Genomic DNA, 56701 nt, shown 5'->3' with positions numbered 1-56701 from the left:
GCGGAACTCCTCGTCCTGGGCGTACTCCCGGCGGATCACCTTCAGGGCGACCGGCTGGTTGCCGCGCGTGCGCGAGAGGTAGACGGAACCCATGCCGCCCTCGCCGATCCGGGCGAGCAGCCGGTAACCTGCCACGTCCCGTGGGTCGTCGGGGCCCAGCGGTCTCAAGTGGCCACCGTTTTCAGCATTGTTCAAGATGTTCGTCCCCCCTCGCCAGGCGAGTGATCGTACCGGCGCAACCCGGTCATCCGGAAGTATCCGAGGAGATCAAGGAAAAGCGGCGAAGGTCCAGGAGAATCAAGGCAGTTGACGGGTCTTGTCGGACTGGGAGGCGTGTGTGGAACAGCATCTGGTCCCCTCGGCGGAGGGCGCCGACTACCTGGTGGAACTCTCCAACGTCGTACGCCAGACCTCCATCGGCCCCAGGGGACCGCGCTCGCTGCACCGACTGGCGCTCGTCCTGCGGGCGTTGGCGGAACTCACCGGTGACTCCGACGTCTCCGTCTACCTGGTCGCCGACACCAGTCTGCTGGGCGGGCACCGGGAGTTCGGCGATCCGGCCGAGGTCCGCAGGCTGCGCGGGTGGGTCGCCGACGGGCTGGTCGAGGAGGTCGACGACGCCGACGAACGCATCCTGGACCTGGCCCGGATGACCGGCACCCGCGTCGTCACCGGCGACCAGTACGTCGACCATCGCGTCGAACACCCGTGGATCCAGGGGAACACCTGGCAGTTCCTCAGACCCGAACCCCGCCCCGACGGCTCGGTCGCCGTCGTCCCCATGGACATGGGCGTGCGCACGGAGGCCGAGATCTCCTACCGCATGGAACTCGCGGCCCTCAAGAAGCAGGGACTGCTCGGCCCGGCCCGCACCCCGCTGACCGAGGTCATCATGCGCAACTGGCGCTGCCCGGAACCCCGTTGCACGCTCTACGACGTCCACCGGGGCGACCGCGTCCTGTTGCCCCGGATGCGGCGCGGGGTCCCCACCTGCGAGTTGCACGGCACTTCGCTGACCGACGAGGGACCGAGGCCCGCCGCGGCCCAGCTCAAGGTGGTCATCGAGCGTACCTGTGTGGCCCGTTACACCCTCGACGAGGGCTCCGAGGCGCATGTCGGACGGCTGCCGGGACCGGAGGGCATCGCCCTGCACAGTCTGCTGTCGCCGGAGGTCGCCGCGCAGGTCAGCCGTCGGCATGTGGCTCTCTCCGCGCGGGGCGGGACGGTGCTGGTCCGTGACGTCAGCACGTACGGGACGCGGATGCGCAGAGCCGGCCGGAGAGGCGCGCCAGGTCCCTGGGAGACGCTGCCGCCGGGTTCCGACCGTTCCTTCCGCCCCGGTGACGAGGTCGAACTCGCCCCCGGTGTCGTCCTCACCCGCAGCGGCCGACGTTTCCCCGCCGAACTCGCCGACGCCTGGCGGACCGAGGCCGGCGGGATCGCCGTGCCGCCGACCGCGGCGGCGCCTACGCGACGGGTCTGACCGCAAAGGGAGTTGGCGGTGCGATCCCCGGCCGCACCGCCAACTCCCCTTCCGTCAGCCGATGATGCGGTGGGTCGTCCAGAAGGACGTCAGGTCCGTGGTCGTCGCGGCCTGGGCGGCCGCCTTGAACTCGGCCGTGGTCGAGACGCCGTACCAGTGCGAAGTGGCGTAGTCCTTCAGGAGTTTGGTCATCGCGGTGTCACCGAGGGTGCGGCGCAGGTCGTGCAGGGCGCACTTGCCGTAGCCGTAGACGACGGTGGAGTAGCGGGACGAGTGGGTGTCCCAGTAGGCCATCGAGTTGGTGATGTTCTCCGCCGTCGAGGCCCAGGAGACATTGTTCCAGCAGTTGGTGCCGGTCAGGCCCTGGGCCAGGTCGGTGGCGTAGTCCGTGAACGCCTCGTCCAGCCAAGGGCTGTTGTACTCGTCGTCGCCGACGATGCCGTAGAACCACTGGTGGCCGATCTCGTGAGTGAGTGCCGTGGTGCTGACCAGGTCGAGGACGAAGCCGGGGTACTCCATGCCGCCGAACCAGAAGTTGTTGTCGATGACGGCGTCCAACTCGCCGTACGGGTAGGCGCCGAAGCGTCCAGCGTGGGCGTCAACTGCGGACTTGGCGGTGGTGAGCATCGACTGGGCGTTGGCCGAACTGATGCCGGTCACCGAGTAGATGTTGATCGGGGTGCCCGCCGTCGACGTACCCGAGATCTTGGTGAACGGGCCCGCCGCCCACGCGAAGTCACGGACCTTGGACGCGGTGGCCGTGGTCACCGTACGACCGCTGGTGCCGGGGGTGTCGACCGAGGCGCCGGTGGCCGGGACCAGCAGGGTGGTCGGGTGGTCCAGGGTCACCTTGAAGTCGGCGGCGAGGGAGTAGAAGGACTCGCCGTTGTTCGTGTACGGGTCCAGGTGCCAGCCCGAGCCGTCCTTGATCGCGAGGACCGGCAGCGCGTTGCCGATCATGCTGAACGCGCCGTCGTAGCCGAACCGGTCGGCGCCGCTCGGGACGGTGATCCCCAAGTCGAAGCCGATCGTGGTCGATTGACCCTGCGCGAGGGGTGTCGGGAGCGCGATCTGGAGGGCCGTGCAGCCGACCGAGAGGGCGCCCGCCGTACCGCCGGTGACGTTGCTGACCGCGATCGGCATCGCGGAGCAGGTGCCGTGGTAGTTGTCCCACAGCCGCAGGTACACCTCGGTCAGCGGGGTGGCCGAGGCGTTGGTGAAGGTCGTGCTCTCGTGGCCGGTCCAGACCGTGCCGGCGGTGTTGCTGCTCAGACTCACGGTGTACGCCGGGGCGGCCGGCGTGCGCGTCGAGTCGGCCGGCGGGGCGGTGTCGCCCGAGGTGTTGAGGGCGATGTCGTCCACGACGAAGCTCGTCTGGAGACTGGAGTCCTCGACGCCGCTGAAGGCGAGGCTCACGGTCTGGCCCGCGAACGACGACACGTCGAACGACTTCTGGACGTAGCCGGTGGCCTTGTTCAGGTTCGAGTACGTCGCCAGCGTCGTGCTGCCGATCTTCGCCGTGAGCTTGTCGTACGCGGTGGACGAGGTCGTCTCGGCGGTGTCGATGTGCAGCCAGAAGGTGAGCGTGGCACTGGCGCAGCCCGACGGGATCGTGACGCTCTGGCTCAGACTGTCGGTGTGCGTGCCGCCGGTGCCGTCCAGCCAGGCGAAGCTGGAACCGGCATGGGCACTCTGGCCGGTGCGGCTGGTGATGACGGTCGTCGAGGACTGGGTCCAGGACGAAGTGCCGCTCTCGAAGCCGCCGTTGGTGACCACCTGCGCAGGAGTGCAGGCGGCGGCCACGGGAGCCGCGGACGGTGCCGCGGCGGCCGGGGTGACGGGGAGCGAGAGCGCGGCCACCGCCGCGACGGCGAAGACGCCGGCGGCGAGAGCCTTGTGGGGGGTCGATCTCACACGGAACTCCTTATACGGCGGCCGGGATTCCGGCCTGCTCGGTGGCCGCCGGGCCGGACTGGGTGTTCCGGTGGGCGGCCGTGGGAACGCGCGTAGCGCTTGCGTGATCGCGGGGGAAGCTTCGCAGATTTGACCGGGCCATGCCATAAGGAGAGGGAAGTGTGTGCGTGCGGTGGAGGAAGGGGCGCACGAGGGCCGGAGAGGGGCGTGTGTACGGCGGCGTTGCACGGGCCATGCCTGGATTTGGCCTCCGGTTGGCCGAATGTACGCCTTCGATTGCTTCCATCGAACGATGGACCACATCACGTTCCTCGTGGCGGTCGTCATCGTCACGGCCTTGGCCTTCGACTTCACCAACGGATTCCACGACACCGCCAACGCGATGGCGACGTCCATCGCCACCGGGGCGCTGAAGCCCAAAACGGCGGTCCTGATCAGTGGGGCCCTCAACCTCGTCGGCGCCTTCCTGTCCACGGAGGTCGCCAAGACGATCTCCGGTGGCATCGTCGACGACACCCTGGTCACGCCAGGGATGATCTTCGCGGGGCTCGTCGGGGCGATCCTCTGGAATCTCCTGACCTGGTTGCTGGGACTGCCGTCCAGTTCCTCGCACGCCCTGTTCGGCGGCCTGATCGGCGCCGTCTGGGTCGGCGCGGGCTCCAACGGCGTCCACTTCGACAAGGTCGTCGAGAAGATCCTGATCCCCGCGGTGGCCTCCCCGCTCGTGGCCGGAATCGCCGCTCTCCTCGCCACCTACCTCGCCTACAAGATCACCGCCCGGGCCCGCAAGGACTCGGTCACCAAGGGCTTCCGGCTCGGCCAGATCGCCTCGGCCTCCCTGGTCTCCCTCGCGCACGGCACGAACGACGCCCAGAAGACGATGGGCGTCATCACCCTGACCCTGATCTCGGTGGGCGCGCTCGGCCACGACGCCGGTCCGCCGGTGTGGGTCATCACCGCGGCGGGACTCGCGATCGGCCTGGGCACCTACATCGGCGGCTGGCGCATCATCCGCACGATGGGCAAGGGCCTCACCGACATCCAGTCCCCGCAGGGCTTCGCGGCCGAGGCCGCCTCCACGACCGTCATCCTCACCTCCGCCCACCTGGGCTTCGCGCTGTCCACCACCCAGGTCTGCTCCGGCGGCATCCTGGGCGCCGGCCTCGGCCGACGGCTGGCCGAGGTGCGCTGGGGCACGGCCGGCCGCATGGTCATCGCCTGGCTGGTCACCCTCCCGGCGGCCGCCGCGGTCGGCGGCCTGTCCGCGACCGTCGTCAAGCACGGCGGCAACCTCGGTACGGCCCTGATCGCGCTGATCGCCGCCGCCGTGGCCCTGTTCATCGTGATCGCCTCGCGCCGCAACCCCGTCCACGCGGACAACGTGAACGAGACCCACGAGGTCACCATCCGCAGTGAGGCGTCCTCGGACGTCCGTACGGCCGCCTGAGCCAAGGGAGTTGAGCAATGAGTGTGGACTGGAACTCGCTCGGCGAGGTCTTCGCGGTGAGTGTCGGAGTGACCGTCGGCGTGGTCGTCGTCTTCGCGCTGGGCATCCTGGGCCTCGCCCGGGTCGAGGCCGCCCGCGAGGTGGACGGCGGCACGCATGCCCTCGGGCTGACGCAGGCGGGGTTGTGCTTTCTCGCGTGTGCGGCTGTCGTGGCATACGGCATCTATCTGATCGTGCCGCAGTTCCACTGAGCACGACGGATCACCACGGATCACCACCGATCACCTCTGAGCCACTGAACCCCCTTGAGAGGAGGCCGGGATGACCGAACTGCTGAGTGGGCTGCGGGTCGACTACACCGACGCCGACGACCCGGTGCTGGTGCGGCCCGACGGCAGCACGGTGGACACCTGGCGGGAGAACTACCCGTACGAACAGCGCATGGAGCGCAAGGAGTACGACTGGCACAAGCGGCTCCAGCAGATAGAACTGCTGAAGCTGCAACGCTGGATCAAGGAGACCGGGCGCCGGCTCGTCATCGTCTGCGAGGGGCGCGACGCGGCCGGCAAGGGCGGCACGATCAAACGGTTCACCGAGCACCTGAACCCGCGCGGCGCCCGCGTGGTCGCGCTGGAGAAGCCGAGCGAGCGCGAGAGCGGTCAGTGGTACTTCCAGCGCTACGTCCAGCATCTGCCGACCGCCGGCGAGATCGTGCTGTTCGACCGGTCCTGGTACAACCGGGCGGGCGTGGAGCGCGTGATGGGGTTCTGCTCGGACGACGAGTACCGCCGTTTCATGCGCCAGGCCCCGCTGTTCGAGCGGATGCTGGCGGACGACGGCGTCGACCTGATCAAGTTCTGGTTCTCCGTCTCACAAGGTGAACAGCGCACCCGTTTCACGATCCGCCAGGTGGATCCCGTACGGCAGTGGAAGCTCAGCCCGATGGATCTGGCCTCGCTGGACCGCTGGGACGACTACACCGCCGCCAAGGTCGCGATGTTCCGGGAGACCGACACCGAGCACGCGCCCTGGACCGTGGTGAAGAGCAACGACAAGAAGCGGGCCCGCGTCGAGGCCATGCGCAGCGTGCTGGCCCGCTTCGACTACGCCGACAAGGACGAGGAGGTCGTCGGCAGCCCCGATCCGCGCATCGTCGGCGCCGCCGCCAACCTCCTTGAGGAGGGCGAGGACGACACGGCGGCGATCTTCTAGTCGCCGTCGCGCGGCACGAGGGTCACCCGGTGGAAGTTGCAGCCGGTCGCGGGCGGGCTCCCGGACGGGGGCCCGCCCGCGTGTGCCTTGAGGGCGACGCTGACCAGGCTGAGCAGCAGGTCCACGTCCGTCTCGCAGTCCAGGTGGACGGTCACCCAGCGGGAGCCCGGGATGATCCGGATCGCGGTCGACTCGCTGAGGTCGTGATGGAACCGGAGGATGGCCCCGACGGTGAGATGCAGGTCCACATCGTGGTCGGAGTGGAAGTGCACGATCTCGCTGTGGGTGGACCGCAGCGCCCGCCCCGTGCCACAACTGGCCGGGACCGCGCTGAGGTCGCGCCAGCCTTCCAGTTGCTGCATGGCTCGCTCGGCCAGGGTCATGTCCCCATCGTGTACCGCTCACCGCTTCGCAACCAGAGGTTGAGCGATTTGTAACCGGGGCGTGAGGTACCGCACATCCGCAGGGAGGGAGGTGTGCGTGGGTATCGGACGTTCGGTCAGACCTGGATCTGCCCGCCGTCCACGAAGTGCTCGGCACCGGTGATGAACGAACTCTCCGACCCGGCAAGGAAAGCGGCCAGCGCCGCGACCTCCTCGGGGCGACCCATGCGCTGCAGCGGCAGCTGCGAGGCCAGCGCGCTGTGGAGGTCCTCGGTGCTCTGGCCGAACTTGTCGGCCAGGCCGTCGATCGCGGGTGTGGCGATGGGGCCGGGCGTGATGACGTTGACGCGCACACCGCGCGGGGCGAGTTCCGCGGCCCAGGTCCGGCCCAGGCTGCGTACGGCCGCCTTGGACGCGGCGTAGACGCCCATTCTGTCGACGCCTTGGTGGATGGTGGTGGATCCGAGGAGGATCACCGACGCGGGCCGGGCGAGCAGGGGCAGGGACTTCTGCACGGTCAGCAGGCTGCCCTTGGTGTTCACGCCGAAGACGTAGTCGAACTGCTCCTCCGTGACGTCCGTGAGCAGAGCCCCGTCACCCAGGCCGGCGTTGGCCACGACGGCGTCGAGCCGTCGTCCGTCGCCGCGGACGACGTCCATGACCCGGTCGAGGTCGGCCGCCCGCGAGACATCGCACGGTACGGCGACGGCGTCGGGGCCGATCTCCTCGGCCGCGGCTTCGAGTTCGTCCTTGCGCCGGCCGGTCAGGTAGACGCGGGCGCCGTCATCGGCGAAGCGCTGCGCGATCGCTCGTCCGATGCCGCTGGAGGCGCCGGTGACCAGGGCTGTCTTTCCGTCCATGGGGCGCATGGCACCCATCCTTTCGAGAGCACTGTGTCGTGCACGCTGCTCGTGGTCGTGGCACGACATGGCAGGCGGCCGGTTGTTCTTGACCGCCTCGTCCAGAACGTAGCCCGTTCTGGACGAGGCAGTCAAGAATGGATATCGTGGAGCCATGGCAAGACCCCGAAGCTTCGACGAAGGCGAGGTGCTGCGCGCCGCCAGGGACCAGTTCTGGTCGATCGGTTACGCAGCCGCGAGAGTGGACGACATCGCCGCGGCCACCGGCCTGGGCAAGGGCAGTCTCTACGGTGCCTTCGGCGACAAGCGCCAACTGTTCCTGCGCACCTTCGACGACCACTGTGCCGAACTGGTCGACGCCGTACGACGGGCGCTCGACGGCCCGGAAGCCGGTGCCCTTGAACGGCTGCGCGCGCATGTGCTGGCGGTGGCGGACGCCACCGCCTCGGACGCCTCTCGGCGCGGCTGCCTGCTCGCCAAGGGCACCGCCGAGCTCTCCGGGCAGGATCCGGCCGTCGAGGCGACGGCCCGCCGGACCTTCGCCGCCATCGAGGAACTGCTCACTTCCTGCGTCGCGGGAGCCCAGCGGGCGGGCGACATCAAGCAGGACGAGGACCCCGCTCGACTGGCCGGACTCCTACTGGCTGTGCTGCGCGGGATCGAGGCGCTGGGCAAAGGCGGAAGCAGCCCCGACTCGCTGCGCTCGATCGCCGAAACCGCCTTGGCCGTCCTGCCCCGGCCGTAGGAAGCCTGCGGTCAGGGCCTGACCGGTCCGGTCCGGACCTGAACGGTCCGGACCTGACCGGACCCATGAATCCTCCGTCGGGTCAACTCGCCTCGGCCACCAGCTTTTCGTAGCCCACCAGCCGTACGCAGGTGGCCACCCCCTCGATGATCTCCTCGATCTCCGAGGCGTCCGGGAAGGAGGGGGCGATCCGGATCGTCCGGTCCCTCGGGTCGTCGCGGTACGGATGTGTGGCGCCCGCCGGAGTCAGGGCGAGACCGGCGTCCGCCGCGCGGCGCACCACCTCGCGGGCGCACCCGTCGGGCACGTCGAGGGTGATGAAGTAACCGCCCCGGGGAGTGGACCAACTGGCGAGACCGGTGTCGCCCAGCCGCTCGGCGAGGATGCGCAGCACGGTGTCGAACTTGGGCCGCAGCAGCTCACGGTGCTTGCGCATGTGATCGCGCACCCCGTCGGCGTCGCGCAGGAACATCGCGTGCCGCAGCTGGTTGACCTTGTCGGGGCCGATGGAACGCTTGGCGCTGGACCCGCGCAGCCAGGCCACGTTGGCCGGGGACGAGCCGAAGAACGCCACGCCCGCACCGGCCAGCGTGATCTTCGAGGTGGACCCGAAGACGAAGACCCGGTCGGGATGCCCGCTGTCGGCACAGGCGCCCAGCACGTCGGCGATCTCCACCTCCTCGTCGGTGAGGTGGTGCACGGCATAGGCGTTGTCCCAGAAGACCCGGAAGTCGGGCGCGGCCGTCGGCATGGCGGCGAGCCGCCGTACGGTCTCGTCGCTGTAGCAAGTCCCGTCCGGGTTGCTGTACTTGGGCACGCACCAGATGCCCTTGACGGCGGGGTCCTCGGCGACCAGCCGCTCCACCACATCCATGTCGGGACCGTCTGCGGTCATCGGCACCGGGATCATCTCGATGCCGAAGCGCTCGCACAGCGCGAAGTGCCGGTCGTAGCCGGGCACCGGGCACAGGAACGCGACCCGCTCCTCGTCCGCCCAGCGGCGTGCGGCCCCGGGCAGCGTGCCGAGCAGCGCGTGCACGAGGCAGTCGTGCATCAGCTCCAGGCTGGAGTTGCCGACGGCGAGCAGCTGCCCGACCGGTACCTGGAGGAACCCGGCGAAGATCTGCCGGAGCTCCAACAGCCCGTCCGCGCCACCGTAGTTGCGGCAGTCCGTGCCGTCGGCGGAGGTGTAACGGTCGCCGGGCAGCGAGAGCAGTTCGGCGGACAGGTCGAGCTGGCGGGCGGACGGCTTGCCGCGGGTCAGGTCGAGCGACAGCTTCTTCGCGAGGAGGGCTTCGTAGTCGCTCCGGGCCGTGTCGAGGCGGGCCGGGAGGGAGTCGGCGCTGTGCGCAGGTGCGGGAGGAGTCACGGAGGTCGACGCTACAAAGCCGGAGGTCGCACCACAAACCCATAACCGACCTCGCCCCTTACACGCCCCCGTCACCCCGTCCGCGGAAGTACGGTGATCCGTGCCTGACCAGGCCACACAAGGCTGATGTCGGATTCCCGCCAGCCCCCGCCCGCCCGGTGTCGGATGCTGGACGTATGCAGAACGGGATGCACACCGACACGGAGCGTTGCGTGCGCGCGGTCCAGTCCAAGGACGCGCGTTTCGACGGCTGGTTCTTCACGGCCGTCCTGACCACCCGCATCTACTGCCGGCCCAGCTGCCCGGTCGTCCCGCCCAAGCCGGAGAACATGACGTTCTACCCGAGCGCGGCGGCCTGCCAGCAGGCGGGGTTCCGGGCCTGCAAGCGCTGCCGCCCGGACACCAGCCCCGGCTCCCCGGAGTGGAACCAGCGCGCCGACCTGGTGGCCCGCGCGATGCGCCTGATCGCCGACGGGACGGTGGACCGCGAGGGCGTCCCCGGCCTCGCCGCCCGCCTCGGCTACAGCACCCGGCAGATCGAACGCCAACTCCTCGCCGAACTCGGCGCCGGCCCCCTCGCGTTGGCCCGCGCCCAACGCGCCCAGACGGCAAGGCTGTTGATCGAGACGACCGCGCTCCCGATGGCGGAGATCGCCTTCGCCGCCGGCTTCTCCTCGATCCGCACCTTCAACGACACCGTGCGCGACGTCTTCGCCCTCTCCCCGAGCGAGCTGCGCAACAGGCGCCCGAAGACAACCGTGTTGACCCCCGGCACCCTCACCCTCCGCCTGCCGTTCCGCGCGCCCCTCAACCCCGACAACCTCTTCGGCCACCTGGCGGCGACCGCGGTACCGGGTGTGGAGGAGTGGCGAGCCGGTGCGTACCGCCGGACCCTCCGGCTCCCCTACGGCCACGGCATCGCGTCGCTCACCCCCAAGTCCGACCACATCGCCTGCCGCCTCACTCTCAGCGACCTGCGCGATCTGCCGGTGGCGATCAGCCGCTGCCGCCGCATGCTCGACCTGGACGCCGATCCGGTCGCGGTGGACGACCAGTTGAGGACCGACCCGGTACTGGCACCGCTGGTGGACAAGGCGCCGGGCCGCCGCGTCCCGCGCACGGTCGACGAGGCGGAGTTCGCCGTACGAGCCGTCCTCGGCCAACAGGTCTCCACGGCGGCGGCCCGCACCCACGCGGCCCGCCTGGTCACCGCGCACGGTGAACCGGTGGACGACCCCGAGGGCGGCCTGACCCACCTCTTCCCGTCCCCCGAGGCCTTGGCGGCGGTGGACCCGGAATCACTGGCGATGCCCCGCACCCGCCGCACGACGTTCACCACACTGGTGGGCCAACTGGCCGACGGCACACTCCACTTGGGAGTGGAGAGCGACTGGACGGAAACCCGCGCCCAACTCCTCTCCCTCCCCGGCTTCGGCCCCTGGACGGCCGACGTCATCGCCATGCGCGCCCTCGGCGACCCCGACGCCTTCCTCCCCACCGACCTCGGAATCCGCCGCGCCGCCCAGGAGTTGGGCCTCCCGTCGACCCCGGCCGCCCTCACCGCACGCGCGGCGGCCTGGCGACCGTGGCGGGCGTACGCGGTCCAGTACCTGTGGGCGACGGACAGCCACCCGATCAACTTCCTGCCTGTGTAAGGGAAATCAGAAGCGATGAAGCACCACACGGTGATCGACAGCCCCTACGGCCCCCTGACCCTGGTCGCCGACGAGGACGGCGCCCTCTGCGGCCTCTACATGGTCGACCAACGCCACCGCCCCCCGGAGGAGAACTTCGGCACCCCCGACGACACACCCTTCGTCGAGGCAACAGCCCAACTACAGGCGTATTTCGTGGGCGAGTTGAAGGAGTTCACCCTCCAACTCCGCCTGCACGGCACCCCGTTCCAACGCACCGTCTGGGACCAGCTCCGCCGCATCCCCTACGGCGAGACCCGCTCCTACGGCGACCTCGCCGACGCCCTCGGCAACCCCGGCGCCTCCCGCGCGGTGGGCCTCGCCAACGGCAAGAACCCCATCGGGATCATCGTCCCCTGCCACCGCGTCGTAGGCGCGAACGGCAGCCTCACGGGTTACGGCGGCGGCCTCGACCGCAAGCAGCGGCTGCTGGACTTCGAGAGCGGGGCGGCGCTTTTCTAGTGCCCTCGGCGATTCCGGTGCCGGCGGGGTGTCATGACAGGAGCCGCCGCTCCTTGGCGACGGCCACCGCACCGGACCGCGTCTCCACCCCCAACTTGCCGTAGATCCGCCCGAGATGGGTCTTGACCGTCGCCTCGCTGATGAAGAGGGCCCGGGCGATCTCCCGGTTGCCCAGGCCGCGGGCCAGCTGGCCGAGGATCTCGCGCTCGCGCTCGGACAGGGTGGGGTGCGGGCTGCGCATCCGCGCCATGAGCCGGTCGGCGACCGGGGCCGAGAGCGCCGTACGGCCGGACGCCGCGCTGTGGATCGCGGTGAACAGTTCCTCGGGGCGTTCGGCCTTGAGGAGGTAGCCCGTGGCGCCCGCCTCGACGGCGCGGGTGATGTCGGCGTCGGTGTCGAACATGGTGAGGACGAGGACACGGGGGCCGTCACCGGCGGTCAGTTTCCTGGTGGCCGTCACTCCGTCCATGCCGTCGCCGAGTTGGAGGTCCATCAGCACCACGTCGGGACGGACCCGGGCGGCCAGGGCGAGCGCCTCCTCGCCGCTGCCCGCCTCACCGACCACCTCGATGCCGTCGGCGCTGGACAGCAGCGCGCGCAGTCCAGCCCGTACAACGGCATGGTCGTCGCACAGCAGCAGGCGTACGGGTACGGGTGTGTTCACGGGACGAGCTCCTCACGGGAATCACGGACGCCGGGGTCGACAGGGTCGCCAGGTGCGACAGGGACGGCGACCGTTACGACCGTGCCCTCGCCGGGGGCCGACTCCACGCTCAGCGTGCCACCCGACTGCTGTGCCCGGATCCGCATCGCGGGCAGCCCGTGGCCGCGCACCCGGCCGGGCGCGGACACCGGGGGAGAACTGGCGTCGAAACCACGGCCGTTGTCGGCGACGTCGAGGGAGATCAGGTCGTCGAGGCAGGTCAGGGTCAACGCGGCCCGGGTGGCGGCCGCGTGCTCGCGTACGTTGGCCAACGCGCCCTGGGCGATGCGCAACAGCGCCGCCGCGGTCCGTTCGGGCAGCGGGCCCGGATCGCCGTCGAGCCGGAACTCCACCGTCAGGCCCGGACCGCTCTCCCGCTCGGCGAGCGCACCCAGCGCCGCCGGCAGGGAGTGCTCGACGAGGTCGGCCGGTGCCAGGTCGTGGACGAACCTGCGTGCCTCGGCGAGACCGCGGGAGGTGATCTCGGCGGCCTTGAGGACGTGCGCGTGGGCCGCGTCGGGGTCCGTCCGCCACACCCGCTCGGCGGCCTGCAACAGCATCTGCTGGCTGGACAGGCCCTGCGCGACGGTGTCGTGGATCTCCGCGGCCAGCCGCTGCCGTTCCGCCAGCACACCGGCCCGCCGTTCGGTGGCCGCGAGGTCGCGGCGGGTGCGGACCAGATCGTCGATCAGGACGCGCTGCCGGGCCGCCTGCCGCTGCAACTGCACCAGCACGGCGGTGGCGACCGCCGCGAGGGCCGGCGGGGCGACGACCATGTTGGGGTTGAGCGTGCCGTCCGCCACCCGTATCTCGGAGGCCACGACGAGACCGGTGAGTACGGCGGCCAGCGGCACCGCGAACCGCGGGGGCAGCGCGTACAGGCCGGCGAACAGCAGGGGCATCGCGCACCAGGTGGCGCTCGGCGCGAGGGCGAGCAGCACGGTCCAGACGGCGGACACCGAACCCAGCCAGGCCAGATGACGCACGGTGGGCGCGGAACCCGGGCGCGGCGCCGGCGCCAGGAACTGCCCGATGACGTACAGCAGACAGAAGACGGCGTACAGCGCGAGCACCCAGCCGGTACGCGCCCCGCCCTGGTCGCGGGTCAGGAAGCGCACGAACGACGAGCCGAGCAGCAGAAAGAACGCGGCGTGCACCACCACGGGCAACAGGCGCTCTTCCGGTCCGATGTGCCCTTTCCTCTGTTGCTCCGCGCGCCCCGTCCTTGACGGCCCTGTGTGTCCCATCCTCCGTGTCTAACGCGATCGACGGGACGGCGCATCAACCGATCGGCTGACATCCGGATCACCCGAACCGCCCCCGGATCAGCGCCCCTTGACCGAGCCGGACACCCGGCCACCGCACCGAGGCTGGCATCAACACCCGCCACCCACCTCGGAATTCGGAAAGGCGACGACCCCGTGCCCACCAAGAACCTCACCGTCAACCGCGCCGCCCTCGGCCACCGCATCGCCTACGCCCTGCGCCACCCCGACCGTGTACCCCGCCACCTGGCCCGGGCCACCCGGGACGCCTGGCTGCGCCACCGACACCCCGACCACGTCTCCTACTACCGCGCCGTGATGCGCTCCGACACCAGGGCCGACCCGGACGCGGCGGTCGGCAGCGCGAGCCGTGAACGCTGGCTGGCGCTGGGCGCGATGCAGTTCGACTACCTCCTGGGCCACGGTCTGCGCCCCGAGCGCCGCATGCTGGAGATCGGCTGCGGAAACCTGCGCGGCGGCTGGCGCTTCGTCCGCCACCTCGACCCCGGTCACTACTACGGCATCGACATCTCGCCCGACATCCTGGCCGCCGCGCAGGACACGGTCGTAGAAATGGGCCTCCAGAAACGGCTCCCCACCCTCACCCCCGTACACGACCTGACCCTGCGCTTCCTGCCCGACGCGCACTTCGACGTCGTCCACGCGCACAGCGTGTTCTCGCACTCCCCGCTCCCGGTCATCGAGGAGTGCCTCGCCAACGTCGGCCGCGTGCTGGCACCGGGCGGCTGGTTCGACTTCACCTTCGACCGCACGGAGGGCGAGGAACACCACGTCCTGCGCGAGGACTTCTACTACCGCACCGAGACGTTGGTCGCGCTGGCGGCCCAACACGGTCTGAACGCCCACTTCATGGACGACTGGGAACAACTCCCGCACGGCCAGTCGAAGCTCCGCGTCACCCGCTGAGCTCGTGCAGCAGCCGGGGCAGCGCCGTCCCGATCGGCTCCCGTACGACCTCGTCGGCGCGGTCGTCGTACGGGGTCGCCTCGGCGTTGACGATGACCAGCCGTGCCCCGTGATCGGCGGCGACACCGGCGAGCCCGGCGGCGGGCTGGACCTGGAGGCTGCTCCCGACGGCGATGAACACCTGGCAGGCCTTGGTGATGGCGACGGCCTCGCCGAGGACGACGGGGTCGAGCCGCTCACCGAAGAAGACGGTCGCGGACTTCAGGATCCCGCCGCACTCCAGGCAGGCGGGATCGTCCTCACCGGCCTCGACGCGGGCGATCGCGTCCCGCATCGGCCCGCGCGCATGGCACTTCGTGCACCTGAACTCCCGCGCGGTGCCGTGCAGTTCGAGCACCTTGCGGGCGGGCAGTCCGGCGAGCTGGTGCAGCCCGTCGATGTTCTGCGTGATGACCCGCACGGGTACGCCGGACTTCTCCAGGTCGACGACGGCCCGGTGCGCGGCGTTCGGCTCGGCCTGGAGGGTGCGGTTCTTGCGCCGCATCTGCCAGGACTGCCGGCGGATCTCCGGGTCGCCCATGTAGTACTCGTACGTCACGAGCTTCTCGGCCTCGGGGTCCTTCCGCCACAGGCCGTTGGGGCCGCGGTAGTCGGGGATGCCGGAGTCGGTGGAGATGCCTGCGCCACTGAGGATCGCTACAAGAGGCCTGGTCATGGGCCGAGGGTAGGACGCTTGCGCACTCGGAGCGAACGGATATCCGAGCGTGCTCCTTACCGTCCGCTTGTACTGGAGCGAGGGACACCCGCACTGTCCAGGTACTCGTGCATGGTCTCCGTGGGAAGGCTCGGATTGCTGAGGGCGCGGGCGGCGGTTTCCGGATTTCGGCAGCTCTGGAGGATGAGGGGTACTGGCAGTGCGGGGTGCTCGGCCGCCATGGCCCGAACTCGCTCGTCGGCGTCGGCGAGCAACCGGACCACCGCGTCGACGGGCGCTTCGGCGTCGAGTCCCACCAGCCACCGCTTGCTCGGGTCCGGGTCATCGGCGAAGCGTCGCCCGTTGCCCACGCGCGGGAAGTTCGGGTGGGCCAGAAGAGCTCCCTTGGTGATGACCTCGCAGTCCAGATACGTCTGCAACACCACCTCGCCGTCGACGGTGGGCTGGTTCTCGCAGAGCAGGAGCCGTGTGGGGTAGTCGTCGTCCTTGGACAGCAGATCCACCGCGTCGGCGGGCAGGTGCCGGCTGTAGGCGGCGCTGCGCCGAAGCAGGGTGTTGGACGACTTGGCGCACTGGCGCAAGACGTCGGGATCGACGCAGAGGCGAACCCATTCGACGGGATACAACCGGTCGGACGGCTTGATGGTGATGTCGATGGCGCTGCGTTCGGTCTCCGTCAGTTCGGGCCGTACCGACACCTCCAGCCGGACGCTGTGTGCGTCGTCGTTCGCCAACATCCTGACGATGTCGAGGGGAACGTTGAGGTTGGCCGCCAGCTCCCGCCGGTCCGCCTCTTCCGTGCTTGCCGCGAGGTGTTCGGCGGTCGCCGCGCTCATGGCGCCGTGCCTGATCACCTCCTGCCTGGCGAAGCGGCCCAGTCCTGCGCCGAGAAGAAGTTCCGTACAGCCCGCTTCATCACGGCAGGCCCGCATCATGGCTGCCCGACGTACTTCGTCATCGGCGTCGCGGAGCAGACGGCTTCGCGTGTCCTCGGCCAGCAGCGTCCACTGGTTGCAGGCGGTACGGCGAAGGTCCGCGTCCTGGTGGTCGGCGAGCCCTGCGATCAGGTGCGGGGCTGTGTGGCGGCAGTGGGCCGCACTCCGGCGGACCTGCGGTTCCGGATCGGCGAGCAGGCGCTGTTGCACGGACAGCGGCAGAGGCTCCACGGGGACGCGGAACCAGTCGGGTCCGTCGGCCAGAGCGCCGCGGACACGTGGATCGGGATCGTCCAGGAGCCGAGCGCGTTGTTCCGCCGTCACTCCGGGGTTTGAGCCGAACACCGTTCGCAGCCTGCGGTCGGGATGCCTGACGATGGCGTTCACCACCTCGTCCGGCAGCGCGCGCTAGGCGATCGCGTCCCAGGCCGCTATGGCTTCCACGCTCAGCAGTCTGATCAGGACCTCGGTCGGCGCCGCGGGATTTCGTGCGATCGCGGCAAGGGTCTCGCGATGAGCTCGATCCCCATACATGGTGTTCCCCCCTGTCCCCAACGCCCGTCGCGGGCGCGCAGATTGTGTGCATGCCACGAGTACAAGGTCAATGTCGGCGATCATGTTCCGTCGCGGAGGTGTGCGCACACCTGAGCCGCCACAAGTGGGGCCATGTTCGATGTCGCCTCAGGTGACTGAGGCGGCCGGTTCAAGCCTTCGACAGTCGTACTTTTTACGCATGTTCCTCCCGCCCTTTCGCAATTAACCTCCCTGGGATGGGAGTTGCGCTACTGCGGACGATTCTGCGTGTGAGTGCCGTGGTCGGACTTGTCCTGGCCCTGAGTGACCCGGCCGTGGCGTCAACGGCGTCAAGAGCGGGGCACCCGGCGACACTGCCCTCGTGGCGCTTCGTGCACACCGCCACGAGCAACACCTTGATCGCGGTCGACGTTGTGGACCGTTCCACGGTCTGGGCGGCCGGAGGCGGATTCCAGAGTGTGGTCGGCGGTGCGGTGGTGCGGACCGTGGACGGGGGCCGTTCCTGGCAGGACGTCACTCCTCCGGGAGGAGCGGTCGACGCGTTCCGGGACGTCGAGGCAGTGGACCGTGACCACGCGCTCGTGCTCGCGCTGAGCGATGAGGCAGCCGGAGTACCCGCGCGCATCTACCGGACGGCCGACGGCGGAGCCAGCTGGCAACAGGTGTTCCGCGCCGCGGACCCGCACACATTCTTCGACTGCATGGCCTTCTTCGACCGCCGTCACGGTCTCGCCGTGGGTGACGCGGTCGGCACGAGGTTCCCCCTGCTGGAAACCATCGACGGTGGTCGCAGCTGGCACCCCGCGCCCACCGCCGGGCTGCCCGACACCTTTCCCGACGAGGGTGCCCTGGCGACCGGCACCTGTCTGGTCACCAAGGGCCGTCACGACGCCTGGTTCGGGACGACCGGCGTCAGCGGGAGCGGCCACAACCCGCAGGTGTTTCACACCCGGAACGGCGGCAGGACCTGGACCGTGACAACCACGCCGATACCGGGCACGACAGGGAACATCGCCTCCCTGTCCTTCCGGAGCCCCGAGGACGGCCTGGCGGTGGGCGGCAATTTCAACGCGTCCGAGAACATCGACCTCGGTGCGGTCGCCCGTACGTCCGACGGCGGTGCCTCATGGTCGCCCGGTGGTACCCCCGCCGGCTTCAGGAACGGCGTCAGCTGGATACCTGACCTCAGGGACACCGCGATCACCGTCGGCCCGGACGGAAGCGACGTCACGGCCGACGGCGGACGAACCTGGTCCCGCTTCGACCGAAGCCTCCTCCTCGGGATCAACTGCGCACGCCATGCGGGCTGTTGGGCCGTCGGTGAGAACGGAAGGGCGGCCCGGCTCGCCATTCCACGTCCTTGAACCACGGCGCCGTCGTCGTCCACGTGGGAAGGGTTCGTCATCAGCAGGGAGTTGTTCCTGGTCCCGTCCGGATGTTCGGGGCCCGCTACCGGGTGCTAGCGTCCGCGCATGGCCAAGGTGACCGTCTCGCTCGACGCAGCGCTCGTCGTGGAAGTCATGGTGCTGGCGGGCGTGGGCAACCCGCAGGACGCCGTCGAACTCGTCGTCCGCGACTACATCGAGCGCGGCCACCGCACGGAGGCCAGGGCCGAGGCTCGCGACGACGCGCTGCGCGAGGTGGACGTGAAACCCCGGGACGTCGAGGGCTGAACCCCGCGAGGCCGGGAGGCTGATGCGGGCCAACTTGCCTGGTCATCCACGGCGTTGTCGACCTCAACTGCTCCCGGCCCGGTCGCCCAGCGTCATCCACTCGGCCCGCGCTCGGCCTTCTGCCCGGCGTGGGCTGACATCCTCGGGCGGTCGGCGCCGGCCAACTTGCCTGCCGGCCGCGGGTGTTGTCCATGGCGTCCGCTGCCCGGGACGGCTCGGCGCGGCGTCAGCCACCGTGCCCACCCGCTCAGCGTTCCGCCCGGGCGTCAGCCACGCACACGCCCAGCGTTGTCCACTGCGCACGCCCCCGGCCTGCTGGCCGCTGCTGAGCCGACGCACGCCCGGCGGCCGATGCCGTCAACTTGCCCGGCCGGCCTCGACGTTGTCCACGGTGTCCGCTCCCCGGGGTCCTCCGCTCGGCGTCAGCCACCGCGCCCGGTCGCCCAGCCTTTCGCCCCGACGCCAGCCATCGCATCCGCCCTGGCCTTCTGCCCGGCGTGAGCCGACAGGCCCTGGCGCTCCGACCCACGTCAGCCGATCCACCCCCGGCTCCCCTCCGTCAGCCCACCCGCGTCCCGTTCTCCAACTCCGCGGTCCCCGCCCCTTCTTCCAGCACATCGAGCGCGACCAGGACGCGTAGCCCCAGCGACCCCGGCAGATACTCCGTGAGTTCCTCGCGCGGAACGAGTCGCCACGACAACAGCTCCTCCTCCTGGAGTTGGATCGACTTGAGGTCGCTCGCCGTGAGGACTCCGCCGTCGTACAGGTAGGCCACCAGCGGCGGGTAGCTCGGCCCGTGGTAGACCCAGTCGACGGCGAGCAGTTGGCCGAGTTCGACGTCGAGGCCGATCTCCTCCAGCGTCTCGCGGCGCGCGCCCTGGCGGGGTGTCTCGCCGTCGTCGGACTCGATCGTGCCGCCCGGAAGGGCCCAGCCCTCACGGTAGTTGGGCTCGACGAGCAGGACCTGGCCCTCGGTGTCACGGAAGAGGGCGGCGGCCCCGGCGAGGATGCGGGGGAGACCCGCGAGATACGTGGCGAAGTCTTGCGTAGTGGTCATTCAGGAAGGGTAACCAGCCCGCGCAGCCGCCTCTCCGACTCGCTGCCCGGCACCGGGAAGTGGCACACCAGGCTCAACCAGGGCGCCTCCCGCACCGCGAGCCGTACCGACGACACCTCGATGTCACCCGCGAGAGGGTGGCGGCCGGATCGTCAGCGTCGGCGCCGTCTCGGCCCGCGTCCCGCCACCGTTCTTCGGCCCGATCGCCGCCTCCAAGGCGGCCCTCGCCGCCCTCACACACTCCCTGCGCGCGGAACTCCGCCACCAGGGCGTCAGGTCACCCTCGTCGAACCCGGCGCCATGGACACCCCCATCTTCGCCACGGCGGCCCTCGGGGTGACGGCCGAGGCGTTCGACCGCACACCCCTCAAGGAGCCGTCCGCAGCCCGTCCACGATGAGGTCGAGGATCCGCCCGGCCCGCGCCTCCCCGTCCCGCGCCGGATCGAGCCGCCACAGCACGCTCAGCTGAAGCAGCACATCCTCCGGATCGAGCCCGGACTTGAGCGACCCGTCGGCGGCACCCGCCTTCAGGAGTAGGGCAATTGCGGCCACGAAGGGCGCGAAGTACTCGTCGTCCGCGCCGCCGTCGGTCGCCGCGTGGATGACCTCGGCGACGCCGTACTTGAGCCTCCCGTAGTGGGCGACCTCGTCAAACCAGAGGCGTAGGGCCATGAGCGGGGGATGGTCCGCGAGCAGCACGGGTGCGCGGTCGATCAGGTGCTGTATGTCGTGGCGGTACAGCTCCAGGATCAGCGCCTCCCGGGTGGGGAAGTGCCGGTACAGCGTCCCGATGCCGACGCCCGCCTCCTTGGCGATCGCGGTGAGGGACACGCCGTGTGACGCACCGCTCGACGCGGCTATCGCCTCGCGGGCGACGGTCAGGATGCGTTCCCGGTTGTCGAGGGCGTCGCGGCGGGTCGGTTTGGGGTTCACGGGTGCGGGCCGTCCGTCGGGTGTCGGATTGCTAAGCGGAGGGTCCTCCGGTACGTTGGTGAATGTACCGGAGGGGCCTCCGCTTCGCTCCCCATTCTGGCACACCCCCACCCGACACCGCAGGGAGCACCGTCATGCCCGAACTCGTCCTGGTCACCGGAGGCAGCGGCTACATCGCCGGCTGGTGCATCGCCGAACTGCTGCGCCGCGGCTACGAGGTCCGTACGACCGTCCGCGCCCCGGGCAAGGAGCGCGCGGTCACCGACGCCGTCGCGACCGTCGTCGACCCCGCCGGACGGCTGAGCTTCGCCGTCGCCGACCTCACCGCCGACGAGGGCTGGGACGCCGCGCTCAAGGGCGTCGACTTCGTCCTGCACGTCGCGTCCCCGCTCGGCGCCGCCTCGGACGACCCCGACGCCCTGATCGCCGCGGCCCGTGGCGGAGCGTTGCGCGTCCTGCGCGCGGCCACGGAGGCGGGCGTACGACGCGTCGTGATGACCTCGGCGGCGAACACCGCGAGCCCCTCGTCGTACGCCTCCGAAGGCGTGACCGACGAGTCGCTGTGGACCGATCCCGACGACCCGACCCTCATCCCGTACCGCCGCTCGAAGACCCTCGCCGAGCGCGCCGCCTGGGACTTCATGCGTGACTACGGCGGTCCGACCGAGCTGACCACCGTGCTCCCCGGCGCCGTCTTTGGACCGGTCCTCACCACCGCGAACCTCGGCTCCGTCGGCATCATCGCGCGCATGGTGAGCGGGAAGATGCCCGGCGTTCCCCGCATCGGCCTCGAAGTCGTCGACGTCCGCGACCTGGTCGACGTCCACATCCGGGCGATGGTGTCACCCGACGCCGCGGGCCAACGCTTCCTGGCCACCGGGGAGTTCGTGTGGATGGAGGACATCGCCCACACCCTGCGCGACGGCCTCGGCGAGCACGGTCGTACCGTCTCCACGCGCCGCCTCCCGGACTTCGCCGTGCGCCTCGCCGCCCGCTTCCGGGACCCGTCGCTGCGCGAGATCACCCCCGCGCTCGGCCGCCGCAACCGCCACAGCACCGAGAAGGCCCGCCGCGTCCTCGGCTGGGAACCGCGCCCGGCCAGGGAAGCCGTCCTCGACTGCGCCCGGAGCCTCATCGCGCAGGGTGCCGTCTAGACGTCGGCGGTCTCCGCCAACTGCACTGTCCGCGCTGCCAGTTCGCTGATCCGTGCCCCGTCGAAGCCGAACACCGCACTGCGCACGGTGTCCTCCAACGGGTCCTTCCACTGCCCCGGGATCGCGTCCGCGCCGGTCAGCACCCCGGCGACCGAACCGGCGGTCGCGCCGTTCGAGTCGGTGTCCAGGCCGCCGCGCACGGTGAGCGTGATGGTGCGGGTGAAGTCGCCGTCGCCGTACAGGAGTCCGGCGGTGAGGACGGCCGCATTAGGGATCGTGTGGATCCAGCCGAGCCCGGCGGTCTCCTCGGACAGCGTGGTGAGCGTGTCCTCCCAGGTCATCCGGGTCTCGTGCAGCGTGAGCACCCGGCGCACGGTCCGCGCCAGGCGGCAGCCCGGCGGGATCACGGTCAGCGCCGTGTCCAGCGCGTGCCGCACGGTCGGCGCGGTGAACGCCGCCGAGATCAGGGCGGCGGCCCACATGGCGCCGTAGACACCGTTCCCCGAGTGGGACAACACCGCGTCTCTGCGCGCCAGTTGGGCCGCGCGGCGCGGGGCGCCTGGACCGGTCCAACCGTAGATGTCGGCGCGGATCAGAGCGCCGATCCACTCCTGGTAAGGGTTGTCGTGCGTCGCCGTCAGCGGCGGCTTGAGGCCGTTGGCGAGGTTGCGGTAAGCGGCGCGCTCGGCCGTGAACGTCTGGAGGTACGGCAGTCTCCGCAGCCACAGTTCGCCGACCTGCTCGGTGCTGAAGCCGAAGCCGTGGGTCTCCAGCAGGTCGAGGCCGAGGATGGCGTAGTCGATGTCGTCGTCACGGCAGCTGCCGTGGATCCGGCCGCGCACGCACCGCTGCCACTCGGGGCGCAGTGCGACGCCGTCGTTCTCGCCGGCGGGCTCGGGCAGGTAGTCGGTGAGCGGCAGGGCGCCGGCTCGCCGGAGATAGCGGTCGATGCGGTCGCGCGTCCACAGGTCGCCCTGCTCGACCGGCTTGCCGAGCATGTTGCCCGCGATCCGGCCCAGCCAGCCCCCGAGGATGCGGTCCGCGAGCTCTGGCTCACTGCGCACAGGGGTCATAGGACCGGTCTACCCGATCCGGGGAGTGACCGCGCGGGGTTGGACCGGTCCGCACAGGGCACTCGTAGGCCGGTCCCAGGGTTCGGTCGGAGCATGACGGCGCGGGCGTCCGCCGGTTAAGGTCGCAGCGGCGCGACTGGCCCCGGAATTCGCGGGGGCCCGTAGAGCAAGGGGATCGCAAGGTGGCGAACGCTGCACAGAGGGGCACCCACAGGGTGCTCATCGCCGCGGACAAGTTCAAGGGGTCGCTGACGGCCGTGCAGGTCGCCGAGCGGGTGACCGCCGGGCTGCGCCGGGTCGTACCCGATCTGGAGGTCGCGGCGATGCCGGTGGCCGACGGCGGCGACGGCACGGTGGACGCGGCCGTCGCGGCGGGCTTCGAGCGACGCGAGACACGGGTCGCCGGGCCCCTCGGCGACGAGGTCACCGCGGCCTTCGCGGTCCGCGGCGACACGGCCGTGGTGGAGATGGCCGAGGCAAGCGGGTTGCAACGCCTGCCCAAGGGAGTCTTCGCCCCGCTCACCTCCTCGACGTACGGCTCCGGCGAACTGCTGCGGGCCGCGCTCGACGCGGGCGCGCGGACGATCGTGTTCGGCGTCGGCGGCAGCGCCACGACGGACGGCGGCGCGGGCATGCTCTCCGCGCTCGGCGCCCGCTTCCTGGACGTGGAGGGCGAACCGGTGCCCCCGGGCGGCGGCGGCCTGACCGACCTCGCCTCGGCCGACCTCACCGGCCTCGACCCACGCCTCGCCACCGTCGACCTCATCCTCGCCAGCGACGTCGACAACCCGCTCACCGGCCCCAAGGGCGCCCCCGCGGTCTACGGCCCCCAGAAGGGCGCGGCGCCGGACGACGTGGACGCCCTCGACGCGGCCCTCGGGCACTACGCGAAGGTCCTGGAGGAGGCGATCGGCCCCAAGGCCGCCGAGTCCGCCTCCGCACCCGGCGCGGGCGCCGCCGGCGGCATCGGCTACGGCGCCCTCCTCCTCGGCGCCCGCTTCCGCCCCGGAATCGAGGTCATGCTCGACGTCCTGGGCTTCGCCGCCGCTCTGGAAGGCGCCACCCTGGTCATCACCGGCGAGGGCTCCCTCGACGAACAGACCCTCCACGGGAAGGCCCCGGCAGGCGTAGCCGCGGCGGCGCGCGCGGAGGGCAAGGAGGTCGTCGCGGTCTGCGGTCGCCTCGCCCTGCCCCCGCAGTCCCTGGGCCACGCCGGGATCCGCCGCGCGTATCCCCTCACGTCGATCGAGCCGGACGTCGTGAAGTGCATCGCGGAGGCGGGCCCGATCCTGGAGCGGGTGGCGGAGAACATCGCGCGGGACTTCCTGGTCTGAACCCCAGCTCTGCCCGGTCGGCAGAACGTCGAAGGGCCCCGAGCCAAGCGGCTCGGGGCCCTTCGTTCTGTCTGCTACGACCGCTACGGCAGCTGTGCGGCTCGCGCCTCACGCCTGTTGCCGCGGAAGTTGTTCACCCGGCGAGCCGTCGCGAACAGGGGAATCACCGCGCCCATGACCAGCTGGAGCGCGCAGCCCGTCTGCAGGAGCAGCTGGCCGCCCGGGGCGTCGAACGCCCAGGATGCCAGCAGGCCCATCGACAGGACGATCCAGGCGAGCATCGCGACCGCGAGGCGACCGCGCGGCTTCGGGTACTCGACCCGGCTCACCATCAGCCAGGCGGTGCCCAGGATCGCGAGCAGCGTTGCCACGAAGGGCAGTTCGAGCAGCACGATCGAGACCACCGTCAGCGCACCGAACGGGGAGGGCATGCCCTGGAACATGCCGTTCGGTGGCGTCACGCACGAGAAGCGGGCCAGTCTCAGCACCACCGCCAGCAGCACCACGATCGCCCCGACCGCGGCCACTCTCTGGTGCGCGTCGTCGGCGACCATGCCGTAGACGAGGACGAAGTACGCCGGCGCGAGGCCGAAGCTGATCAGGTCCGACAGGTTGTCCAGCTCCGCGCCCATGGGGGAGGAGCGCAGCTTGCGGGCGACGAGACCGTCGAAGAGGTCGAAGACCGCCGCGCACAGCATCAGGATGACCGCGGTGGCCGCGCTGTGGCGGGCCATGCCGGTCGACTCGTCGTTGCCCGTCAGGTGCGGGATCAGGATGCCGGTGGTGGTGAAGTACACCGCCATGAAGCCGCAGGTGGCGTTGCCGAGGGTGAGGGTGTCCGCTATTGAGAGGCGGAGAGAAAGAGGCATCTCCTCCTCGTCGTCCACCTCATCGGCCTCGGGCACCCAGCCCGCCTGTGTCTCCGGATCAACCACGGTCAATGCGAGTCACCCCAGCCATGGTCTTCTGGCCGACCTCCACGTCCACCTCGACACCCTCGGGGAGGTAGATGTCGACGCGTGAACCGAAGCGGATCAGTCCGATGCGCTCGCCCTGCTCGACCTTCGTGCCCTGCGGAACGTAGGGGACGATGCGGCGGGCGACGGCGCCGGCGATCTGGATCATCTCGATGTCACCGAGCTCGGTGTCGAAGTGCCAGACGACCCGCTCGTTGTTCTCGCTCTCCTTGTTGAACGCGGGAACGAAACCACCCGGGATGTGCTCGACCGACGTCACCGTGCCGGAGAGCGGCGCGCGGTTGACGTGGACGTTCAGCGGGCTCATGAAGATGGCGACGCGGGTGCGACCGTCCTTCCACGGCATGATGCTCTGCACCACACCGTCGGCGGGCGAGATGACCCGGCCCTGGGTGATCTCGCGCTCGGGGTCGCGGAAGAACCACAGCATGCCCGCCGCGAGCGCGGTGGCGGGTACGGCCACGACCTTGGCGGCGCCGGACTTGCGCGCACGTACCAGGCTGAGGGCTGCGGTGGCGACGGTCGGCAGGAGCCACGGCGATGCTCCGCGCGCGAGGCGTACGCCTGCCAGGCTGTCGCGTGGTGCAGAGGTTTGGCTGTGGGGCATGGATGACCTTCGTAGCGGATGATGCCGCGCTGTAACGGGGGACGGCGGCTTTCCCGGGATCGTACCGGTCGCGGGCCACAACTGGGCAAGCCAGGAAGCCGAGTCGGCGGCTGAGGCGCGTTGACGGGGTGTGATCTTCTTCTCGATGAAAACACCCCGAAACGGACAATCAGCCCTGGAATCGATACTCTTCGAGCAACCTGCGCCCGATGATCATTTTCTGGATTTCGGCGGTACCTTCGCCGATCAACAGCATCGGCGCCTCGCGGTAAAGGCGTTCGATCTCGTACTCCTTGGAGAAGCCGTACCCGCCGTGGATCCGGAAGGCGTCCTCGACGACCTCCTTGCAGTACTCGGAGGCGAGGTACTTCGCCATCCCTGCCTCAAGGTCGTTTCGTTCCCCGGAGTCCTTTTTGCGTGCCGCATTGACCATCATCGCATGGGCGGCCTCGACCTTGGTAGCCATCTCCGCGAGCTTGAACTGGATCGCCTGGTGCTGGGCGATGGGCTTCCCGAAGGTGTGACGCTGCTGCGCGTACGAGACGCCCAGTTCGAAGGCACGCTGAGCGACACCGCAGCCACGCGCCGCCACATTGACGCGGCCGACCTCGACTCCGTCCATCATTTGGTAAAAACCTCGGCCGGTCTCGCCGCCGAGCACGCGGTCGGCCGGAATCCGCAGGCCGTCCATGATCAACTCGGTGGTGTCGACGCCCTTGTAGCCCATCTTGTCGATCTTCCCGGGGATCGTGAGGCCCGGTTGGACCTCGCCGAAACCGGGCTCCTTCTCGATCAGGAAGGTCGTCATCGACTTGTGGGGCGCGGTGCCCTCCGGGTGCCCTTCGTCACTTCGCACGAGTACGGCGACGAGGGACGACGTTCCGCCGTTCGTCAGCCACATCTTCTGGCCGTTCAGGACGTATTCGTCGCCGTCCTTGACCGCCTTCGACGTGATCGCCGAGACGTCGGACCCCAACGCCGGTTCCGACATGGAGAACGCGCCCCGGATGTCGCCGGCCGCCATGCGCGGCAGGAAGTGGTCCTTCTGCTCCTGCGTCCCGTGCTGCTTGAGCATGTAGGCCACGATGAAATGGGTGTTGATGATGCCGGACACCGACATCCACCCGCGCGCGATCTCCTCCACGCACAGGGCGTACGTCAACAGGGACTCGCCCAGGCCGCCGTACTCCTCCGGGATCATCAGGCCGAACAGGCCCAACTCCTTGAGCCCGTCGACGATTTGCTGCGGATACTCGTCGCGGTGCTCCAGCTCGGTGGCGACCGGGAGGATCTCCTTGTCCACGAAGTCGCGGACGGTGGACAGGATTTCCCGCTGGATGTCGGTGAGACCGGCGGTCTGGGCGAGTCGCGCCATGGCTACTTCTCCTGCTCCTTGAGCTGGGAACTGGGGGTGTCGTCCCGCAGGGGCGTCGTTTGAGGGTGGTGGTGGGAGACGGGCGGGCGGCCGGGCTGCTCGCCGCCGCGCTCCTTGATGTACGTCTCGGTCGGCACCATCACCTTGCGGCGGAACACGCAGACCAGCGTGCCGTCCTGCTTGTAGCCCTTGGTCTCGACGTACACGATCCCGCGGTCGTTCTTCGACCTGGAGGGCGTCTTGTCGAGGACCGTGGTCTCACCGTAGATCGTGTCCCCGTGGAAGGTCGGAGCCACGTGCTTCAGCGACTCGACCTCCAGGTTGGCGATCGCCTTGCCCGACACGTCCGGCACCGACATGCCGAGCAGCAGCGAGTAGATGTAGTTCCCGACCACCACGTTCTTGCCGAAGTCCGTTGTGTTCTCGGCGTAGTTGGCGTCCATGTGGAGCGGGTGGTGGTTCATCGTCAGGAGACAGAAGAGGTGGTCGTCGTACTCCGTGACGGTCTTCCCGGGCCAGTGCTTGTAGACCGCGCCGACCTTGAACTCCTCGTAGGTGCGTCCGAATTGCATGGTGCTCAGGCCTCCGGGGCTTCGAACTTGGACGTGCGCTCCATACCGGCGGCCCGGCCCTTGCCCGAGATGACGAGCGCCATCTTGCGGCTGGCCTCGTCGATCATCTCGTCGCCGAGCATCGCGGAGCCCTTCTTGCCGCCCGCCTCGGACGTGTAGTAGTCGTACGCGTCCAGGATCAACTCGGCGTGGTCGAAGTCCTCTTGAGAGGGCGAGAAGATCTCGTTGGACGCCTCGACCTGGCCCGGGTGCAGCACCCACTTGCCGTCGAAGCCGAGCGCGGCGGCCCGCTGCGCGACCGCGCGGTAGCCGTCGAGGTTGCGGATCTGGAGGTAAGGGCCGTCGATCGCCTGGAGGTTGTTGGCGCGGGCGGCCATCAGGATCTTCATCAGGATGTAGTGGTAGGCGTCCGCCGGGTACCCGGGCGGCTGCTCGCCCACGACCAACGACTTCATGTTGATCGACGCCATGAAGTCGGCCGGGCCGAAGATGATCGTCTCGACGCGCTGGGAGGCCGTCGCGATCTCGTTGACGTTGTTGAGGCCCTGCGCGTTCTCGATCTGCGCCTCGATGCCGATCTTGCCGACCTCGAAGCCCATCGTCTTCTCGATCTGCGTCAGCAGCAGGTCCAGGGCGACGACCTGCTGGGCCGTCTGCACCTTCGGCAGCATGATGCAGTCGAGGTTCTGGCCCGCGCCCTCGACGACCGTGACGACATCGCGGTACGTCCACTCGGTCGTCCAGTCGTTGACGCGCACGACCCGCGTCTTGCCCGTCCAGTCGCCCTCGTTGAGGAACTTGACGATGGTGTGCCGCGCCTCGGGCTTGGCGAGCGGCGCGCACGCGTCCTCCAGGTCCAGGAACACCTGGTCGGCCGGGAGGCCCTGTGCCTTCTCCAGGAAGCGCGGATTGCTCCCGGGGACCGCGAGACAGGAGCGCCGCGGGCGAAGCCGGTTGACGGGGGCGGGCGTGGTCATGCGGGGACCTCCAAGGGGTCGAGCAGGGGGTCGAGCTTGTTCGCTTTCCGGATCTCGTCGACGATACGGCCGATGATTCCCGTGATGTCGAAGTCCTTCGGGGTGAAGACCGCGGCCACTCCCGCGGCCCTGAGCAGCTCGGCGTCGGCGTTCGGGATGATCCCGCCCGCGATCACCGGGATGTCGGCCGCGCCGGCCTCGCGCAGCCGGTCCAGCACGTCCGGCACCAACTGGGCGTGCGAGCCGGACAGGATGGACAGACCGACCGCGTGCACGTCCTCGGCGAGGGCCGCGTCCACGATCTGCTCCGGGGTCAGCCGGATGCCCTGGTAGACCACCTCGAAGCCGGCGTCACGCGCGCGTACGGCGATCTGCTCGGCGCCGTTGGAGTGCCCGTCCAGGCCCGGCTTGCCGACCAGGAACCGCAGCTTCCCGGCGCCCATCTCGCGCGCCGTCACATCCACCTTGCGGCGCACCTCGGCCATCGCCGAGCCCTCCTCGGCGGGGACCGCGACCGGCGCCGACGAGACGCCCGTGGGCGCCCGGAACTCGCCGAACACCTCGCGCAGGGCCCCGGCCCACTCGCCGGTCGTGACACCGGCGCGGGCGCACTCCAGGGTGGCCTCCATGAGGTTGCCGGTGCCCTTGGCGGCCTCCTTCAGCCGCTCCAGCGCCTTGCACGGGCGCGGGTGGTTGAACGGCGGCTGGTAGCGCGTGTCCCGCCAGTGCTGCAACGACTCGATGACACGGGCCTCTACGGCCGGGTCGACCGTCTGGATAGCTGTATCGAGGTCGGCGGTGAGTGGATTGGGCTCGGTCGTGTTGAAGATGTTGACGCCGACGATCTTCTCTTGACCGGACTCAATACGGGCCCGACGCTCGGCGTGCGAGGAGACGAGCTGCGACTTGAGATAGCCCGACTCGACGGCGGCCATTGCGCCGCCCATCTCCTCGATGCGGTCCATCTCCGCGAGGGACTCCTCGACCAGGGAGGCCACCTTCGCCTCGATGACGTGCGAGCCCTCGAAGATGTCCGCGTACTCCAACAGGTCGCTTTCGTGCGCCAGTACCTGCTGGATGCGCAGCGACCACTGCTGGTCCCAGGGCCGGGGGAGCCCCAACGCCTCGTTCCACGCCGGGAGTTGCACGGCACGCGCGCGTGCGTCCTTCGACAGTGTCACGGCCAGCATCTCCAGGACGATCCGCTGGACGTTGTTCTCCGGCTGCGCTTCCGTCAGGCCCAGGGAGTTGACCTGGACGCCGTAGCGGAACCGGCGCTGCTTCGGGTTCTCGATGCCGTAGCGCTCGCGGGTGATCTCGTCCCAGATGCGGCCGAAGGCGCGCATCTTGCACATCTCCTCGATGAAGCGGACGCCCGCGTTCACGAAGAAGGAGATGCGGGCGACGACATCGCCCTTGCGGTCCTCGGGGATCTGGCCGGACGCGAACACCGCGTCCAGGACGGCGATCGCGGTGGACATGGCGTACGCGATCTCCTGGACCGGGGTGGCCCCGGCCTCCTGGAGGTGGTAGCTGCAGATGTTGATCGGGTTCCACTTGGGGATGTGGTTGACCGTGTAGCAGATCATGTCGGTCGTCAGCCGGAGCGAGGGAACCGGCGGGAACACGTGTGTGCCCCGCGACAGGTACTCCTTGACGATGTCGTTCTGGGTCGTCCCCTGGAGCAGGGTGATGTCGACGCCCTGCTCCTCCGCGACGACCTGATAGAGCGCCAACATCCACATGGCGGTGGCGTTGATCGTCATCGAGGTGTTCATCTGGTCCAGGGGAATGTCCTGGAACAGCCGGCGCATGTCCCCGAGGTGCGCGATCGGCACGCCGACCCGGCCGACCTCGCCGCGGGCGAGGATGTGGTCGGAGTCGTAGCCGGTCTGCGTCGGCAGGTCGAACGCGACCGACAGACCGGTCTGGCCCTTGGCGAGGTTGCGCCGGTACAGCTCGTTGGACGCCTCTGCCGTGGAGTGACCGGCGTACGTGCGCATCAGCCACGGCCGGTCTTTCTGGCGCTCAGTCATGTACTGGACCTCAGCCCTCAGATGTTCCGGAAGCGGTTGATGGCGTCGATGTGCTGGGCGCGCTTCTCCTCGTCGCGCACGCCGAGGCCTTCCTCGGGGGCGAGGCACAGGACCCCGACCTTGCCCTGGTGGAGGTTGCGGTGGACGTCGTAGGCGGCCTGCCCGGTCTCCTCCAGGGAGTACACCTTGGAGAGCGTGGGGTGGATCTTGCCCTTGGCGACCAGCCGGTTGGCCTCCCAGGCCTCGCGGTAGTTGGCGAAGTGCGAGCCGATGATCTTCTTCAGGGACATCCACAGGTAGCGGTTGTCGTACTCGTGGTTGTACCCGGAGGTCGAGGCGCAGGTGACGATCGTGCCGCCCTTGCGGGTGACGTAAACGCTTGCGCCGAAGGTCTCGCGGCCCGGGTGCTCGAAGACGATGTCCACGTCCTCGCCGCTCGTGAGTTCACGGATGCGCTTGCCGAACCGCTTCCACTCGCGCGGGTCCTGGTTGTGCTCGTCGGCCCAGAACTTGTAGTCCTCGGCGGTGCGGTCGATGATCGCCTCGGCGCCCATCGCCCGGCAGATGTCCGCCTTCTGCTCGCTGGAGACGACACAGATGGGGTTGGCGCCGCCCGCGAGCGCGAACTGCGTGGCGTACGAGCCGAGTCCGCCGCTCGCGCCCCAGATGAGGACGTTGTCGCCCTGCTTCATGCCGGCGCCGTTGCGGGAGACCAGCTGCCGGTAGGCGGTGGAGTTCACCAGGCCCGGGGCGGCGGCCTCCTCCCACGACAGGTGGCCCGGCTTGGGCATCAGCTGGTTGGACTTGACGAGCGCGATCTCGGCGAGCCCGCCGAAGTTCGTCTCGAAGCCCCAGATCCGCTGCTCGGGGTCGAGCATCGTGTCGTTGTGCCCGTCGCTCGACTCCAGCTCCACGCTCAGGCAGTGCGCGACGACCTCGTCACCGGGCTTCCAGGCGTTGACGCCGGGGCCGGTGCGCAGGACGACGCCCGCGAGGTCGGAGCCGATGATGTGGTACGGCAGGTCGTGCCGCTTGGTCAGCTCGCTGAGCTTGCCGTAGCGCTCCAGGAAGCCGAACGTCGACAGCGGCTCGAAGATCGAGGTCCACACGGAGTTGTAGTTGACCGAGGAGGCCATCACGGCCACCAGGGCCTCGCCCGGGCCGAGTTCGGGCACCGGGACGTCGTTCAGGTGGATCGACTTGCGGGGGTCCTTGTCGCGGGTGGTGAGGCCCGCGAACATATCCGTCTCGTCCTTGTGCACGGTGATCGCGCGGTACGACTCGGGGAGCGGCAGGGCGGCGAAATCGGCCGGAGTCGAGTCCGGCGACTGGATCGCTTCGAGGATGTCCTTCACGGTCACGGTATTGCCTCCGGCGAAGTGCGCCCTGAGGGAGGGGCGCCGATGGTTACGTCGGTGCTGCTGCTGAGGGTGGGTGCTGAGGTGCCGTCGGTTCGGCGGGTGGTGCTTCGGCAGCGCTTTGTGGCGCGGGAGGTTGCCTGTGACGCAGGCGTCCGGGCGCGCAGCCCAGTGGTGGGTTGCGGGGACAGCCGACGTACGGAAGATCTCTGCACGCCGGCCGCCCGGACACCTTCAACGTATGACACTGCGTGTCACCCCGCAAGGCACCGAGTGCCATGAATCGCTCTCAGGTGAAATCTTTACGTAACAAATGAGCGATGATCGATCGAACGGGGTCTGAAAGGTGCCTGAAAATCTGCTCTGACATGCCAAAACGGCCACCCCGTGGGGTGGCCGTCATCACACGCAGGTGAGGGGCTCAGCGGTCCCGCAGTGCCTCTTCGATGGTCCGCATGACCTCGTCCAGCGGGGCGTCGGTGCGGGCGACCGTCACCAGGACCTCGCCGTTCTGGTGCACCGCCGCGGTGGTCGGCTTGGGGGTCGCGGTGCGGCCGGCGCCGATGCCGCTCCCGAACGTCTTCCGTACGATCCCGAAGGCGTGGTCGAGCTGTGCCTCGACGTCGCCCTGGCCGCCGGCCCGCAGCCAGCGCCGGAGCACGTGGTTGTGGGCGGTGACCACGGCCGAGGCGGCCACCTCGGCGAGCAACGGGTCGTCGTTGGCGTCGTCGTCGTGTGCGTGCTCGTCGAAGTGGCCCAGGAGATAGCGCGTGAACAGCCGCTCGTAGCGGGCCACCGACGCGATCTCGGCCTCGCGCAGGGTGGGTACCTCGCGCGTCAGCTTGTAGCGGGCGACCGAGATCTCCGGCTGGGCCGCGTACATGCGCATGACTTCCTTGATGCCCCGGCACACCGTGTCGAGCGGGTGCTCGTGCGCGGGGGCGGCATTGAGTACCGCCTCGGCCCGGATCAAGGTGTCGTCATGGTCGGGAAAGATCGCCTCTTCCTTGGAGCGGAAGTGGCGGAAGAACGTCCGGCGCGCGACCCCGGCCGCCGCCGCGATCTCGTCGACGGTGGTCGCCTCGTACCCCTTGGTCGCGAACAGCTCCATCGCGGCCGCCGCCAACTCGCGCCGCATCTTGAGGCGCTGGGCGGCGGCGCGACTGCCCGCGGCACTCTCCGGTGCGTCGGGCGTGGCAGGTGTACGGGAGGGCTTGGCGGGCTGGGGCATGACCCGAACGTACTGCATGTGCGCAGCTTGGCGCGCACGTCCGGGGTTTCCCCCGCCCGCCGTGGGCAGGGGTTCTCCGGTGGGATCGAGCAGCCCGCCCCAGTCGCCGTCGGCCGCGAACCGGTCGCCGGGATCCTCAGCGGCGGGCATATTCGCGGAAGCCGCGGCCCGTCTTGCGGCCGAGGCAGCCCGCGGCCACCAGGTGCTCCAGAAGCGGTGCCGGAGCCAGGCCCGGGTCGCGGAACTCGCGGTGCAGGACCTTCTCGATCGCGAGGGAGACATCGAGCCCGACGACGTCCAACAGCTCGAAGGGGCCCATCGGGTAGCCGCCGCCCAGCTTCATCGCGGCATCAATGTCGTCAAGAGACGCATAGTGCTCCTGCACCATCTTGATCGCGTTGTTGAGGTACGGGAAAAGCAGTGCATTGACGATGAATCCAGCTCGGTCACCACAGTCAACCGCGTGCTTCTTGATCTTGACGCAGACCTCGTGCACTGTTGATTGGACGTCAACATCCGTCAAGACTGTACGGACGACCTCGACCAACTTCATGGCCGGTGCGGGGTTGAAGAAGTGCATGCCGATCACGTCCTGCGGACGCGAGGTGGCGCGGGCGCACGCGACGACCGGGAGCGACGAGGTCGTGGTGGCCAGGACCGCGCCCGGCTTGCAGACCTTGTCCAGCGTCGCGAACAGCTGCTGCTTGATCTCCAGGTCCTCGGCGACCGCCTCGACGGCCAGATCGACGTCGGCGAAGGAGTCGTAGGAGCCCGCCGCGGTGATCCGGTCCAGGGTCTCGGCGGCGGCCTCGGCGGTCATCCGGCCCTTGTCGACGGAGCGCGAAAGCGACTTGCCGATACGGGACTTGGCGACCTGCGCCTTCTCCTCACTACGGGCGGCGAGCACGACCTCGTACCCGGCCTTGGCGAAGACCTCGGCGATACCGGACGCCATGGTCCCGGAACCGGCGACCCCGACCGAGCGCACGGTACGGCCGGGGGTGAGCCGCGCGCCCTCCGGTGGGGTCAGCGCGTCCCGCACGATGGTCGCGCTGCCCGGAGTCTCGTAGGAGTAGAAGCCGCGACCCGTCTTACGGCCGGTCAGGCCCGCCTCGCTGAGCTGTTTCAGGATCGGCGCGGGGGCGTGCAGACGGTCGTGGGACTCGGAGTACATGGCCTCCAGGACCGTGCGCGCGGTGTCGATGCCGATGAGGTCCAGGAGCGCGAGCGGGCCCATGGGGAGCCCGCAGCCGAGCCGCATCGCCGCGTCGATGTCCTCGCGGGAGGCGTACTTCGCCTCGTACATCGCGGCCGCCTGGTTGAGGTAGCCGAACAGCAGCCCGTCCGCGACGAACCCGGGCCGGTCGCCGACCGCGACGGGCTCCTTGCCCAGCTCGATCGCGAGGTCGGTGACGGCGGCGACGGCGGTGGGCGCGGTCAGCACCGAGGACACGACCTCGACCAGCTTCATCGCGGGCGCCGGGTTGAAGAAGTGCAGCCCGAGCACCCGCTCGGGGCGCGCCGAATCGGCCGCCAGCCGGGTCACGGAGAGGGCGTTCGTGCCGGTCGCGAGGATGGTGTCGGGACGCACGATGTCGTCCAGCGCGCGGAAGATCTGGTGCTTGATCTCGTACGACTCCGGGGCCACCTCGATGACCAGGTCGGCGTCGGCCGCGGCGCCCAGGTCGGTGGAGGTGCGGACGCGGGCCAGGGCGTCGGTGCGCTCCTGCTCGGTCAGCCGGCCGCGCCGCACGGCGTGGGCGGTCGCGTTCTCCAGAGCGGCGACGGCATGGGCGGTCGCGGCCTCGCTGACGTCGATACCGATGACCTCGCGGCCGGCCCGGGCGAGGACCTCGGTGATACCGGTGCCCATCGTGCCGAGACCGACCACGGCAATGGTCTTGAACGGGGACAGGGGGGCGTCGGGCAGGGGAGTTGCCATCGCGGGACTCCTGGAATGAGGGTGACGACTGGGAGCGCACCCGTACGCCGAGGGGCGCACGGAGTGCGAGAAGGAGTGCGGGTGATGCCGGGCAACGAGCGCACACGCCCGGCGAGAAGAGAGAGTTCCGACCGGCCCTGTCCCAGGCCTGGTCGTACCGCGGTACACGAGGCACCGAACCGACTGCACTCACGGCGGCTGCGTCACCAGGCCACCGTAAGGAGATCCGCGAGTGGGTAACTCGCTCACCTGAGCTTAACCGGTGAGTAACGAGCGCGCCAGCCCCCGGAGTTTGTGATGTACGTCCCGCCCCTCTCACGACCCGCCTAGGCTCGGCTTCATGGACGAAGAGTTGCGATCACTCACGGAGCGCTTACGGCAGGAGTCGGGAGGGACGGTGCCGTACGAGCATCTGGCGGCGACCGGCGACCTCGACGAGCTGGCGGATGTGCTCACGGCCGTGGGGCAACCACTCTGGGCCCGGGAGTTGGCCGCGTTCCGCCTCGGCCTCGCGGGCGACCGGCGTGCCTTCGAGTCCCTCGTCCTGTTCCTCAACCACCGCGACCCACCCCGCTGCGCCTCCGCCGCGTACGCCCTGGCCCGCCTCGACGACCCCCGCACCGCCCGCGCGGCAGCCGCCCTCGCCACCAACGAACTCCGCGTCGCCTACGCGCTGCACCCCGTCCGCCTCCTGGCCGACCTCCACGCCCCCGAATCCGTCCCCGCCCTCATCACCACGCTGCAACGCCGCCTCCGCCCGCACGACCCGTACCGCCGCGTGGCCCTCGCCTGCGTGGAGGGCCTCGGCGAACTGGCCGACCCGCGCGCCAGACCGGTACTGAACGACGCGCTGGCCCACCCGGCGCTGGCGGAGGCGGCGGTGCATGCGCTGGGGCGGATTCCTCGGCAGCGGTGAGCAGTTCGCCCCGTCCCCTACGCGTTGTATCCGCCCACCACCGCGAACGCCTCGATCTCCATCAGGAACTCCGGTCGCACCAGCGCGGCGACCTGTACGGCCGAGGCGGCGGGGAGCCGGTCGTCGGGTATGTGTGCCGCGCGGGCCTCGCGGATCGCCGGCATGTGGGCCATGTCCGTGACGAAGTAGGTCAGTTTGACCACGTCGTCGAAGGTGGCGTCCGCTGAGGCGAGGCAGCGGCGGAGGTTCTCGAAGACCTGGCGGGCCTGGGCCGCCGCGTTGCCCTCGCCGACGAGCTTGCCGTCCTCGTCCAGGGCGAGTTGGCCGGAGACCGCGACGAAGCGGCCGGTGCCCATGACGACGTGCGTGTAGGCCGTCGCGGGGGCGACGCCGTCGGGGGCGGGGATCCTCGTCAGTTCACTCATGCGTCCATCGTGGACCATGGGTCTGACAACGAGGATGCCCACCGTCCCCGACGGACCGACGGGGACGGTGGGCAGTACTCAGCCCTGCTCGGTCGTGCTCAGCCGCGGAAGCCCAACAAGCCGTGCAGCGTCGAGCCATGTGCCGTGCTCGTCGCCGACTTCGCCGTGGTCAGTGGCTTCGGGTCCGGCGTCTTCTGGCACACCGCGTCGACCTCGCCGCCGCTGCGCGGCACCTTGCCGTTGGTCAGATACGTCGCCAGGTACTTGTCCAGGCAGGCGTTCCCGCTCAGCGTGATGCCGTGGTTACCGCCGCCCTGCTCGACCACGAAGCTGGAGTCGGCCAGGAGTTGGTGGACCGTGGCGCCGCCCTCGTACGGAGTGGCCGCGTCGTTCGTCGCCTGGAACAGCAGCACGGGCGGCAGCTTGCCGTTGGCGATGTTGATCGGCTGCTTCGTCCGCGTCGGCCAGAACGCGCACGGCGCGTTGTACCAGGCGTTGTTCCACACCATGAACGGCGCCTTGTCGTAGGCCGCCCAGTTGTCCTTGCGCCACTGGTTCCAGTCGCGCGGCCAGGACGCGTCACGGCACTGCACCGACGTGTAGACGCTGTACCCGTTGTCTCCGGAGGCGTCGATCGCGGCGAAGTTGTCGTATGCCTCGACCAGCGGATCGGCGTTCTTGTCGTTCACGTAGGCCGCGAACGCCTCGGCGAGATAAGGCCAGTAGCCGTTGTAGTACCCGCCGGGGATGTAGGTGTCCTCCAGCTCGGAGGCCCCCACCTTCCCGCCGGCCGGCTTCTTGGCCAGCGCCTTCCGCATCGCGTACCACTTGGCCTCGATCTTGGCCGGGTCGGTACCGAGCTTGTACGTCGAGTCGTACTTCGCGATCCACGCCATGAGCGCCTGCTGGCGGTCGTTGAAGGCGTAGTCCTGGCCGAGGTTGTCGTCGTACCAGACGCCCGTGGGATCGACGATGGAGTCCAGGACCAGGCGACGTACGCGCTCCGGGAAGAGCTTCGCGTACACCGCGCCCAGGTAGGTGCCGTACGAGTAACCGAAGTAGTTGATCTTCTTCGCGCCGAGTGCTGCTCGGATCGAGTCCATGTCCTGCACGGCGCTGATCGTGTCGATGTACGGCAGCACGCTCGCGTACTTCTTGCCGCAGGCCGCCGCGTACGCCTTCACGCGCGTGAGGTTGGCCTTTTCCAGCGCCGGGGTGCTCGGCACCGAGTCGGGGCGGACCGGGTTGAAGTAGCCGGGCTTGCAGTCGAGGGCGGGAGTGCTCTTGCCGACGCCGCGCGGGTCGAAGCCGATGACGTCGTACTGGGACGCCACCGCCTTGGGCAGCGAGGACGCGACGAAGCCCGCGAGGGTCAGCCCACTGCCGCCGGGGCCGCCGGGGTTGACCAGCAGCGGGCCCTGGTAGGTCTTCGCGGTGTGCGGGACGCGGGACAGGGCGAGCGAGATCTGCCCGCCGTGCGGGTTCGCGTGGTCCAGGGGGACCTTGACGCTCGAACACTGGAGCGTCGGGTAGTCGGTGGTGGCGCAGCTCTTCCAGCTGAGCTTCGCCGTCCGGACGGTGGTCGTGGGGTGCGCGGTGCTCGCGTCGGCGGGGAGCGCGGTGACCGTCCCGGCCACGACGACGGCGGCACCGCACAGTACGGCTACGCGTTTTCTCATGAGTCCTCCCAGGGCGGAGAGGCAGCGGACCGCGGCTTCTCGCGGTCGGTCCTCGCCGCATAGTCCCGAATACTCGGGGCGGAAGAACCTGTTCGGCCGATACTTGACCCAATTGGGCCGCCGGATGCGCTCGAACGCCCTCGGATCGCTGAGAAACGCCCGCAGACCGTCGCCCTCAGATCAGAGTGAGCTGCGTCGGCTCGGAAACCGGCTCGTCCGCGGGGTCCGGCGGCTCGGGAATCCGGCGCGGCATCCCCGCGCGCGCGGGACCGATGCCGTACTCCTGCGCCAGGTCGTGGACCTGACGGGTGATCCGGCGCTGGTACCACTTCGGGGCGTACGCGCCCTCCGCGTACAGCCGCTCGTAACGGCGGACCAGATGCGGGTGGTGCTGCCCGAGCCAGGCCATGAACCACTCGCGGGCGCCGGGCCGCAGATGCAGCACCAGGGGAGTCACCGAGCTGGCCCCGGAGGCCGCTATCGCCCTTACGGTGGCGCGCAGTTGGGCCGGGTGGTCGCTCAGGAAGGGGATCACCGGGGCCATCAGCACCCCGACGTCGATGCCGTGCTCGGTCAGGGTCCGTACGGCGTCCAGGCGCCGCTCCGGGGAGGGCGTGCCGGGCTCCACCGTGCGCCACAGCGCCGGGTCGGTGAAGCCGACGGAGACCGAGATGCCGACGTCGGTGACCTCGGAGGCCTGCACCAGGAGGTCCAGGTCGCGCAGGATCAGCGTGCCCTTCGTCAGGATCGAGAAGGGGTTCGCGTGGTCGCGCAGGGCGCCGAGGATGCCCGGCATCAGCCGGTAGCGGCCCTCCGCGCGCTGGTAGCAGTCGACGTTCGTGCCCATCGCTATGTGCTCGCCCAGCCAGCGCCGGGAGCCGAGCTGGCGGCGCAGCAGGTCCGGCGCGTTCACCTTGACCACGATCTGCGAGTCGAAGCCGAGGCCGGTGTCGAGGTCCAGGTAGCTGTGCGACTTGCGGGCGAAGCAGTACACGCACGCGTGCGAGCAGCCCCGGTACGGGTTGACCGTCCACTCGAAGGGCATGCGGGAGGCCCCCGGCACCCGGTTGATGATCGAGCGGGCCCGCACCTCGTGGAAGGTGATCCCGCGGAACTCTGGTGTGTCGAAGGTACGGCTGACCACGGCGTCCGCGCCGAACAGTGCGGCGTCGGCCGCCCGGCTGTGGCCGCCGGACTCGACGGTGAGGTTCTCCCAGCGCATGACGCCTCCTAAGTAGGCCTGCCCTCCGAGTGAAACACTTGTTCGAATTACTGTGCAAGTGTCATTCCCGATCGCTTCCGACGCCTTGAGGCACCCCGATTTGGGTGGCCGTGGGCGGGGGTGGTTGGCTTGCCCCGACCCCGAGAACCGATGTCCTGACTCATGTCCTGGAGGAAACCGATGGCGCAGGTCGAGGCGACTACCGAGCGGGTCGTCGCAGCCGACGCGGAGGCTGTCTTCGACGCCCTCGCCGACTACAGCGGCACGCGCGCGAAGGTGCTGCCCGAGCAGTTCAGCGAGTACGAGGTGCGCGAGGGCGGCGACGGCGAGGGCACTCTCGTCCACTGGAAGCTCCAGGCCACCAGCAAGCGCGTCCGCGACTGCCTCCTGGAGGTCGGCGAGCCCACCGACGGCGAACTGGTTGAGAAGGACCGCAACTCCACCATGGTCACCACCTGGCGGGTCACCCCGGCCGGCGAGGGCAAGTCCCGCGTCGTCGTGACCAGCACCTGGAACGGTGCCACCGGCATCGGCGGCTTCTTCGAGCGCACCTTCGCCCCCAAGGGCCTCGCCCGCATCTACGACCTGGTCCTCGACAGGCTCGCCGCCGAGGTCGAGAAGTAGGCCCCAAGGGCCAAGCCGCCAGGGCGCGTTGACGCTCCGGCCGCGTCCCTCACCGGTTCGAGTGGATCTCCGTGCGAGCCGGGCGTACGCCGTAACTCGTCACGCTTGCTCACAGTTGTCGCCTAAAGCGGGAATTGTGCGGCAGGCGCGACGAGGGGAGCGGTACGTGGGCGGGACGACTCTGGTGCAGGACGAACAGGCCCCGGCGCCCCCGGAGACACCGGTCCCCGCACCCGTCGACAAGGCCGAACTGAGCCCGCGCCGCGTGCGGTTGGTGTTCCTCGGCCTGATGCTCGCGCTGCTCCTCGCGGCCCTCGACCAGATGATCGTCGCCACCGCGCTTCCGAAGATCGTCGGCGAACTGCACGGCCTGGAGAAGATGTCCTGGGCGATCACCGCCTACCTCCTCACCTCCACGGTCGGCCTGCCGGTCTACGGCAAACTCGGCGACCTCCTCGGCCGCAAGAGCGTGTTCCAGTTCGCGATCGGCGTCTTCGTCATCGGCTCCGCGCTCTCGGGCCGCGCCCAGTCCATGGACCAACTCATCGCCTTCCGCGCGGTGCAGGGCATCGGCGCGGGCGGTCTCATGATCGGCGTGCAGGCGATCATCGCGGACATCGTGCCGCCCCGGGAGCGCGGCCGGTTCATGGGCCTGATCGGCGCCACCTTCGGACTCGCCTCCGTGGCAGGGCCGTTGCTCGGCGGCTACTTCACCGACCACCTCTCCTGGCGCTGGTGCTTCTACATCAACGTGCCGTTCGGCGTGGTGACGTTCGCCGTCGTCACCGTCGTACTGAAGCTGCCGAAGCCCACCGTCAAGGCGCGCCTCGACCTCCTCGGCGCACTGCTGCTCGCCGCCGCCTCAACGTGCCTGGTGCTGCTGACCAGTTGGGGCGGGACCGAGTACGCCTGGGGCTCGCGCGTCATCCTCGGGCTCGGCGCCGGAGCCGTGGCCGCCGCGGTCCTCTTCCTCGTCGCCGAGCGCCTCGCGCCCGAACCCCTCATCCCGCTACGGCTGTTCAAGGACGCCGTCTTCAACGTCACCGCTCTCGTGGGCCTGGTGATCGGGGTCGCGCTGTTCGGGGCCGCCAGCTATCTGCCGACCTTCCTGCAGATGGTCGACGGGGCGAGCGCCACCGAGTCGGGACTGCTGATGCTGCCCATGATGGGCGGCATCGTCGGCGCGTCGATCATCTCCGGCCAACTCATCAGCCACACCGGCCGCTACAAGATCTACCCCCTCCTCGGCAGCGCGCTGGCCACCCTCGGCATGTGGCTGCTGTCCCGCCTCGAAGTCGACACCTCCCGGCTGCAGTACAGCGTCTGGATGGCCGTCCTCGGCGCCGGCATCGGCATGGTGATGCCCGTCCTCGTCCTCGCCGTGCAGAACTCCGTACGGCCCGCCGACCTCGGCACCGCCACCAGCGCCAACAACTACTTCCGGCAGATCGGCGGCAGCGTCGGCGCCGCCATCTTCGGCACCCTCTTTGCCAACCGGCTCACCGACGCCCTCCGCGACCGGATCCCCGCGCGCGCGGGCGCCGGCCTCCCCGACCCCGAGTCCATCACCCCGCAGCTCGTCCACACGCTGCCCCCGGCGCTGCGCGACGGCTACATCCAGGCGTACGCCGACGCCATGCCGCGGATCTTCCTCTACCTGGTGCCGGTGCTCGCCCTCGGCCTGCTCATCGCCTTCTTCCTCAAGGAGAAACCCCTGGTGTCCCACAACGCCCCCGCCGAGACGTCCGAGGCCGCGCCCCTCAACTCCCCGATCCCGCAGGCCCGTTCGGCGTACGCGGCCGGAATCCCCGTCTGCGGCACGGTGCAGCACCCCGACGGGACCGTCGTACCCCGGGCCGCGCTCACCCTCATCGACGTCTCCGGACAGCAGATCGGGCGCGGCGCCAGCGGCCCGGACGGGCGGTACGCGCTGTCGACGCCCGGCTCCGGGTCGTACGTCCTGATCGCGGCGGCCGGTGGGCACCAGCCGCAGGCGGTGTCCGTGACCGTCGGCGAGCGGCCGGTCGAGTTGGACGTCGTCCTCGGCGGCGCCGGACGCCTCGCCGGGAGCGTGCTGACCGCGGACGGCACCCCGGTGCGGGAGGCCGCCGTAACGCTCACCAACGTGCACGGCGAGGTTGTCGCCAGCACTCGCAGCGGGCGCGAAGGCACCTATGTGATCAGCGAGTTGGTGGCCGGCGAGTACACCCTCGCGGCCAGCGCGCCCGCGTTCCGCCCGGCCGCGCTCCCCGTCAGCGTCCAGGCCTCCCGCGAGACCCGCCAGGACGTCGAACTCGCCGGCGGCGCCGTGCTGCGCGGCACGGTCAGGGCGAGCGGCGGACGGCCCGTCGAGGACGCGCGCGTGACGCTGCTGGACGCGGCGGGCAACGTCGTGGACACCCTCACCACGGGGCCCGACGGAACGTTCCGGTTCATCGACCTGTCCTCCGGCGAGTACACGGTGATCGCCGCCGGGTACCCGCCCGTGGCCACCGTGCTCCAAGTGGCGGGCGGGGGACGCACCGAGCGCGATCTCCAACTCGGCCACGAGGACTGACTCCTGCCCCACAGAGCACGGAGGCGCACGCCGGTGCGATGGAGTGGAACCAATTCCAGGAATGCCACACATCGCCACCGGCCGCCCCCGTAGCGTGGTGAGTGGCGGCACAGATCTTGCGGAGCCGTGGGGAGAGAGGGCCTGGGTCATGGACCGTGGCACCGAGCGGGAGGCAGCTCCCGGCCGCGGGGCCGGGGACGACGTGGTGACGGAGCACACCGCGGCGGGTCGCGTCCCGCTGGCCGTGATCCTGATCGACCGCGACGGCCTCGTCTCCCACTGGAGCCGCGGCGCCCGACGCCTGTTCGGCGCCACCAGGGAAGAGGCCATCGGCCAGCCCGCCCTCGACCTGCTCCCCGTCTCCGGCGCCCTGCCCGACGAAGACGAGACCGGTCCCTACGGCGTGGACGAACAGACCGGTCCCTACGGCGCGTTCGCCGCCTACGACGGACTGGGCCCCGACCTGGAGTCCTCCCTCGACGGACGGCTCTCCTACCCGGCCGCGGGCCGCGCCCGCCTCACCGTCCCCGAGCGAAGCGAGATGGGGATCCGCCCGGCCGAAGGCTGGGGGAGCGACCGCGTGGACGTCCTGTGGTGGGCCTACCCGCTCGTCGGCCCCGGACAGGAACGGCTGCTGGTGCTCGCCGCCGACGCGGGCGGACTGCGCCAGGACCTCCCCGAAGGGGACGGTGCCTTCGAGCGCATAGCGCCCGGCTTCGCGCATCACACCGACTTCCCCGGCGCCGACGAACTCGCCCGCAGGCTCCCCGAGATCCTGCCCAGCATGAGCGTCGACGAGAGCGCCCGCATCGTCGCGCAGGTCCTCGAACTGGGCTACCCCGTCCTGGAGTTCAGCCGGAACGAGCGGGTGCCGGTGACCCCCGACTGGGGCGTCGCCCGCCGCGCCGAGCGCAAGGCGCGCCGCGAGCGGGCCGCCCTCGCGGTCGCCGAAGGACTCCCGGCGCCGCAGGAGGTCGCGGACGAGGGCGAGGACCTCGAATACGTCGCCGTACGCGAGCGGTTGGAGTTCCTGAACGAGGTCAGCGGCCGCATCGGCACCTCGCTCGACCTCGCCCAGACCATCATCGAGGTCAGCAAGGCGGTCGTACCCAAGTTCACGGACGTCGCCGGCACCTACCTCCGCGAACAGGTCGTCGCCGGTGAGGGGTTCCCGGACGGTGTGCCGGACACGACCACCATGTGGCACCGGGTCGCCCTGGAGCACACCGACGAACCCGGCCGCTGGGACGACGTCGTACCGGTCGGCGAGGCCATGCCGTTCCCGGCGCACACCCCGTTCTTCCAGTGCATGACCACCGGCGAACCCGTCCTCGTGCCGCGCATCAGCGAGCAGATGGGGCACATGATCGCCTCGCAGTTCGAGAAGCGCGACATCAGGCCGCTGATCACCGGCCGCTCCATGCTCGTCGTGCCGCTCAAGGCACGCAATGTCGTCCTCGGCTTCATGATCCTGCTGCGCCACCCGGAGCGCGTCGAGTTCAACGACATGGACCGCGTCACCGGCGCCGAACTCGCCGCCCGCGCGGGCCTGGTGCTCGACAACGCGCGCATGTACACCTACCAGGAGAGTGTCGCCGAGACCCTCCAGGACAGCATGCTGCCGCACATCCCGGCGCTCATGGCGGGCTGCGACATAGCCACCCGCTATCTGCCGGGCACGCTGCTCGGACGGGTCGGCGGCGACTGGTTCGACGCGGTGAAACTGCCCGGCGCCCGCACCGCGCTCGTCGTCGGCGACGTCATGGGCCACGGCCTCAACTCGGCCGCGATGATGGGCCAGTTGCGCACCGCCGTGCAGACCATGGCCGCCATGGACCTGCCGCCCGCCCAACTCCTGCGCAACCTCGACGACTTGGCCCAGCGCCTCGGCGACTCGTACCTCGCGACCTGCCTGTACGTGATCTACGACCCGATCGCGAGCGAACTCCACATCGCCAACGCGGGTCACATCCCACCGGTGATCGTGCGCGCCGACGACGGCCGCAGCGAGCTGCTCGACCTGCCCACCGGTGCGCCCATCGGCGTCGGCGGGGTGCCCTTCGAGGCGGTACGCGTGCGCGTGGCGCCCGGCGACCGGCTCGTGATGTGCACCGACGGTCTCGTCGAGGTGCGCGGCGAGGACATCGGCGTAGGACTCGCGGCCCTGAGCGAGTCGGCCGCGCATCCGGCCGCGTCCATGGACGACGCGTGCGACACCATCATCCGCACCCTGAACACCCGCGGTGGCCGCAAGGACGACGTCGCACTGCTGATGGCCCGCCTGAACGGCATCGAGCCCGACGACGTCGCCGAATGGCGGCTCACCCTCGACCCGGTCGAGGCCGGCCGGGCCCGCGCGGTGGTCCGCGAACAGCTCCACGAGTGGGGCCTGGCCAAACTCGCCGACAACGCCGCCCTGTTGGCGGGCGAGCTGGTCACCAACGCCGTACGGCACTCCCACGGCCGCCGCGTCGCACTGCGCCTGGTGCGCGGCGACACGCTGCTGTGCGAGGTGGACGACGACGACCCCACCCTGCCGTCCCTGCTCGGCGCGGGCCCCGACGCCGAGTTCGGCCGCGGCCTGCGCCTGGTCGGCGTACTAGCCCGCGAATGGGGCGCCAGCCGTACGACCACGGGCAAGACCGTCTGGTTCGAACTCACCCTGCCCCGCCGCTGAAGCGGGCGCGACGGGCGGGGCACAAGGGGCGCACAACGGCGTACACCGGTCGAATGAGCGGTGAAGGAATGCGCCGTGTGCTTGTGAGCAGGACCGGGGCGCGATAGACCGTACTGGCCCGTCACTTATGGCGGAACGGCCTCGCATCCTGGGGAGTTGGGCATGAGCGTGACCAGTCGGTACCGGGAGGCCTGGGAAGGTTTCTGGCGCGAGGCGCCCGACGGACAAGGAGCCGTCTTCTGGGACGCGGCGGCGGCCCAGACGGTCGGGCTCCATCTCGCCCTGTTCGAACCGAAGTTGCGTGATCCCGGCCTCCAGATGGTGGACCTCGGCTGCGGCAACGGCACGCAGACCCGGTTCCTCGCCGACCGGTTCACCCATGTCGTCGGCGTCGACCTGTCCGCCGCCGCCCTCGACCACGCCCGGCACGCGGACCCGGCGGGGCAGGCGACCTACCGGCTGCTGGACGCCGCCGACAAGACCGAGGTCGAGACCCTGCACGCCGAACTCGGCGACGCCAACGTCTACATGAGGGGCGTACTGCACCAGGTCGAGCCCGACGACCGGCAGCCGCTGGTCGACGGCATCGCCGCGCTGATCGGGGAGCGCGGCCACGCCTTCCTCGTCGAACTCGCCGAAGCCGCCGGCCCGATCCTGGGCGAACTGGCCCAGGACCCGGCAGGACCGCCCGCGAAACTCGCCCCGGTCCTGCGCCACGGCATCGTCCCCGGCGAGGTGTCCGACGACGAGGTGCCGGAACTCCTGCGGGCAGCCGGCCTCACCGTCGTCGCGCGCGGCGAACTGCCGTTGATCACCACCGAGTTCACGGCGGACGGCGCGCGCATCGAGCTGCCGTCGAAGTGGCTGATCGTGGGGCGTACGGTCTGAGGCGGCGGGAGCGGGCGCGGGCAGGGCGCCGGACGCGGCACAGCAAGGGGGAGCGGACATGCCAGGACCGCCGGGTCACGGGCCGGGTTTCGAAGTCAGACGCGAGAAGATCATCGACATCGCGGCGGCCCTGTTCGCGCGACAGGGCTACGCGGCGACCTCCATCAACGACCTCGGCCGCGCGGTCGGACTCGCCAAGGGCGCCCTGTACTACTACATCGGCTCCAAGGAGAACCTCCTCATCGAGATCCAGTCGCGGGTCCTCGACCCGCTGCTGGCCCGTGCCCAGCAGATCGCGGACCTCGACGAGCCGCCACTGTTGCGACTGCGGCTGCTGTCCGAGTCGTTGCTGACGATCATCTTCCGCAGACTCGACCACATCTGGGTCTACGAGCACGACTACCGCAGCCTCAGAGACCGGGAGTTGGAGCGGGTGCTGCGGCAACGCGCCGACTTCGAGCGGCTGATCACCGGCCTGCTCGCGGAGGCCGTCGAGGAAGGGACCTTCCGCGTGGTCGAACTGGACCTGGCCACCCTGCAGTTCGTCAATCTGCACCACCCGACCTACCAGTGGGTGTGGCCGGAGGGCCGTTGGGACGCCACGCTCCTGTCCGCCGAGTACTGCGCGACCCTGTTCCGCGGTTTCGCCGTGTCCGTCGACGGACTCCCGGACGTCGAGGCGCTGGCCGCCGAGTTCAAGCGGACCCGGCCCGCGCTGCGCCTCGACCCCGAAGCGGCGTGGGAAGCGGTCTCCGCGGCGAGCTGAGACGCCTCCCGCTTCAGCACGACAAAGGAACCACGCTCACTGCTCCGACGCGGGCCGCACGGTGAGCATCTGCAACGCGTGCCCCACCGGGCCGTTGACGTCGTGCAGCACCGTGCTGGTCAGGCCCTGTCCGGTGGGCCCGAAGGTGACCGTCGTGTCCAACCCCGTCCAGTCGCCCACGGGTTGGCGGTGCAGGTGGACGGTCAGGTCGACGTTCGGGTAGATCCAGGCGGTCGGCGGCTGGCGTACGGCGATGCCGTTCGCGGTGTCGACGAGCGCGAGGTAGGACGCGAGCGGGCTGCTGGGCTCACCGGCGACGAGGGCGTGCCGGGTGGAGATCCAGGCGGTCGTACGGCCCGGCCGGGGTGGCGCGAGCGGCCGTACGTCCACGGAGGCGATGTAGCCGCCGGGCCACAGCGCGCTCATCTCCCAGGGGGCCAACTCACCGGGAGGCGTGAGCCGTTCGTCGGGGCCGCCCGCCACGGCGGAGGTGTCGATCGCGGCGAGGAGCCAGGCCCGGGCCCGCACCACCGGCCGGTCGGCGACCAGCACCACCGCCTCGACCAGCTCGATCGTGCGGCCGGGGCGGACGACCTCCACCCGGATCTCGCACTCGTCGAGGGCGAGCCGGCCCAGGATGTCGTAACTGATCCGCGCCATCACGAGCCCGTCGCCGCCCGGCCGCTGCGCCAACTGACGCTCGATGGCGTGGACGACGAGCCCGCCGAGCGGGCTGAAGTGCAGCTCGGCCGGGTCCCAGGCGCCGCCCGCGTGGGCGGTGGGCTTGTAACGGTGCTCGTCGATGCGCTCGTAGTAGCTGTCGGGGGCCGGGGTACCGGAGTTCAACGGACTTCTCTCCCAAGACTGTTCTCGCCGTGCGTGCGATGTTGCGGTGACCACTCTGCCACCTGCGGAAAGGTCCATACCGGACGCGTCAAGTGATGGAGGAAGAGGGTCGGTCGGAGCGAGGTCTGCGGTCGGATCCTGAACGGATGTCCGGCCACGAGCCCCCGCATCGACGAACTACCGTTGATTCGGCTTCAGTTGTTGACGACGGGCAAGGGCGGGACTACAACCCGGGGAGAGCGCTCCCAACCCCGCTGAGGAGACCCCCCATGCAGACGTCCGCCGGTACATCCGCCAGACCGCCGACCGGAGCCCTGCGCTCCCGTACGGCTCTCGGTCTGGCCGTCGTCCTGATCGTCGCCTTCTTCGCCGCCCTGAGCCCCTCACCCGCCCGCGCCGCCGACCAGTTGCTGTCCCAAGGACGGCCCGCCACCGCGTCCTCGACCGAGAGCGCGTCCTTCCCCGCCAGCGCGGCCGTCGACGGGAACACCGGCACCCGCTGGTCCTCCGCCTTCGCCGACCCGCAGTGGCTTCAGGTGGACCTTGGAACGGTCCAGCAGATCACCCGCGTCTCGCTCAACTGGGAGGCCGCGTACGCCACCGGCTACCAGATCCAGACCTCCACCGACGCGACCACCTGGACCACGGTCTACTCCACCACGACCGCCACCGGCGGCACCCAGAACCTCACCGTCACCGGCAGCGGCCGCTACGTCCGCCTCTACGGCACCGCCCGCGCCACCCAATGGGGCTACTCCCTCTGGGAGTTCCAGGTCTACGGCCCCGGAAGCACCACCCCGCCCGACGACTTCTGGGGCAGCACCAGTGACATACCGGCGGCCAACTACGCCGTGGAGGTGAAGATCCTCAACCGCACCAACGGCAAGTACCCGGACAGCCAGGTGTATTGGAGCTTCAACGGGCAGACGCACTCCATCGCCGAGCAGCCCTACCTCGACATGCCCGCCAACTCCGCGGGCCGCATGTACTTCTACCTGGGCTCACCCACCAGCTCCTACTACGACTTCATCGAGTTCACCGTCGGCGGCAACGTCTTCAACGGCAACACCACCCGCGTCGACGCCTTCGGCCTCAAACTCGCCATGCGCCTGCACAGCAAGGACGGTTACGACACCGAGGTCGGCGAGAACCGGGCCACCTTCGCCGAGGACCGCGCGACCACCTTCCAGCGGTTCACGGACGCGGTGCCGACCCAGTTCAAGGTGCTGGCCCAGACCCAGGCGCCGTACCGGATCATCGCGCCCGGCAGCGACCCGAGCTTCCGCGCGGGCGGCGCCAACGCCGGCTACTTCACGTCGTACGCCCAGTCGGTCGGCGTGAACGCGGCGACCTCCGACATCTTCGGGTGTGCGGGCTCGCTGGCCGCCGACCCCAACATGTGCGCCGCCCTCAACCGCCATGTGGCGACCCTGCCGGCGTCGCAGCAGTCCGACCCGGCGCAGTTCTACAAGGTGGCGCCCGCCAACTACTACGCCAAGTTCTGGCACGACAACGCCATCAACCAGCTTGCCTACGGCTTCCCTTACGACGATGTCGCGGGCCAGTCCTCGTTCATCTCGCACGCCGACCCGCAGTGGCTCCTGGTCGCCGTCGGCTGGTAGGCACTACGGACACAGCGCGAAACGGGGCCGCCCTCGTCAGGAAGGGCGGCCCCGCTTCAGTTTGTAGCGGCGGGAGTTACTGGACGTTGATCGTGAAGGTGGACGTGGTGTTGCGGATGTCCTGCGCGTTGCCGCTCATCCGCAGGTTGACGAAGGTCGCCGAACCCACGGCGGGTCCCTGACCGGGTTCGGGCAGCTCGTTGGCCCAGATGCCCCATCCGGACTTGGCGTCGAACGCGTCTCCGCTCTTCTTGGAGTTGGTGATGGAGATGTCGGTGAAGATCGTGTCCTTCACCGGGAACTGGGGCTGTCCTCCTACGTAGTTGGTCTGGAACATCACGCCTCCGTACGTGGAGTCGTCGATGTCGACGTCGTTGACCCGGATGCCCTGGAAGACCTTCGAGGCCGAGAACGCCCAGATGGCCGGGAAGACCTGGGAGCCCCAGAAATGGCCGCCCGTTCGGTCCAGGGAGACGTTCTCGATCGTCGTCGGATCGGTCCCGAAGCCGTTCATCGGGTAGCCGAAGTCCAGCGAGGAGATCGTGATGCCGGAGTAGACCAGGGTGTCGGCGACCCGGATGTTGCGGAAGGTGTTGTTGAAGCCGCCGTAGACGGCGATACCGGCCGCACGCCAGGTGAGCGTCGACGTCAGGTTCTCGTAGAGGTTGTTCTTCTCGTCGGCGCCGCCCGCGTCGATCGCCGAGAAGAGCGCGAAGCTGTCGTCGCCCGTGGCCCGGGCGTCGTTGTTGACGACGTGGTTGTCCGTGGAGCCGTTCGTCATGTTGATGCCGTCGGCGAAAGTGTCACGGATGCGGGAGTTCTTGATGGTCATGTTGTCGGTGTTGGCGCCCCAGTACATGCACACCATGTGCTCGACCCAGATGTCGTCGATGGTGATGTTGGAGACGTTGGAGAAGTCAAAGACCTTTCCTGGTCCGTCGATTCGGGACGTGTAGTTCCCGAAGTAGGCGAAGCCGGTGAACGACGAGCCGTTCGCGGTGGCCTCGGCCCGGATGCCGACGTCGGTGTTCTCCTGCGAGGAGGGGGCGTGGAAGCGGGTGAACCACGACCCGGCTCCGACGACCTTGACCGCCTTGCCGTAGACCTGGAGCTTGCTGGAGGTCTCGTAGTCACCGGCGGGCAGGTAGACGCCGACGAGCTTGCCCGTGGTGTCCATGCGGACCGTGTCGAGCGCGTTCTGCACGTCCTGCTGCGCGAAGCCGGCCGGGACCACGTACGCGGCCGGGTCCGGGTTCGGAGTCGCCGTCGCCTGCTCGGTGTTGATGAAGTCGATCGCGTACGTGGAGGTGTTGGCCGCGTCCTTCTGGAGGCGGATCTTGGAACCGGCCGGAACTGTCTTGCCCAGCAGGAGATTCGCCTCGTCGTAGATGTGGCGCTGGGTACCGGCGCTCGGCGAGTTGCCGGGCGCGGTCTCGGCGCCGTACAGCCAGGCGTACTTGGAGGTGAGGTCGATGACCTTGAGGAACTGGCCGTCGACGTAGACGTCGAGCGTGGTGTTGGTGCCGTCGGGGATGGAGAAGCGGGTGACCAGGGTGTTGGTGGACGCGCGGGTGGTCCATTCGACGTACTGGCCGGTCGAGTTGAGGGTCACCGCCTTGCGGCCGCTCGCCTCGCCCGCGATGTCGCCGATGGTGCGGTTCGGTCCGACGACCTGGGCGCCGCCGCCCACTGTGCCGTCCTCGGCTTCGTACATGTCGTACGGCATGTCGGCGCCGCGGCCGACGAACAGGTTCTGCGTGGTGGTGTTGTTGGTCCGCTTGACCGGGAGTTCGTTGGTGTCGTCGGCGATGACCGTCTTGACGGTGAACTTGCCGTTGGCGGCCGTCCAGGAGCCGAGGCTGACCGGTGCGGTCGTCTGGCCGGCGGCGATCGTGCCGCTGTAGGAGCCGGTGAGCGTCTTGACGGTGGCGCCGTTGGCGTCCAGGAGCGTCAGCGTGACGCCGTGCGCGCCGGCGGCCGAGCCGATCGAACCCTGGTTCTTGATCGCCACGGTGAACGTGACGTTGTCGCCCGCCGAGGGGCTGGACGGGGTCCAGGCGACCGGTGCGGCGACCAGGTCGGAGCTGGAGACCGGCTTGACGACGAGGGCGTCGGGGGCGGTGTAGACGTTGTTGCCCTCGTTCTGCTCGATGACCTTGTTGGACGGGTCCACCTCGGCGCCGAGCGGGTAACTCCCCGCGTCCCGGGTGCCGATGCTCGCCGTGACCGTCGTCGACGCGCCCGCCGCGAGGGCCGGGACGTCCGCCGTGGCGGCCTTCGTGCCGCCGAGCGTGAAGTTCAGGTCGGTGGCCTTGGACGCCTTGCTGCCGCTGTTGGTGACCGTCGCCGTCAGGCTGATGGCGTCCGACTCGACCGGGGCCGCGGGCGTGTGGGTGATGCCGGTGACCTTGAGGTCAGGGTTGGCGGCCGGGGTGCCGATCACCTGGAACTCGGCGACCTGGGCGCCCGGGGCACCGGTGTTGGAGGCGAACTTGAGCTGGATGTCGGCGGCGGCGCCGGACACCGGGATGGTCACCGTGTTGCCGCTCGCCGGGTTGAAGACGTAGTCCTTCGCCGCGACGAGACTCGTGAACGCGGTCGCGTCCTGGTCCCGGCCCAGCACCTGGATGTTCTGCGTACGCGTCGACCACGCGGCGTCCGGGTTCAGCTTGACGACGACCTGACTGAGGTCGGCGTTGGCACCCAGCTTGGTGGTGAGGGTGGCCGGGTAGGCACCGCCCCCGCCCTCCCAATACGTCGCGATCTGGCCGTCGTTGGCGTTCGCGGCGACATAGGTGAAGGTGTACGACGAGGCCTCGATGGGCTTGCCCTGTGCGAGGTCGGAGCCCGCACCGTTGCCGGCTCGGGTGACGCTGTTGCTCGCCACCGACACGTTCCCGGCGGCGTCCTTGGCCTTCACGTAGTAGGTGACCGTGGCCGTCGCCGAAGGGGTGTCGGTGTACGAAGTCACGTCACCGGCAAGGGACTTGAGGAGCTGGTCGTTGGCGTAGACGTCGTACCCGGTGACCTGGACGTTGTCGCTCGACGCCTGCCAGGTCAGCTTCACGTCGCTGCCCGACTGCGTGTAGGCGAGGTTGCCCGGCGCGGTGGGCGCCTGGGTGTCGCCGGTCGAGCCCTTGCGGGTGACGCTGTTGCTGTTGGCGGAGACATTGCCCGCCGCGTCCTTGGCCCGCACGAAGTACGTGATGTCGCTGCCGGCCGGCTGCGTGTCGGTGTACGTCAGCACGTTCCCGGCGACGCTCGACCTCAACTGCCCGTTGGCGTAGATGTCGTAGCCGGTCACGGCCGTGTCGTCGGTGGCCGCGGTCCAGTTCAACTCGATCTGCCCGGTGGCCGGTTCGGTGTAGCTCAGGTTGCCCGGTGCGGTGGGCGCCTGCGTGTCACCGGTCGCCGGTCCGTAGACCTCCAGCTCGGACACCTGCCCGGCGGGCCAGCCGGTGTTCGCCGTGATCAGCACGCGCACGTACCGCGTGGTCGTCGCGTCGAAGGCGATGGTCGTCGACTGGTCGGTGGAACTGTCGAAGGTATACGCCTTCGACGCCGTCAGGTCGGTGAAGTTCTGGTTGTCGGTCGAGCCCTGGATCTTGAGCGTCTGACTGCGGCTCGGCCAGCTGCTCGGCAGCCGCAACGTCACCTGGTTGACCCTGACCGACGAGCCGAGGTCGACCTGGAGCCACTGCGGGAACGCGTTGTTCGTGCTCTCCCAGTAGGTGTCGCGGTTGCCGTCACCGGCGTTGGCCGCGCCGTAGACATCGGCGTGCCCGCTCTCGCTGAAGGGCTTGCCCTGGGCGAGGTTGGGGGTCTGGGCGGTGGCCGTGAGGACCTGCATCTCGGCCAACTGGGCCGTACCGGCTACCGAGTTGGCGCTGAAGTCGGCCCGCACGTACCGGGCGAGGGTCGAAGGCACCGAGATCTTCACGGTGTTGTCGTCACCGGGGCTGAAGACGTACTGCGCCGATGACTTGAGCGTCGCGAAGCTCTTGCCGTCGTCGCTGCCCTGGAGCGCCAGCGTCTGCTTGCGGGTCTGCCAGCCCTCGGGCAGCCGCAGCACGACCTGTCGGACGCGCTTGCTCTTCCCGAGGTCGGTCTGCACCCACTGGGCCGACTTCTTCCCGGCCTGCCAGTAGGTGTCGGTGTCGCCGTCGGTGATGTTGGTGGCCTTGTGCGCGCCGCGGGTGCTGCCCGCGGTGGTCTTCGCGTCCGCGGCGACGTTGGGACCGCCGGCCGCGTGCGCGCCGACGGCGGGCAGGCCCAGCACCATCACGGCGGAGGCGAGCGCGGCGATCGCCGCGCGCCGCCTGGGGGATCTCTGCTTGTGTCGAGTCGGTCGAGTCATACGGGTCACTTCCTGCGGAGGCTCGCGCGCCGGTGGGGCGGCGAGGGCGGCTCGTTCCTGGCGGAGTGGTGCAGGAGCAGAAAGGTGCGGGTGATCGGTGACGAGTGATCAGCACAGAGTGTGAGGCAGGAATTTGCGTTCTTTCATCGAAATATTGCAGAGCTGGGTGGGCGGGTCTACAACTTGAACAGCGCAATTTTCACCAGAAGCACTCATCACTCCGGAGTGGCGGGGGCTCGGGTGCCCCTTCCGGGCCGGTGAAGCGATCAACTGGCGGGTGCCAGGGCAGGCTTGAGGGGCTCGCGGGGTTCGGTCTGCGACTCGGCGGTAGTCGCGGGCTTGCGTTCCGGGACCGCAAGTGGACGCAAGATGTGCAAGTTCTTGCGCGATCCGTGCGTTGTGAGAGGCGAGTCCAGGGTGGGGCGTGGAGTCGACCGCTGCGTGTGTGCGGCGGAGGGCCGAGTGGTCGGCTCCAGAAGACCGCGGTCGTGCTCGCGGGCCGCGTGGAAGCGCCAGGCCCTGCCGCTGACCTGCGGATCCTGTTGTTCCGTCAGTTCCCGTGCGAAGCCAGTCGATCATGATTGCATGCAGCGCGTCGCGGCGCTCGGAGCGCTGATGCCGCGCACGCTCTCTGCTCTCGATGCGACGCGGGTCATATCGACCCCGTGTCACGAACCGAAGGGCAGCTTGCGTCTGGTGGTCGTCCGCACAGCGGGAACGACCGAGACGAAAGAGACAGCAGAGCGATGAACGCGACAGCAGCGCAGCAGCACGAGGTCCTGGTCCTGGGCGCCGGCTACGCCGGGCTCTCCGCCGCGATCCAGCTCGCGGCCCGCACCAGGAAACGCGGAGACCTGCGAGTGACGCTGGTCAACCCCTACGACACCTTCACCGAGCGGCTCCGACTGCACATGACCGCCACCGGTCAGGAGACGGCCGAGATGAACATCCCGGAGCTGCTGGACGGCACCGGCGCCGGCTTCGTCCGTGGCTGGGTCACCGCCGTGGACGCCGAGACGAAGACCGTCCGGATCGACGACGACCGGGTCCTGCGCTACGACACCCTGGTCTACGGCCTGGGCGGCATCGCGAACACCGTTGCCGTCCCCGGCGTGGACGACCACGCCTACACCCTCAACGGCCCGCAGGACGCCGCCCTCCTCGCCGACCGGCTGACCCGGCTCGACGGTGGGACCGTCGTGGTCGGCGGCAGCGGCCTCACCGGCGTCGAGGCCGCCGCGGAGATCGCCGAGCGGTACCCGGAGCTCCAGGTGGTGCTGCTGGGTCGGCAGGAGCCGGGCGCGAGCATGCACCCGAAGGCCAAGGCCTACTTGGACGAGGCGCTCGCCCGGCTCGGCGTGCGGGTGCGCAGCGGCGTCGAGGTGGCCAAGGTGCTGACGGCTCCAGCATCCCGGCGGGCGCGGTGCTGTGGACCAGCGGCACCCGTGTCTCGCCGCTGGCGGCCGCCGCGGGTCTGACCGTCGACGAGCGCGGCCGGGTGGTCACCGACAGCGCGCTGCGCTCGGTCTCCCACCCGGACGTCTATGCCGTGGGCGATGCGGCGGCGATCCGCCGGGGCTACGGCGTGATGCACGGGACCTGTCAGGGGGGTATGCCCACCGGCGTGCACGCGGCCCTCTCGATCCTGCGGGTGCTGGCCGGCAAGGAGCCCAAGCCCTTCCGCTTCGGCTACTACCACACACCTGTCAGTCTGGGTCGGAACGACGCCGTCGTGCAGTTCACCCACCCCGACGACAGCCCGCGCCGGATCGTGCTGACCGGCAAGCGAGCCGCACAGTACAAGGAAACGGTCACCGCCGTGCCGTGGCCGACCTTCGCCCGCATGAAGAAGATGCCCGTCTCGGGCGCGTTCTGGCCGCACGGCGGCCGCTACACCCGGATTCGGAGCGCCAAGTGACCCAGCCGCAGCAGGCCGGCCCCGACCAGCTTGCCTTCCAGCAGTACCGCACCCTGCTCTTCTCCGTCGCCTACCGCGTCCTCGGCTCCGCCGCCGACGCCGAGGACGTGGTCCAGGACGCGTGGCTCAAGTGGTCGGCGGCCGACCGTTCCGAGGTCGCCGACCCCAAGGCCTACCTGACCCGGATCGTCTCCAACCTGGCGATGGAGCGGCTTCGTTCGACTCGCCACCAGCGCGAGACCTACGTCGGGCCATGGCTCCCCGAGCCGATCCTCACCGGCCCGGACACAGCTGACGGCGTCGCCACGACGGACTCGGTCTCCATGGCCCTGCTGGTTGTGCTGGAGACGCTGAGTCCCTTGGAGCGCGCGGTCTTCGTACTGAAGGAGGCCTTCGCCTTCAGCTATGCGGAGATCGCGGAGGCGGTGGAACGCTCGGAGGCGGCGGTCCGGCAGGCCGCGCACCGTGCCCGCGAGCACGTCCAGGCCCGTCGGCCCCGTTTCACCGCGGACCGCGCCCGCCAACGCGACGTCGCCGAGCGCTTCTTCGCGGCGACGGCGGGCGGCGGCATCAACACCCTCATGGAGTTGCTCTCCCCGGACGTGGCCCTGTGGACCGATGGCGGCGGCAAGGTCCGCCAGGCCCTCAAACCGGTCATCGGCCTGGAGACCGTGGCCCGTTGGTTCGCCGCGCTCGGCACCACGACCTACCAGGGCATCGAGCCCGGGCAGATGCGGGCAGAACTCACCTGGATCAACGGCGGCCCGGGCGTGGTCTTCCGCGGCCCGGACCGCGTGATCGCCACGCTGACCTTCGGCTTCGATCCGGAAGGCCGCATCTCGACCATCCACAACGTGGCCAATCCCGACAAGCTCCATGCAGTCGCCGACGGAACTCGACACGAACTCTCCTGAGCCGCCTGATGTCGGCGTACCCTCTGATCGGCTTGCCTGCCTTGCCTGTTGCTGCCGCGCGCCCGACAGTCCTGACCGCCGCCCAGCGGCACCGGTTGAAGAAGGCGGCCTGTGGCCACAAGACCGAGTACCGGGGCCAGAGTGCGGGCGCAGATCGTGTTCCGGGCGGCTCGGGGCAGGTCCAACGCGCGGATCGCCGTTGAGGTGGGAGTGCACGTGGACACCGTGCGCACGTGGCGGGGCCGGTTGGCCGACCTGGGCCTGCCGGGACTGACCGACCGCGAGCGCCAGGGGCGGCCTGCCGCTGTCGCGTTGGTCGTGCCCGGAGCCGGCCCGCGAGGC

48 protein-coding genes and 3 pseudogenes (1 of these 51 running past the window's edge) are annotated in these 56701 nt (G+C 69.8%); 24 read left to right on the top strand and 27 right to left on the bottom strand.

Annotated elements, in window-relative coordinates; genetic code table 11:
- Positions 1-93: the beginning of a serine/threonine-protein kinase gene (locus SPR02S_RS41575; protein ID WP_373283407.1), read on the bottom strand. It extends 1665 nt beyond the left edge of the window; only the first 93 of its 1758 coding nucleotides appear in the window; the start codon lies at positions 91-93; its stop codon lies off the left edge, out of view.
- 244 nt (positions 94-337) lie between these two features.
- Between SPR02S_RS41575 and SPR02S_RS41570 the strand changes: the two genes are divergently transcribed.
- A complete protein-coding gene (locus tag SPR02S_RS41570) occupies positions 338-1483 on the top strand; it encodes an FHA domain-containing protein (protein WP_019062954.1) in 1146 nt (381 codons plus the stop codon).
- 54 nt (positions 1484-1537) lie between these two features.
- Here SPR02S_RS41570 and SPR02S_RS41565 read toward each other — a convergent pair whose 3' ends face one another.
- Positions 1538-3397: a M1 family aminopeptidase gene (locus tag SPR02S_RS41565; RefSeq protein WP_019062953.1), complete on the bottom strand. Its 1860-nt coding sequence runs from the start codon at positions 3395-3397 to the stop codon at positions 1538-1540.
- A gap of 292 nt (positions 3398-3689) precedes the next feature.
- Here SPR02S_RS41565 and SPR02S_RS41560 point away from each other — a divergent pair, with 292 nt between their 5' ends.
- From SPR02S_RS41560 to ppk2, 3 genes are all read left to right on the top strand, one after another.
- The gene (locus SPR02S_RS41560) at positions 3690-4844 is read left to right on the top strand and encodes an inorganic phosphate transporter (RefSeq protein ID WP_019062952.1); all 1155 of its coding nucleotides are present in this window, start codon (positions 3690-3692) and stop codon (positions 4842-4844) included.
- A 17-nt stretch (positions 4845-4861) separates the two neighbouring features.
- Positions 4862-5095, top strand: a complete 234-nt coding sequence (locus SPR02S_RS41555; protein ID WP_019062951.1) for a hypothetical protein — start codon at positions 4862-4864, stop codon at positions 5093-5095.
- Positions 5096-5165: 70 nt separating this feature from the next.
- The gene (ppk2, locus tag SPR02S_RS41550; protein WP_019062950.1) at positions 5166-6056 is read left to right on the top strand and encodes a polyphosphate kinase 2; all 891 of its coding nucleotides are present in this window, start codon (positions 5166-5168) and stop codon (positions 6054-6056) included.
- On the opposite strand, the gene SPR02S_RS41545 is transcribed toward ppk2, so the two are convergent.
- Positions 6053-6439 carry a luciferase domain-containing protein gene (locus tag SPR02S_RS41545; protein ID WP_019062949.1) on the bottom strand — a complete coding sequence of 129 codons (387 nt, stop codon included), beginning with the start codon at positions 6437-6439 and terminating at the stop codon, positions 6053-6055. The genes ppk2 and SPR02S_RS41545 overlap by 4 nt on opposite strands.
- A 116-nt stretch (positions 6440-6555) precedes the next feature.
- Positions 6556-7308: an SDR family NAD(P)-dependent oxidoreductase gene (locus SPR02S_RS41540; RefSeq protein WP_019062948.1), complete on the bottom strand. Its 753-nt coding sequence runs from the start codon at positions 7306-7308 to the stop codon at positions 6556-6558.
- A 145-nt stretch (positions 7309-7453) separates the two neighbouring features.
- Here SPR02S_RS41540 and SPR02S_RS41535 point away from each other — a divergent pair, with 145 nt between their 5' ends.
- A complete protein-coding gene (locus tag SPR02S_RS41535) occupies positions 7454-8044 on the top strand; it encodes a TetR/AcrR family transcriptional regulator (protein WP_019062947.1) in 591 nt (196 codons plus the stop codon).
- Positions 8045-8126: 82 nt separating this feature from the next.
- On the opposite strand, the gene SPR02S_RS41530 is transcribed toward SPR02S_RS41535, so the two are convergent.
- The gene (locus tag SPR02S_RS41530; protein WP_019062946.1) at positions 8127-9413 is read right to left on the bottom strand and encodes an aspartate aminotransferase type Ic; all 1287 of its coding nucleotides are present in this window, start codon (positions 9411-9413) and stop codon (positions 8127-8129) included.
- Between the two features lie 188 nt (positions 9414-9601).
- Between SPR02S_RS41530 and SPR02S_RS41525 the strand changes: the two genes are divergently transcribed.
- On the top strand, positions 9602-11068 hold the full coding sequence (locus tag SPR02S_RS41525; RefSeq protein ID WP_063746301.1) for an AlkA N-terminal domain-containing protein: 1467 nt from the start codon (positions 9602-9604) through the stop codon (positions 11066-11068).
- A 15-nt stretch (positions 11069-11083) separates the two neighbouring features.
- Entirely contained in the window at positions 11084-11569 is a 486-nt protein-coding gene (locus tag SPR02S_RS41520; RefSeq protein ID WP_019062944.1) for a methylated-DNA--[protein]-cysteine S-methyltransferase, read from the top strand.
- Positions 11570-11600: 31 nt separating this feature from the next.
- Here the strand turns inward: SPR02S_RS41520 and SPR02S_RS41515 are convergent, their stop codons facing one another.
- The gene (locus SPR02S_RS41515) at positions 11601-12233 is read right to left on the bottom strand and encodes a response regulator (RefSeq protein WP_019062943.1); all 633 of its coding nucleotides are present in this window, start codon (positions 12231-12233) and stop codon (positions 11601-11603) included.
- Positions 12230-13435: a sensor histidine kinase gene (locus tag SPR02S_RS57460; RefSeq protein WP_019062942.1), complete on the bottom strand. Its 1206-nt coding sequence runs from the start codon at positions 13433-13435 to the stop codon at positions 12230-12232. The genes SPR02S_RS41515 and SPR02S_RS57460 overlap by 4 nt, the downstream gene beginning before the upstream one ends.
- Before the next feature lie 258 nt (positions 13436-13693).
- On the opposite strand from SPR02S_RS57460, the gene SPR02S_RS41505 reads away from it, so the two are divergent.
- Positions 13694-14464, top strand: coding sequence for a class I SAM-dependent DNA methyltransferase (locus tag SPR02S_RS41505; RefSeq protein WP_019062941.1), 771 nt, complete (start codon positions 13694-13696; stop codon positions 14462-14464).
- Here the strand turns inward: SPR02S_RS41505 and SPR02S_RS41500 are convergent.
- Positions 14454-15179, bottom strand: a complete 726-nt coding sequence (locus SPR02S_RS41500; protein ID WP_019062940.1) for an SIR2 family NAD-dependent protein deacylase — start codon at positions 15177-15179, stop codon at positions 14454-14456. The two genes, SPR02S_RS41505 and SPR02S_RS41500, sit on opposite strands and share 11 nt — an antisense overlap.
- Positions 15180-15235: 56 nt before the next feature.
- A complete protein-coding gene (locus SPR02S_RS65285; protein WP_245607700.1) occupies positions 15236-16015 on the bottom strand; it encodes a hypothetical protein in 780 nt (259 codons plus the stop codon).
- A 6-nt stretch (positions 16016-16021) separates the two neighbouring features.
- Between SPR02S_RS65285 and SPR02S_RS65280 the strand changes: the two genes are divergently transcribed.
- Positions 16022-16450, top strand: coding sequence for a hypothetical protein (locus SPR02S_RS65280; RefSeq protein WP_245607699.1), 429 nt, complete (start codon positions 16022-16024; stop codon positions 16448-16450).
- 72 nt (positions 16451-16522) lie between these two features.
- On the opposite strand, the gene SPR02S_RS65880 is transcribed toward SPR02S_RS65280, so the two are convergent.
- Positions 16523-16648, bottom strand: coding sequence for a hypothetical protein (locus tag SPR02S_RS65880; RefSeq protein ID WP_281169930.1), 126 nt, complete (start codon positions 16646-16648; stop codon positions 16523-16525).
- A 269-nt stretch (positions 16649-16917) separates the two neighbouring features.
- Here SPR02S_RS65880 and SPR02S_RS57450 point away from each other — a divergent pair, with 269 nt between their 5' ends.
- Together SPR02S_RS57450 and SPR02S_RS41485 are read left to right on the top strand one after the other, a co-directional pair.
- Positions 16918-18012 (top strand): WD40/YVTN/BNR-like repeat-containing protein, encoded by a 1095-nt coding sequence (locus tag SPR02S_RS57450; protein WP_158697966.1) that lies wholly within the window; start codon positions 16918-16920, stop codon positions 18010-18012.
- 108 nt (positions 18013-18120) lie between these two features.
- On the top strand, positions 18121-18321 hold the full coding sequence (locus SPR02S_RS41485) for a type II toxin-antitoxin system VapB family antitoxin (protein WP_019062937.1): 201 nt from the start codon (positions 18121-18123) through the stop codon (positions 18319-18321).
- Between the two features lie 559 nt (positions 18322-18880).
- On the opposite strand, the gene SPR02S_RS41480 is transcribed toward SPR02S_RS41485, so the two are convergent.
- Positions 18881-19378 carry an NUDIX domain-containing protein gene (locus SPR02S_RS41480; protein WP_019062936.1) on the bottom strand — a complete coding sequence of 166 codons (498 nt, stop codon included), beginning with the start codon at positions 19376-19378 and terminating at the stop codon, positions 18881-18883.
- Positions 19379-19520: 142 nt separating this feature from the next.
- On the opposite strand from SPR02S_RS41480, the pseudogene SPR02S_RS66310 reads away from it, so the two are divergent.
- Positions 19521-19718: pseudogene (locus SPR02S_RS66310) on the top strand (SDR family NAD(P)-dependent oxidoreductase); the annotation flags it as partial.
- A gap of 27 nt (positions 19719-19745) precedes the next feature.
- Here SPR02S_RS66310 and SPR02S_RS41475 read toward each other — a convergent pair.
- Positions 19746-20312 carry a TetR/AcrR family transcriptional regulator gene (locus SPR02S_RS41475; protein WP_019062935.1) on the bottom strand — a complete coding sequence of 189 codons (567 nt, stop codon included), beginning with the start codon at positions 20310-20312 and terminating at the stop codon, positions 19746-19748.
- A gap of 134 nt (positions 20313-20446) precedes the next feature.
- Here SPR02S_RS41475 and SPR02S_RS41470 point away from each other — a divergent pair, with 134 nt between their 5' ends.
- A complete protein-coding gene (locus tag SPR02S_RS41470) occupies positions 20447-21466 on the top strand; it encodes an NAD-dependent epimerase/dehydratase family protein (RefSeq protein WP_019062934.1) in 1020 nt (339 codons plus the stop codon).
- On the opposite strand, the gene SPR02S_RS41465 is transcribed toward SPR02S_RS41470, so the two are convergent.
- Entirely contained in the window at positions 21463-22539 is a 1077-nt protein-coding gene (locus SPR02S_RS41465) for an ADP-ribosylglycohydrolase family protein (RefSeq protein ID WP_019062933.1), read from the bottom strand. The two genes, SPR02S_RS41470 and SPR02S_RS41465, sit on opposite strands and share 4 nt — an antisense overlap.
- 215 nt (positions 22540-22754) lie before the next feature.
- On the opposite strand from SPR02S_RS41465, the gene SPR02S_RS41460 reads away from it, so the two are divergent.
- The gene (locus tag SPR02S_RS41460; RefSeq protein ID WP_019062932.1) at positions 22755-23873 is read left to right on the top strand and encodes a glycerate kinase; all 1119 of its coding nucleotides are present in this window, start codon (positions 22755-22757) and stop codon (positions 23871-23873) included.
- Between the two features lie 83 nt (positions 23874-23956).
- Here the strand turns inward: SPR02S_RS41460 and pssA are convergent, their stop codons facing one another.
- The 9 genes from pssA to SPR02S_RS41415 form a co-directional block, all read right to left on the bottom strand.
- Positions 23957-24778 carry a CDP-diacylglycerol--serine O-phosphatidyltransferase gene (pssA, locus tag SPR02S_RS41455; RefSeq protein WP_019062931.1) on the bottom strand — a complete coding sequence of 274 codons (822 nt, stop codon included), beginning with the start codon at positions 24776-24778 and terminating at the stop codon, positions 23957-23959.
- Between the two features lie 22 nt (positions 24779-24800).
- Entirely contained in the window at positions 24801-25457 is a 657-nt protein-coding gene (locus tag SPR02S_RS41450; protein ID WP_019062930.1) for a phosphatidylserine decarboxylase, read from the bottom strand.
- A 169-nt stretch (positions 25458-25626) separates the two neighbouring features.
- Positions 25627-26832, bottom strand: coding sequence for an acyl-CoA dehydrogenase family protein (locus SPR02S_RS41445; RefSeq protein ID WP_019062929.1), 1206 nt, complete (start codon positions 26830-26832; stop codon positions 25627-25629).
- A gap of 2 nt (positions 26833-26834) precedes the next feature.
- Entirely contained in the window at positions 26835-27404 is a 570-nt protein-coding gene (locus SPR02S_RS41440; protein ID WP_019062928.1) for a MaoC family dehydratase, read from the bottom strand.
- A 5-nt stretch (positions 27405-27409) separates the two neighbouring features.
- Complete coding sequence (locus tag SPR02S_RS41435; protein ID WP_019062927.1) at positions 27410-28381, bottom strand: HpcH/HpaI aldolase/citrate lyase family protein; 972 nt, start codon at positions 28379-28381, stop codon at positions 27410-27412.
- Positions 28378-30417: an ethylmalonyl-CoA mutase gene (locus SPR02S_RS41430; protein ID WP_026151337.1), complete on the bottom strand. Its 2040-nt coding sequence runs from the start codon at positions 30415-30417 to the stop codon at positions 28378-28380. Before SPR02S_RS41430 ends, SPR02S_RS41435 begins: the two co-directional genes overlap by 4 nt.
- A 17-nt stretch (positions 30418-30434) precedes the next feature.
- Positions 30435-31778: a crotonyl-CoA carboxylase/reductase gene (gene ccrA, locus SPR02S_RS41425; protein ID WP_019062925.1), complete on the bottom strand. Its 1344-nt coding sequence runs from the start codon at positions 31776-31778 to the stop codon at positions 30435-30437.
- Positions 31779-32196: 418 nt separating this feature from the next.
- Positions 32197-33024, bottom strand: a complete 828-nt coding sequence (locus tag SPR02S_RS41420; RefSeq protein WP_026151335.1) for a TetR family transcriptional regulator — start codon at positions 33022-33024, stop codon at positions 32197-32199.
- 118 nt (positions 33025-33142) lie between these two features.
- A complete protein-coding gene (locus SPR02S_RS41415) occupies positions 33143-34948 on the bottom strand; it encodes a 3-hydroxyacyl-CoA dehydrogenase family protein (RefSeq protein ID WP_019062923.1) in 1806 nt (601 codons plus the stop codon).
- A gap of 340 nt (positions 34949-35288) precedes the next feature.
- On the opposite strand from SPR02S_RS41415, the gene SPR02S_RS41410 reads away from it, so the two are divergent.
- The gene (locus SPR02S_RS41410) at positions 35289-35864 is read left to right on the top strand and encodes an adenylosuccinate lyase (RefSeq protein ID WP_026151334.1); all 576 of its coding nucleotides are present in this window, start codon (positions 35289-35291) and stop codon (positions 35862-35864) included.
- Positions 35865-35881: 17 nt separating this feature from the next.
- On the opposite strand, the gene SPR02S_RS41405 is transcribed toward SPR02S_RS41410, so the two are convergent.
- The 3 genes from SPR02S_RS41405 to SPR02S_RS41395 all read right to left on the bottom strand — a co-directional run bounded on the left by SPR02S_RS41405 (position 35882) and on the right by SPR02S_RS41395 (position 39190).
- The gene (locus tag SPR02S_RS41405) at positions 35882-36289 is read right to left on the bottom strand and encodes a RidA family protein (protein WP_019062921.1); all 408 of its coding nucleotides are present in this window, start codon (positions 36287-36289) and stop codon (positions 35882-35884) included.
- A gap of 98 nt (positions 36290-36387) precedes the next feature.
- Positions 36388-37968, bottom strand: coding sequence for an alpha/beta hydrolase (locus SPR02S_RS41400; protein WP_019062920.1), 1581 nt, complete (start codon positions 37966-37968; stop codon positions 36388-36390).
- A gap of 175 nt (positions 37969-38143) precedes the next feature.
- Positions 38144-39190 (bottom strand): Rv2578c family radical SAM protein, encoded by a 1047-nt coding sequence (locus tag SPR02S_RS41395; protein WP_019062919.1) that lies wholly within the window; start codon positions 39188-39190, stop codon positions 38144-38146.
- Positions 39191-39370: 180 nt separating this feature from the next.
- Here SPR02S_RS41395 and SPR02S_RS41390 point away from each other — a divergent pair, with 180 nt between their 5' ends.
- From SPR02S_RS41390 to SPR02S_RS41370, 5 genes are all read left to right on the top strand, one after another.
- A complete protein-coding gene (locus SPR02S_RS41390) occupies positions 39371-39814 on the top strand; it encodes an SRPBCC family protein (RefSeq protein ID WP_019062918.1) in 444 nt (147 codons plus the stop codon).
- 166 nt (positions 39815-39980) lie between these two features.
- Positions 39981-42371 carry an MFS transporter gene (locus SPR02S_RS41385; RefSeq protein ID WP_019062917.1) on the top strand — a complete coding sequence of 797 codons (2391 nt, stop codon included), beginning with the start codon at positions 39981-39983 and terminating at the stop codon, positions 42369-42371.
- A 148-nt stretch (positions 42372-42519) separates the two neighbouring features.
- Complete coding sequence (locus SPR02S_RS41380; protein WP_019062916.1) at positions 42520-45048, top strand: SpoIIE family protein phosphatase; 2529 nt, start codon at positions 42520-42522, stop codon at positions 45046-45048.
- 162 nt (positions 45049-45210) lie between these two features.
- On the top strand, positions 45211-45936 hold the full coding sequence (locus tag SPR02S_RS41375; protein ID WP_019062915.1) for a class I SAM-dependent methyltransferase: 726 nt from the start codon (positions 45211-45213) through the stop codon (positions 45934-45936).
- A gap of 58 nt (positions 45937-45994) precedes the next feature.
- A complete protein-coding gene (locus tag SPR02S_RS41370) occupies positions 45995-46702 on the top strand; it encodes a TetR/AcrR family transcriptional regulator (protein WP_019062914.1) in 708 nt (235 codons plus the stop codon).
- A gap of 36 nt (positions 46703-46738) precedes the next feature.
- Here the strand turns inward: SPR02S_RS41370 and SPR02S_RS41365 are convergent, their stop codons facing one another.
- Positions 46739-47548, bottom strand: coding sequence for a thioesterase family protein (locus SPR02S_RS41365; protein WP_019062913.1), 810 nt, complete (start codon positions 47546-47548; stop codon positions 46739-46741).
- Between the two features lie 269 nt (positions 47549-47817).
- Between SPR02S_RS41365 and SPR02S_RS41360 the strand changes: the two genes are divergently transcribed.
- On the top strand, positions 47818-49170 hold the full coding sequence (locus SPR02S_RS41360) for a beta-1,3-glucanase family protein (RefSeq protein ID WP_019062912.1): 1353 nt from the start codon (positions 47818-47820) through the stop codon (positions 49168-49170).
- Positions 49171-49246: 76 nt separating this feature from the next.
- Here the strand turns inward: SPR02S_RS41360 and SPR02S_RS41355 are convergent, their stop codons facing one another.
- A complete protein-coding gene (locus SPR02S_RS41355; RefSeq protein WP_019062911.1) occupies positions 49247-53527 on the bottom strand; it encodes a discoidin domain-containing protein in 4281 nt (1426 codons plus the stop codon).
- Positions 53528-54273: 746 nt separating this feature from the next.
- Here SPR02S_RS41355 and SPR02S_RS57445 point away from each other — a divergent pair.
- The 3 genes and pseudogenes from SPR02S_RS57445 to SPR02S_RS65275 form a co-directional block, all read left to right on the top strand.
- A pseudogene (locus SPR02S_RS57445) lies at positions 54274-55445 on the top strand (NAD(P)/FAD-dependent oxidoreductase).
- Entirely contained in the window at positions 55442-56359 is a 918-nt protein-coding gene (locus SPR02S_RS41345) for an RNA polymerase sigma-70 factor (protein WP_019062910.1), read from the top strand. The pseudogene SPR02S_RS57445 and the gene SPR02S_RS41345 overlap by 4 nt, the downstream one beginning before the upstream one ends.
- Before the next feature lie 111 nt (positions 56360-56470).
- Positions 56471-56653 (top strand): annotated as a pseudogene (locus tag SPR02S_RS65275) (helix-turn-helix domain-containing protein); the annotation flags it as partial.
- Positions 56654-56701: the final 48 nt, after the last annotated feature.

This window comes from Streptomyces prunicolor NBRC 13075 (genome assembly GCF_000367365.1).
GTDB lineage: Bacteria > Actinomycetota > Actinomycetes > Streptomycetales > Streptomycetaceae > Streptomyces > Streptomyces prunicolor.
This window is presented reverse-complemented; position numbering and strand designations above follow the sequence as displayed.

Bases quoted from the DNA above. Each gene is read 5' to 3' on its own strand.
- SPR02S_RS41360 (WP_019062912.1), top strand. From the start codon at position 47,818: ATGCAGACGTCCGCCGGTACATCCGCCAGACCGCCGACCGGAGCCCTG.
- SPR02S_RS41380 (WP_019062916.1), top strand. From the start codon at position 42,520: ATGGACCGTGGCACCGAGCGGGAGGCAGCTCCCGGCCGCGGGGCCGGG.
- SPR02S_RS41440 (WP_019062928.1), bottom strand. From the start codon at position 27,404: ATGCAATTCGGACGCACCTACGAGGAGTTCAAGGTCGGCGCGGTCTAC.
- SPR02S_RS41450 (WP_019062930.1), bottom strand. From the start codon at position 25,457: ATGCCCCACAGCCAAACCTCTGCACCACGCGACAGCCTGGCAGGCGTA.
- SPR02S_RS41410 (WP_026151334.1), top strand. From the start codon at position 35,289: ATGGACGAAGAGTTGCGATCACTCACGGAGCGCTTACGGCAGGAGTCG.
- SPR02S_RS41415 (WP_019062923.1), bottom strand. From the start codon at position 34,948: ATGGCAACTCCCCTGCCCGACGCCCCCCTGTCCCCGTTCAAGACCATT.
- SPR02S_RS41555 (WP_019062951.1), top strand. From the start codon at position 4,862: ATGAGTGTGGACTGGAACTCGCTCGGCGAGGTCTTCGCGGTGAGTGTC.
- SPR02S_RS41355 (WP_019062911.1), bottom strand. From the start codon at position 53,527: ATGACTCGACCGACTCGACACAAGCAGAGATCCCCCAGGCGGCGCGCG.
- SPR02S_RS41520 (WP_019062944.1), top strand. From the start codon at position 11,084: ATGAAGCACCACACGGTGATCGACAGCCCCTACGGCCCCCTGACCCTG.
- SPR02S_RS41435 (WP_019062927.1), bottom strand. From the start codon at position 28,381: ATGACCACGCCCGCCCCCGTCAACCGGCTTCGCCCGCGGCGCTCCTGT.
- SPR02S_RS41400 (WP_019062920.1), bottom strand. From the start codon at position 37,968: ATGAGAAAACGCGTAGCCGTACTGTGCGGTGCCGCCGTCGTCGTGGCC.
- SPR02S_RS41545 (WP_019062949.1), bottom strand. From the start codon at position 6,439: ATGACCCTGGCCGAGCGAGCCATGCAGCAACTGGAAGGCTGGCGCGAC.
- SPR02S_RS41535 (WP_019062947.1), top strand. From the start codon at position 7,454: ATGGCAAGACCCCGAAGCTTCGACGAAGGCGAGGTGCTGCGCGCCGCC.
- SPR02S_RS41540 (WP_019062948.1), bottom strand. From the start codon at position 7,308: ATGCGCCCCATGGACGGAAAGACAGCCCTGGTCACCGGCGCCTCCAGC.
- ppk2 (WP_019062950.1), top strand. From the start codon at position 5,166: ATGACCGAACTGCTGAGTGGGCTGCGGGTCGACTACACCGACGCCGAC.
- SPR02S_RS41480 (WP_019062936.1), bottom strand. From the start codon at position 19,378: ATGACCACTACGCAAGACTTCGCCACGTATCTCGCGGGTCTCCCCCGC.
- SPR02S_RS65880 (WP_281169930.1), bottom strand. From the start codon at position 16,648: ATGTATGGGGATCGAGCTCATCGCGAGACCCTTGCCGCGATCGCACGA.
- SPR02S_RS41465 (WP_019062933.1), bottom strand. From the start codon at position 22,539: ATGACCCCTGTGCGCAGTGAGCCAGAGCTCGCGGACCGCATCCTCGGG.
- SPR02S_RS41445 (WP_019062929.1), bottom strand. From the start codon at position 26,832: ATGGCGCGACTCGCCCAGACCGCCGGTCTCACCGACATCCAGCGGGAA.
- SPR02S_RS41485 (WP_019062937.1), top strand. From the start codon at position 18,121: ATGGCCAAGGTGACCGTCTCGCTCGACGCAGCGCTCGTCGTGGAAGTC.
- SPR02S_RS41405 (WP_019062921.1), bottom strand. From the start codon at position 36,289: ATGAGTGAACTGACGAGGATCCCCGCCCCCGACGGCGTCGCCCCCGCG.
- SPR02S_RS41375 (WP_019062915.1), top strand. From the start codon at position 45,211: ATGAGCGTGACCAGTCGGTACCGGGAGGCCTGGGAAGGTTTCTGGCGC.
- SPR02S_RS41500 (WP_019062940.1), bottom strand. From the start codon at position 15,179: ATGACCAGGCCTCTTGTAGCGATCCTCAGTGGCGCAGGCATCTCCACC.
- SPR02S_RS41430 (WP_026151337.1), bottom strand. From the start codon at position 30,417: ATGACTGAGCGCCAGAAAGACCGGCCGTGGCTGATGCGCACGTACGCC.
- SPR02S_RS41560 (WP_019062952.1), top strand. From the start codon at position 3,690: ATGGACCACATCACGTTCCTCGTGGCGGTCGTCATCGTCACGGCCTTG.
- SPR02S_RS41395 (WP_019062919.1), bottom strand. From the start codon at position 39,190: ATGCGCTGGGAGAACCTCACCGTCGAGTCCGGCGGCCACAGCCGGGCG.
- SPR02S_RS41390 (WP_019062918.1), top strand. From the start codon at position 39,371: ATGGCGCAGGTCGAGGCGACTACCGAGCGGGTCGTCGCAGCCGACGCG.
- SPR02S_RS41525 (WP_063746301.1), top strand. From the start codon at position 9,602: ATGCACACCGACACGGAGCGTTGCGTGCGCGCGGTCCAGTCCAAGGAC.
- SPR02S_RS41420 (WP_026151335.1), bottom strand. From the start codon at position 33,024: ATGCAGTACGTTCGGGTCATGCCCCAGCCCGCCAAGCCCTCCCGTACA.
- SPR02S_RS41470 (WP_019062934.1), top strand. From the start codon at position 20,447: ATGCCCGAACTCGTCCTGGTCACCGGAGGCAGCGGCTACATCGCCGGC.
- SPR02S_RS65285 (WP_245607700.1), bottom strand. From the start codon at position 16,015: ATGAGCGCGGCGACCGCCGAACACCTCGCGGCAAGCACGGAAGAGGCG.
- SPR02S_RS41370 (WP_019062914.1), top strand. From the start codon at position 45,995: ATGCCAGGACCGCCGGGTCACGGGCCGGGTTTCGAAGTCAGACGCGAG.